We start from the raw sequence: 56509 nt of genomic DNA, 5'->3' as shown, positions 1-56509 counted from the left end.
ATGTCCTGCGCCGAGGCGATCAGCTCGGCCAGCAGCGGGTCGCCGGCGCGCTCCCACCAGCGGGCCAGGTCGGCCACGCTGCCCTCGTGGGGCAGCGGCGCCTGCCAGCCGGCGGGCGTGGGCGCCTCAACGCGCGGGGCGGGGCTGGGAACGGCGCAGGCGGCCAGCCACAGGGGCAGGGCGAGGGCCAGCAGGGCGCGGGAGGGGCGGTGCGTTGGGGGTGTTTTCATGGGCAACCAGAAAAAGGCATGGCGCTAGCGGGGGGCCGCGGCCGGCGCGCGCAGCGCCTGCTCGGCCGCCACCATGGCGAGCGCGTATTCGGTGAGCCGGCCGGTCCAGGCGTCCACGGCTTCGGGGGTGGCCAGCAGTTGCGGCTCCATCGCGGCCAGCACCTCCTGCTGGCACCAGATCTGGAAGGCCAGGCCGGTGATGGCCAGCACCAGCCGGTGCAGGTCGTCGTCGGGGCCGGCCACGCCCAGGTGCCGGCCCAGCAGCCGCACCATGGCGTCATGGGGCTGGCGCACGTCCTGCTCCAGCTCCTTTTCCCACTGGCCGGTGGGCTCCAGCATCTCGCGGATGTGCAGCCGCATGAACTGGCGCGCTATCTCGCCGTGCTGCAGTGGGGCCAATACTCCGCGAAAGTAGCGCTGCATCGCCTCGCGCAGGTCGAGCCCGTCGCGGGTGAAGTCCGCCACCAGCGAAGGCATGTCGCCGAACGGCTCGGAAAACAGCGCGGCATACAGGGCCGCCTTGTCGCCGAAGTAGTAGCTCACGGCCGCCACGTTGGCCTGGGCGGCCTGCGCGATGGCGCGGATCGACGTCTTGGCGTAACCGTGCTCGGCGAACAGCCGCAGCGCCGCATGCAGCAGCCGCAGGCGGGCCGTGGGGGTGCCGGTGGCGGCGTCGGCCGGGGCGGCGGGAGGGCTGGTGGGAGACATCGCGGCGGATTAGACCACGATAAATCAAACGTTTGTTTTAAACCCCGGGGCCGCCGTGGGCGGCGGGCGTGGCTGAGCCGACACACTGGCCGAAATCAACCGGGTAGTCGACATGTTTTGTCGGCTTTTTCTGGCAAACTTTTTGTTGCAAACGGTGTGGGGTTGTGGTCCGCCGTGGACCGGTTCGATCAAGGGGTTGGCATGTTCAGGAATCTTTCCATCCGGGTGGCGCTGCTGCTGGTGCTGCTGTTCTTCACCGGCGCGCTGCTGGTCTCGGTGGGGGTGGGCTGGGTGGGCACCCGCGCCGGCGTGATGGCCGGCGAGGTGCAGGACCGCACGACCCGCGACATGCTCGCGCTCAAGCAGGCCGAGATCCGCATGTGGGACAACCGCGTCGCCCTGGCCGTGGGCCACCGCAACGTGCTGCGCGGCGACCCGCCCGACAGTGTGCGGTCGCAGACCACGCGCGCCGAGAAATCCATGCAGGAGGCGCGCCCCATCCTGCAGTCCGTGGCGCAGGGCCTGCCCGCCGACTGGGCGCAGGAGCGCCAGCTCGCCACGTCGATGGTCACCGCCTTCGACGCCTACGCCGCCCTGGTGCAGCGCGGCGCCGTGGGCTTGGCCGGCGGCAACGAGGCCGAATACAGCGGCAAGGAGATCGTCGCCCAGCGCAACAAGCTGCTGGCGGACATGGAGGGGCTGATGAAGCAGCTCTTCGATGCCGAAGGCGAGCGCGGCAATGCCCTGCAGGCGCAGTCGGTGCGGCTGCTGTACATCGCCGAGATCGCGGCCGGCGTGCTGGTGGTGGTGGGCGTGGTGCTGGCGGTCCTGTGCTGGGTGTTCATCCGCCGCAACGTGCTGGCGCCGCTGGACGACGCCGGCGCACTGCTGGAAAAGGTCGCCCAGGGCGACCTCACCACGCGCATCGAGGTGCGTTCGTCCAACGAGATCGGCCGCCTGATGGGCGCAGCGCGCACCATGCAGGAGGGCCTGGCGCGCATGGTCACGCAGGTGCGCCAGGGCGTGGAAGAGATCCACACCGGCTCGCGCGAGATCGCGCTGGGCAACGGTGACCTGAGCGGCCGCACCGAACAGCAGGCCGCGTCGCTGGAGGAAACCGCCGCCAGCATGGAGCAGCTGTCGTCCACCGTGAAGCAGAACGCCGACAGCGCACGCCAGGCCAACCAGCTGGCCGCCAGCAGCATGGCGGTGGCCCAGCGCGGCGGCGCGGCGGTCGGCGAGGTGGTGGCGACGATGCAGGAGATCGCGGGCAGCTCGCGCCGCATCGCGGACATCGTCGCGGTGATCGACGGCATCGCCTTCCAGACCAACATCCTCGCGCTGAACGCGGCCGTGGAAGCGGCGCGTGCCGGCGAGCAGGGTCGGGGTTTCGCCGTGGTGGCCAGCGAGGTGCGGGCCCTGGCCCAGCGCAGCGCCACCGCCGCCAAGGAGATCAAGGGCCTGATCGACGAGTCGGTGGGCAAGGTGGGCGCGGGCTCGGCCCAGGTGGAGCGTGCGGGCGCGACCATGCAGGAGATCGTGGCCTCGGTGCAGCGCGTGACGGACATCATGGGCGAGATCTCGGCCGCTTCCACCGAGCAGTCCTCGGGCATCGACCAGGTGAACCAGGCCGTGGTGCAGATGGACCAGGCCACGCAGCAGAACGCGGCGCTGGTGGAAGAGTCGGCAGCGGCGGCCTCGTCGCTGGAAGAGCAGGCCAAGCGCCTGCGCGAGGCTGTCTCGCAGTTCCGCGTGGATGCAAGCGCGGTGCCGCTGGCGGCGGTGTCGGCCGCGCCACGCAGTGCGGCCCCGGTCGCGGCACCCGCCCGCGTGGCGGCCCGCCCGGCGCCGGCGCGCCCGGCCGTCTCGGCCACGCCTTCGCCCGCTGCGGCAGTAGCGCCGGCACCGAAGCCGGCTGCGAAATCCGCGGCTCCATCCGCTGCCAAACCCGCCGCGAGCGCGCCCGCTCTGTCCGCCCCGGCCGCCAAGCCCAAGGCGCCTGCCACGCCGGCACCGGCCGCCCCCCGGGCCGCTGCGCCGCGCCCGGCGCCCGCGCCGTCATCGCGGTCGGACGACGACTGGGAAACCTTCTGAGGAAAAGCCCGGCCCTTGCCGGGCGGGCGCTGCAGGCCGACGGGAGTCAGGCGGGCCCGGCCTGCACCGGCACGCTGCCGATGCCCAACAGCCGCGCCGCATTGCCGTACAGCACCCGGTCGATCACGCTCTCGCGCAGGCCCAGCGCCAGGGCGTCTTCGATGGACTGGCCGATCGGCCGGAACGGGTACGACGAGCCGAACAGCAGCTGGTCGCCCAGAAACCCGTTGGCCGCCTCCACATAGGCCTGGCTGCCGGGCTGGAACAAATACATGTCGGGCACCAAAAAGACGTTGTCGTAGCGAAAGGCCAGGCCGATGGCCTGCTGCACGTTGGGCCACCAGCCGTGGTACGCCACGATGGGCAGGTGCGGAAAGGCCTGTGCCACGCGCGCGACCGGGGCCGGGTCGTTGAAGCGCAGGTCGGGCGAGGTCGGCCCGGTCATCAGGAACACGGGCACGCCCAGCTGCTGTGCCCGCTCGTAGATGGGAAAGTACACCGGGTCGTCCGGGTGGCGCGGCGGCTGGCCGAAGCCCGGTTCGATGTCGATGCCCGCCAGGCCCAGCACCTTCACGGCGCGCTCCACTTCGGCCAGCGCGGCGGCCTCGCCCTGCAGCGCCGGGTCCACCGCGCCGATGCCGATCAGCTCCGGCTGGCCCTGCACGATGGCATGGATGGTGTCGTTGGGCAGGTGCTGGCCGGGCGTGTGCCGGCCCACCACCACGGCGTGCGACAGACCGGCATCGCGCACCTCCGCCAGAAAGCCTTCGGGCGTGCGCGAGCGGGTGAAGTGCGCATCGTCGCCGCGCGTGCCCACGCGCCGGTTCAGCCAGCGCGCCAGGTCTTCGCCGGGCGAGCCGGGCGTCCGGCCGAAGAAGTCGTGCAGGTAGGCGGGCCGGCAGCGCATGTCGATCACGCGCGGATTCGACGTGGGGGCGCTCATCGCACCGCCTCCGGCACGGGCGCGGTGGCCGCCACGGGCTCGGCCGCCGCCGGCCGGCTCGCCCGGATGTCGAACGCACCGCCGGTCAGCGACTGATCGCGCAGCGTCACCGCCTGCTTGCCGGGCAGCAGCGGAAACACCAGCTCGGCGAAGCGGATGGCTTCTTCCAGGTGCGGGTAGCCCGAGAGCACGAAGCGGTCCACGCCCACGTCCACGTATTCCTGCAGCCGCTCCGCCACCTCCTGCGCATTGCCCACCAGCGAAGTGCCCGCGCCGCCGCGCACCAGGCCCACGCCGGCCCACAGGTTGGGGCCCACCACCAGCCGATCGCGCCGGCCGCAGTGCAGCGCGGCCATGCGGCGCTGGCCCTCGGAATCCATGCGCGCGTAGTTCTGCTGCGCCCGGGCGATGTCGTCGTCGGTCAGCCGGCTGATGAGGCGGTCGGCATCGGCCCAGGCCTCTTCGCTGGTCTCGCGCACGATGACGTGCAGGCGCACGCCGAAGCGCAGCGGGTGCCGGTCGAGGTCGCGGCCTGCGGCGGCGGCGCGGGCGCGCACGTCGGCGATCTTCCCGGCCACGGCGGCGGGCGGCTCGCCCCAGGTCAGGTAGGCATCGACATGGCGCGCGGCCAGCGCGTGCGCGGCGGGCGACGAGCCGCCGAAGTACAGCGGCGGGTAGGGCTGCGTGGCGGGCGCGAAGAAGTTCTGCGCGCCCTGCACTTTCAGGTGCCGGCCTTCGAAGTCGACCTTCTCGCCCAGCAGCAGCCGGCGCCAGAGGGTCAGGAACTCATCGCTGGCGGCGTAGCGCTCGTCGTGGCTGTAGAAAACGCCGTCGGCCGCCAGCTCGGTCGCATCGCCACCGGGCACCACGTTCAGCAGCAGGCGGCCGGGGCCCAGGGCCTGATCGAGCGAGGCCGCCTGCCGCGCCGACGCGGTGGGGTTGCCCAGCGAGGTGCGCAATGCCACCAGCAGTTGGATGCGCTGGGTGACGGGCACCAGGCTGGCGGCGGTCACCCACGGGTCCAGGCACGAGCTGCCGGTGGGAATGAGCAGGCCGTCGTAGCCCAGCTGCTCGGAGGTCACCGCGATCTGGCGCAGGTAGGCATTGGTGGGCGCGCGGCCGAAGTCGGAGGTGCCCAGGTAGCGCGTGTCGCCCGAGGTGGGCAGGAACCAGAAGATGTCGGGGGTCGGACTCATGGGGAGGGGCTTTCGGAATCGGTGTCGGGTGGGAATTCGGCGGTTGGCGCGCCCGCATCGGCGCCGGCGCGGCGCGGCGCGCCGACCTCGCCCAGGCGGATCAGCCGTGCGCGCACCACGTTGCGGCTCAGGCCCAGCACGCGTGCTGCTTCGCTCTGGCTGTAGTGGCACCAGCGGAAGACCTCCAGCAGCACGGCGTCTTCCACCGTCTGGTAGAGCGCAGGCACATGGGCTTCGCACAGCTGGCGCACGGCCTGGCGCAGCAGCGGCAGGCCCGGTGTTGAGGGGCTGGCGGCCTGCGGCGGCGCCGCTGCCGCCGGGGTTTCGGGCTCGGTGCCCGGCCGCGCGGCGCCGGACAGCCGCAGGTCGGCGGCGTCCAGCGTGCGGCCGTCGCCCAGCAGCAGCGTGCGGTGGATGGTGTTTTCCAGCTCGCGCACGTTGCCGGGCCAGGGCGCCTGCTGCAGCGCGCGTTCGGCGGCGGGCGTGAGCTGCGGGCGCGGGTAGCCCAGGCGCCGGCTGTAGGCGTCGATGAAATGGCGCGCCAGCGGCACGATGTCGCCCGGGCGCTCGCGCAGCGTGTGCACCTCCAGGCTGACCACGTTCAGGCGGTAGTACAGGTCCTTGCGAAAGCGCTGCTGGCGCACCAGTTCCTGCAGGTCCACCGACGCGGCGGCCACGATGCGCACGTCGATGGGAATGGGCTGGCGCCCGCCCACGCGCACCACCTCGCGCTGCTGCAGCACGCGCAGCAGCTTGTTCTGCACGGCCAGCGGCAGGTCGTTCACCTCGTCCAGGAAGATGGTGCCGCCATGGGCTTCCTCGAACCAGCCGGGCTGCGCGCCGAAGGCGCCGGGAAAGGCGCCGCTTTCATGGCCGAACAGCTCCGAATCGACCAGCGCTTCGGAGAACGCGCCGCAGCCCACGGCCACGAAGGGCGCGGCGCTGCGCGGGCTGCGGCTGTGCAGGTAGCGCGCGATCAGCTCCTTGCCGGTGCCGCTCTCGCCGGTGATGAGCACGCCGGCGTCGCTGGGCGCCACCTGCTCCACCTCGGCCAGCAGCGCCTTGGAGCGCGGGTCTTCGAAGATCCAGGCCAGGCCGGCCTCGGGGGCGGCGGGCGTGGCAGTGGCGGTGGCGGTGCGGGCCGGTGCGGCGGGCCATGCGGGGAGGGTCGCCATGGTCGTCAGCTTGAGGGGTGGGCGCGGTCGTGCCGGGCGATCACGAATAGAACGACGGTGCCGGCACCCTGGCGTGCAGCGCCCAGTCGCCCAGCTCCTGCAGCTTGTAGTCCACCGGGTCGTGCAGCGTCTGCGTGCGCAGGTTGCGCCAGAAGCGGTCCAGCCGCAGCGCGCCGTGCGTGGCGCGCGCGCCGGTGGTCTCGAAAAGCCGGCTGGTCACGTCCAGCCCCACGCGGGTGGAAGCCACCTTGGCCGTGGCCACCGCCACGGCCACGCGGCCCCGGCCTTCGGCGTCCAGCGCGTCGCCTTGCGCCCAGGCCGCATCGAACGCGGCGGCGGCCTGCGCGGCCAGCAGGCGCACGCTTTCCAGCCCCACGAAGAACTCGCCGTAGTGCGACTGGATGTACGGGTCTTCGCTGGCGCGTTCGGCGGGCGAGCGGAACCAGGGGCGCGACTCGTTCAGCGTGTAGTGCCGCGCCTGCGCGAACGCGCCCTCGGCCAGGCCCAGGAACACATGCACGAAGATCAGCTGCGCCAGCAGCGGCCGCAGCGACGAGCGCGGCGTGGTCAGCGGGCCGGGGTCGCGCAGCAGCTCGCTGCCCTCCACGCGCACGTTCTCGAACAGGGCGCTGCCGCTGTCGGTCTGGCGCTGGCCGAAGCTGTTCCAGTCGCCGTTCAGGGTGATGCCCGCGCGGGCCGTGGGAATGGCGGCGATCAGCAACTGGCCGGTGTGTTCGTCGATGCCCGAGGCGACCAGCATCTCGGAATCCAGCGCACCCGAGCAAAAGCTCTTCTTGCCCGAGAAGTCGTACCAGTCGCCAATGCGGCGCACGGCGGTGCGCGTGTCCAGCGGGTTGAGCGCGTTGCCCCAGAACCATTGCTTGCGCGCCGTCTGCTCCAGCCATGGCACCCACTGTTCGGGCCGCGCGAACAGGCGCACGGTGGCCAGCAGCAGGTGGTGAAAGCCGTAGACGTGGGCCAGCGAGCTGTCGGCCTGCGCGAGGGTGCGCACGGTCTGCAGCGTGGTCGCCCAGTCGGCGCCCTGGCCGCCCTGCGCGGTGGGGATGGAAAGCGACAGCAGGCCGCTGGCGCGCAGCGCATCGCGCTCGGCCTTCGGCGTACCGCCGCGGGCATCGCGCTCGGCGGCGGTGGCGGCGAAGCGGTCGGCCAGCGCCTGGGCCGTGGGCAGGGGCGAGGCGGGCGCGGTGGGCGGGGCTTCGGGCGGGTGCAGTTGGGGGTCGCGTGAGGACATGGGTGGGGCGCCGGCATAAGGGTGGGGGCGGTCGGGCCGGAGGCGCCCGCCGCCGCGAGTGGGTCCAGTGTGCGCAGGCGCGCGGGCTCGCCACATGCGGAATTCGCGCGTGCTTATGCGGTTTTTGGTCGATGCGCGCGCCGCGGCCTGCCGGCCGGCCATGGGGGCGCGGTGCGCCCCGCGTCGCCTTGGGCTGCACCGGCCCGCCGCGCCGTGCGCGCAGCGGCCTGTTGCGTGATTCGTGCGCAATTTGCTGCTTGCCTGCGGCGGCTGGTGCAGGCCAGCCGGCCGGTTTTCAGGGGCGCGTCAGGGGCACGCCAGGGGCGGCAGGTTTCTCATAAAAATAGACGAATAACGTTCTTGGCCGTGCGGCAAGCCGCGCCCGATACTGCGCCGCACCATCACCGCATTCACCGGGAACCCACCACCATGCAACGACGCACCCTGCTGTCGGCCGGCGCCGCAGCGCTGGCTTGGCCCCTGGCCTCGCACGCCGCGCAGCCGCTCAAGGAACTGCGCCTGGACTACGCCACCTATTCCCCGTCCAGCCTGGTGCTGCGCCGCTTCGGCTGGCTGGAAGAGTCGTTCAAGCAGGACGGCACGGCCGTGAAGTGGGTGTTCAGCGCGGGCAGCAACCGCGCGCTGGAGTATCTGAATGCGGGCAGCATCGACATCGGCTCGTCGGCCGGGCTGGCCGCGCTGCTGTCCAAGGCCAACGGCAACCCGATCCGGGCACCGTACATCTTCTCGCGCCCCGAATGGACGGCGCTGGTGGTGCGCAAGGATTCGCCCATCCAGTCCGTGAAGGAACTCAAGGGCAAGAAGGTCGCCGCCACCAAGGGCACCGACCCGTACCTCTTTTTGCTGCGTGCGCTGCAGGTGGCCGGTTTGAAGCGCAACGACGTGGAGATCGTCGCGCTGCAGCACGCCGACGGCCGCACCGCGCTGGAGCAGGGCCGCGTGGACGCCTGGGCGGGGCTCGATCCGCTGATGGCCGCCAGCGAGCTGGATGCGGGCTCGCGCCTCATCTACCGCAACGTGGCGTTCAACACCTACGGCTTTTTGAATGTGCGCGAAGAGTTCCTGGCCCAGCGCGCCGCCGAGACGCGCCGCGTGCTGGCCGGCTACGAGCGCGCCCGCCAATGGATCCTGGCCCACACCACCGAGGCGGCCAGGATCCTGTCGGAGGAGGCCAAGGTCAGCCTGGAGGTGGCGCTGCTGCAGCTCAAGCTGCGCACCGACCTGTCCAACCCGCAGCCTTCGCAGGAACACATCGCCGCGCTGCAGGGCGCCGCCCCGCTGCTCCTGTCCGAAGCCCTGGTGCGGCCCGGCACGGCGTTGAACAAGGTGGTCACCGACCTGGTGGACACGCAGTTCGCGCGCGGCGTGACGAACGCGCCGGCGGCCTCGCTGGCCTGACCGCGCCATGTCCGCCCACCCGCAGGAATGGTCCGGCATCGGCCCGGCCGTGGAGACCGCCCGCACCGCACCGCGCCGCCGGGGCTGGAGCGCGCTGGGCACGGGCTGGATCCTGCCGGCCGCGGTGTTGGCCGTGTGGGAAGGCGCCGTGCGCGCCGGCTGGGTCAGCCCGCACCTGCTGCCTGCGCCCACCGAGATCGTCCAGACCCTCATCAGTTTCGGCGGGCAGGGCCTGGCCGGCCATGTGCTGGCCAGCAGCGCGCGCGTGGCGGCGGGCTTTGCCATCGGCACCGTGCTGGCGATCGCCATCGGCGCGCTGGTCGGGCTGTCGCGCCGGGCCGAAGGGCTGCTGGAGCCCACCTTCCAGGCGCTGCGCGCCATTCCGTCGCTGGCCTGGGTGCCGCTGCTGCTGCTGTGGCTGGGCATCGACGAGGCTTCCAAGATCGCCTTGATTGCCATCGGCGCGTTCTTCCCGGTTTACATGGGCGTGGCCTCGGGCTTTCGCGACGTGGACCGCAAGCTGGTGGAGGCCGCCCGCATGCACCGGCTGGGTTCTGTGGCCATGGTGCGCCGCGTGCTGCTGCCGGCCGCCCTGCCGTCGGTGCTGACCGGGCTGCGCAACGGCCTGAGCCTGGCGTGGATGTTCATGGTGGCGGCCGAACTCATCGCCGCCACGCGCGGCCTGGGCTACCTGCTGACCGACGGCCGCGAGATGGGCCGCGCCGACATCGTGCTGGCGGCCATCGTGCTGCTGGCGCTGCTGGGCAAGGTCACCGACACGGGCATGGCCTGGCTGGAAAAGCGCTTGCTGGCCTGGCGCGACACCTATGACAGCACTGCGCGGGACTGAACCAACGATGACTGCATTGCAAGACGCCATCGCTCCAGCGTCTCTCGCTGTGGGCGGCCCGCTGCTGCAGGCCCAGGATGCGAAGGGCGACCCGCTGCTGCAGGCCCGCGTGCGCCGCAAGGCCTATGGCGACAGGCCGGTTTTGCAGAACGTGCAACTGGACATCGCCCCCGGCGAAGTGGTCAGCCTGGTGGGCGCGAGCGGCTGCGGCAAGAGCACGCTGCTGCGCATCGTCGCGGGGCTGGACACGCAGTACGACGGCCACGTGCGCCTGGCCGGCGAGCCGCAGCAGGGCATCACGCAGGACATCGGCTTCATCTTCCAGGAGCCGCGCCTGTTCCCCTGGCTCACCGTGGCCGAGAACGTGGCGTTCGATCTAGGGCGCGCCGGGCGGAGTCACCCGCAGGTGCGCGAGCTGCTGGCCGAAGTGGGGCTGGCGGGCTTCGAAGGCCGCTTGCAGAAGCAGCTGTCCGGCGGCCAGGCGCAGCGCGTGGCCATCGCCCGGGGCCTGTTCACGCGGCCGCGCCTGCTGCTGCTGGACGAGCCCTTTTCGGCCGTCGATGCCTTCACCCGCGCGCGGCTGCAGCAGCTGCTGGCCGAGGTGGCGCACCGCCACGGCCTGGCGCTGCTGCTGGTCACGCACGACGTGGACGAGGCGCTCATCCTGAGCGACCGCGTGGTGGTGCTGGAGGCGCGCGCCGGCGCCGAGCTGCAGGTGATCGACAACCCGCTGCCCCGCCCGCGCCGGCGCGAAGACGCATCGCTGGGTACCCTGCGCGTGCGGGTGCTGGACGCGCTGCGCCACGCCCACGCGTTCTGACGGGCGTGGCCGGGGCGCGGCGGCGCATTTGATTGCTATATATTCGATAGCAATACGCCCTAGTGAATCATGCGCTGGAGGCCGATTTGGCTTGAACCCCCTGGAAGACGGGCTGCTGACGCGCATCCCGTTTCCCAGGGGCGCGGCCAGCCCCACGGTGGCACCACCGGTCGCCCGCCACGGGCTACCGGCTGCGCAGCCAGCGCACCCACCGGTCGCCGCTGAACTGCACCAGCGACACCAGCGCGATCAGCACGGCGATGACGATCAGCATCACCTGCGTGTCGAAGCGCTGGTAGCCGTAGCGGATCGCCAGGTCGCCCAGCCCGCCCGCGCCCACCGCGCCCGCCATGGCGGACGAGCTGATCAGCGCCACCAGCGTGATGGTGAAGCCGCCGACGATGCCGGGCAGTGCCTCGGGCAGGTACACGTGCCAGACGATGTGCCACTTGCGGCAGCCCATGGCCTGCGCGGCCTCGATCAGGCCCGGGTCCACCTCGCGCAGGCTCACCTCGGCGATGCGCGCGAAGAACGGCGTGGCACTGATGGCCAGCGGCACGATGGCGGCCCACACGCCGATGGTGGTGCCGGTGACCAGCCGCGTGAACGGAATCAGCGCCACCAGCAGCACGATGAAGGGCGTGGCCCGAAAGACGTTGACCACGCTGCCCACGCCGCGGTGGATGCGCGGCGAGGCGAGGAAGCCTCCGGGCGCCGTCACGATCAGCAGCACCGCCAGCGGAATGCCCGCCACGAAGGCGATGGCGGCCGACGTGCCCACCATGGTCAGCGTGTCGAGAAACGCCTGGGTGTAGCGCTCAAAGGGAATGCTCAACGTCAGCGACATGGCCGATCACCTCGATGGAATGGGCAATGGCGCCAGGGCCTTGCACCAGATGGACGAAATCAGGCAGCGTCACCGTGCCGGGCAGCGACACGATGAGCCGGCCCTGCGCATGGCCGCGAATGCGGTCCACGCCGCCGTGCACCAGCCTGACGGGGCTGTGCAGGGCCTGGGCGATGCGCGCGAAGTCGGGCTCCAGCCCGCCTTCGCCGGTGTAGCCCAGGCGCAGGATGCGCTGGTAGCCGCCCTGCGCCGGCGGCTCGGCCTGCAGCCGCCCCTGCAAGTCGTCGGGCAGGCCGTGCTGCAGCGGCGCCAGCAGCGCGCGCGTGGCGTCGTGCTGCGGCGCGCCGAACACCTTCCACACCTCGCCCTGCTCGGCGATGCGGCCCTGCTCCAGCACCAGCACCTGGTCGGCGATCTCGCGGATCACGCTCATTTCGTGCGTGATGAGGATGACGGTGATGCCCAGCCGCCGGTTGATGTCGCGCAGCAGCTGCAGGATGGCATGCGTGGTCTCCGGGTCCAGCGCCGAGGTGGCCTCGTCGCACAGCAGGATCTCCGGCGCCGTGGCCAGCGCCCGGGCAATGCCCACGCGCTGCTTTTGCCCGCCCGACAGGCGCGCGGGGTAGGTGCGGTGCTTGTCCGAGAGGCCCACCAGGGCCAGCAGCTCCTCGACCCGCTGGTGGATGGCGGCGGGCCGCCAGCCGGCCACGCGCAGCGGCAGGGCCACGTTGTCGTACACCGTCTTGGCGGCCAGCAGGTTGAAGTGCTGGAAGATCATGCCGATGCGCCGGCGCAGCGCCACCAGGCCGTCGTCGTCCAGCGTGGCGATGTCGGTGCCATCCACCCGCACGCGGCCCGAGGTGGGCGACTCCAGCCGGTTGATGGTGCGCAGCAGGCTCGATTTGCCCGCGCCGCTGCGCCCGATGATGCCGAAGATGCTGCCCGCGGGGATCTGGAGGCTGATGTCCTCCAGCGCCGCCACCGGCCCGGCGGACGACGCGTACACCTTGCCGAGCTGCTCGAAGACCACGGAACCCGACGGTGCGCCAGTTTCCGCCGATGGTGCGGGCGGCGGTGCCGCCCCGGCGCGAGGCTGCGGTGCCCCGGCAGGCGCCGTGGCGGGGGAGGGGGCCGTGCCGGCAGCGCTGCGCCAGACGGGTGAAGGGGAGGCGGCGGTCAGGCTCATGGCGTCTTCCAGGGCAGCGTGTACAGCTTGGGGTCGTTGTTGAAGCGCGCGGACACCACCTCGCGCACCTTGGGCGACTGCTGGAACAGCTGCACGAAGCGGGCGATCTTCGGGTCCTGCACCTTGTCCTTGCGCGCGACGAAGCCCATGGCGTAGAACGAATCGTCAATGCCCGAATACAGCAGCGCGCGGCTGGCCTGTTCCTTCTTGCCGGCGTTGACGAAGTAGCTGGGCCACACCACGGCCAGGTCCACGTCCTGCAGCGAGTGGATGAGCTGCGGGCCCTCGATCTCGTAGAAGCGCAGCTTCTTCGGGTTCTCGACCACGTCGTTCACGCTGGCGCCCACGGCATTGCCCTGGCGCAGCTTGATGAGGCCGGCCTTCTGCAGCAGGAGCAGCCCGCGCCCCTGGTTCACCGGGTCGTTCGCCACCGACACCTTGGCGCCCTCGGGCACGTCCTGCAGCCGCTGGATGCGGTTGGAGTAGATGCCGATGTTCTGCAGCAGGCCCAGGCCCACCAACTGCAGCTGGTAGCCACGTTCCTTGATGGCGTTGTTCAAAAACGCCTGGTGCTGGAAGAAGTTCAGGTCGATGTCGCCGTTGTTCACGGCCTCGTTGGGCAGCGTCCAGTCGGTGAACTCGACCAGCTTCACCTCCAGGCCCTGGGCCTTGGCCTCGGCCACCACGGCCTCGACCGCGTCGGAGGTGACGCCGGGCGTGGAGCCGATGCGGATCACGTCGGCCGCGTGCACGGTGAGGGCGGAGGCGGCCAGCAGCCAGCCCAGGGCTGCGGCCTTGAAGTAGAAGAAGCGGGGCGCGCGCATCATTGCTGCGTCCAGGTCAGCACGTACAGGCGCTTGTCGCCCGCGAAGGCGCGGTCGATGGCCGCCTTCACTGCGTCGGAGTTCTGGAACACCTTCACGAACTTCTGGATCACCGGGTCCTGCGTGCGGCTGGCCTTGACCACGAACTGGATGGCGAAGCGCGCGTCTTCCACGCCCGAATACGCCAGCCCGCTGGACGGATCGAACGCCTTCGACGCCACGATGAAGTGCGGGTAGCCCTGGGCGATGTCCACATCGCCGGTGATGCGCACCAGCTGCGGGCCTTCCACCTCGACGAACTTCAGCTTCCTGGGGTTCTGCACGATGTCGTCCACCGTGCCGACGAAGCCCACGCCGGGCTTGAGCTGGATGAGGCCGGCCTTTTGCAGCAGCAGCAGGCCGCGGCCCTGGTTCACCGGGTCGTTGGCCAGGCCGACCTTGCCGCCCACCGGCACCTCGTTGATGGTCTTGTGCTTGAGCGAATACAGGCCGATGTTGGCCAGGAAGCTCGTGCCCGCGCTGGCCAGCTTGAAGCCGTTCTTCTGGATCGCGTTATCGAGGAACGGCTGGTGCTGGAAGAAGTTGATGTCCAGGTCGCCCGAGTCCACCGCCACGTTGGGCGTGGTCCAGTCGGTGAACTCGGTCACCGTGACGTCGATGCCCTGCGCCTTGGCGTCCTTGGCGGCGGCCGCGATGGCGTCGGCATACACGCCCGGCAGGACGCCGATGCGCAGCTTGTCGGCCGCATGGGCGGGCAGAGCGCCCAGCACGGAGAGGGCGAGGAGGGGTGCGAGAAAGAGGCGATGGAGTGGCATGTCAGGGGCCGCGGCAGGCGGTCGTTGGGGTGGGAGGAATCGAAGGTGAGGAAGGCGTCGGGGGCGAGTCCAGGAATGCGTCAATGCGCGGCCTTGGCGAGCCACGGCAGGCTGTAAAGCCGCTCATTGCCGGCGAAGGATTTGCCGATCTGCGCGCGCACGGCGGGCGAGTCTTGATAGACCTTCACGAAGCGCTGGATGCGCGGGTCCTGCGCGTTGTCCTGGCGCGCGACGAAGCGAATCGCATAGGCCAGGTCGTCGATGCCCGAATACAGCAGCGCGCTGCCCGCCACCTGGGGCTTGCCGGCATTGACGTAGTGCGCCGGGTAGCCCTGCGCCAGGTCCAGATCGTCGAGGGCGCGCACCAGTTGCGGGCCTTCGATCTCGGCAAAGCGCAGCTTCTTCGGGTTGGCCACGATGTCGTTCACGCTGCCGCGCGCGCCCACGCCGGGTTTGAGCTGGATGAGGCCGGCCTTTTCCAGCAGCAGCAGGCCGCGGCCCTGGTTCACCGGGTCGTTGGCCACGCCCACGCGGGCGCCGTCCTTCAGGTCGGCAAAGCGCTGCACCTTGAGCGAGTACAGGCCGATGTTGGGCAGCAGCCCCGTGGCCACGCTGACGAAGGCATAGCCGCGCTCGCGGATGGCGTTGTCCAGAAAGGCTTGGTGCTGGAAGTAATTGAGGTCGATGTCGCCCGCGGCCAGCGCGGTGTTGGGAGCGGTCCAGTCGGTGAACTCGACGACCTTCACGTCCAGCCCCTGCTGGCGTGCCTCCTGCGCGGCGACCTGCACGGAATCGGCCAGCGAACCGGGCGTCACGCCAATGCGCAGCGGTGACGCGGGTGTTTGCGCTGTCGCCGCTGCGGCAGCGAAGGCCGCGAGCCAGAAAAGAATGCGTTGGGCCAGGCGTTTCATGGCTGTGCTTCCAGGGCGGGATGGGGTTGGTGCAGCCGGTGGGCGGCGGCGCTGGGGGCCTGGCGCCGGAAGGCGTTCGCCGCATGCCGGGCCGGCAGCCGGTCGCCTTCGCCAAACAGGCGGCTGCGCAGCGTGCCTTCGGCGTATTCGGTCTTGTAGACGCCCCGACTCTGCAGCTCAGGGACCACGAGGTCGATGAAGTCCTCGTAGCTTTCGGGCACCACGGTGCGGCTCAGGTTGAAGCCGTCCACGCCGGTCTCGGCCACCCAGGACTGCAGTTCGTCGGCCACCTGCTGCGCATCGCCCACGATGGCCGGGTAGCGGCCGCCCAGCGCAAAGAGTTCGAGCAGCTTGCGGCGCGTCCAGCCGTGCTGCTGGGCCGTGCGGCTGGCCGATTCGATGGCGTTGCCGGGCGAGTAGTCCACCGGCGCGTCCAGGTCGTACTGCGCGAAGTCGATGCCGGTGCTGGCCGCGAAATGCGCCAGGCCCGCCTCGCGGCTGGCGTAGCGCAGGTAGTCCGCGTGCTTCTCGCGCGCCTCGGCCTCGGTGCGGCCCACCACCACCGCCGCGCCCACGAAGACCTTCACGTCATCGGGCCGGCGGCCGGCCCGCACCAGTTGTTCGCGCAGGGCCTGCACGGTCTTGCGCGCGGCCTCTTTGTTGGGGGGCGAGATGAACACGCACTCGGCATGGCGCGCCGCGAACTGCTGGCCCCGGCCCGAGCTGCCGGCCTGGAACAGCACCGGCGTGCGCTGCGGCGAGGGCTCGCTCAGGTGGTAGCCCTCCACGTCGAAATAGCGGCCGTGGTGCTGCACCTGGTGCACGCGCGCCGGGTCGGCGAACACGCGTGCGGCCTTGTCGCGGCGCACCGCGCCGTCTTCCCAGCTGCCCTCCCACAGCTGGTAGAGCACCTCCAGGTATTCGTCGGCCCGCTCGTAGCGCTCGTCGTGCGGCAGTTGCTGCGGCTGGCCCATGGCCCGCGCGGCACTGTCGAGGTAGCCGGTCACCACGTTCCAGCCGATGCGGCCTTGGGTCAGGTGGTCGAGCGTGGAAAAGCGCCGCGCCAGCAGGTAGGGCGCCTCGTACGACAGGTTCACCGTGACACCGAAGCCCAGGTGCTGCGTGGCGCCGGCCATGGCCGGCACCAGCAGCAGCGGGTCGTTCACCGGCAATTGGATGGATTCGCGCAGCGGCACGTCCACGTTGCCCTGGTACACGTCGTAGGTGCCCACGATGTCAGCCAGGAACAGGCCGTCGAACAGGCCGCGCTCCAGCGTGCGGGCCAGATCGGTCCAGTAGGCCAGCGTGCGGTAGTCGGTGCTGCGGTCGCGCGGATGCGTCCACAGGCCGTGGTTGATGTGGCCCACGCAGTTCATGTTGAACGCGTTGAGCAGGATGTGGCGCTTCGTTGGTGTCACGGTCGGTCCTTGTGCCGGTCTCAGCGCTTCAGCCAGGTCAGGCGGTAGAGCTTGGAATCGTTCAGGTAGAAGGCGTGGATCGCCTTGCGCACCGCGTCGGAGTTTTGGTAGATGGTCAGGAACTGCGCAATGCGCGGGTCCGCCGCCTTGTCCTTGCGCGCCACGAACTGGATGGCCCAGGAGTCGTCCTCATAGCTGGTGTAGGCCAGCCCCCGGGTCGCATCGAACGCCTTCGACGGAATGATGAAATAAGGAAAGCCCTGCGCCAGGTCCACGTCCTGCGTGGCGCGCACCAGTTGCGGGCCTTCGATCTCGATGAACTGCAGGTTCTTCGGGTTGGAGCGGATGTCGGCCTGCGTGCCCAGCAGCCCGGTGTCCGGGCGCAGCGTGATCAGCCCCGCGTGCTGCAGCAGGCGCAGGGCACGGCCGATGTTGACGGGGTCGCTGGCGATGGCGACCTTGGCGCCGTTGGGCACGTCGGCCAACGATCTATGTTTGGTGGAGTACAGCCCCAGGTACGACAGGATGCCGGGCTGCACGCTGACGAAGTTGAAGCCCTTGCTGCGCACGGCATTCGCCAGGTAGTTGCTGTTCTGGTAGTAGTTCAGGTCGATGTCGCCCGACTCCAGCGCCACGTTGGGGGTCGTCCAGTCGGTGAACTCCACCACCTGAATGTCCAGTCCCTGGGCCTTGGCCTCCTTGGCCGCCACCTCGACCGAGTCGGCAAAGATGCCCGGCACCACGCCGATCTTGAGCGGTGCGGCCAAGGCGCTGCCGGCGAACAAGGCCGCGCCGATGAACGTGGAGAACGTGAAAAGAGCGTGCAGAAAACGGCGTGGCTTCATGGTCGTCGCTGGGTCTTTGAAAAGGAAAAAATCAGATCGCGCCGTGGCGCGGCGGAATGCGGCCGTTGAGGTGGTAGTTGCCGATGGCGTGGTACTTCCAGCGCACCGGGTCGTGCAGCGTGTGGGTGCGCGCGTTGCGCCAGAAGCGGTCCAGGCCCTTCTGGCCCGTGGTGGCCGAGGTGCCGCCCAACTCGAAGAGGCGCGTGCCGGCATCCAGCGACGCCGTGGTGGTGAGCGCGCGCGCCTCGGCCACGGCGATGGAGGCCTCGGCCACGCGCTGCTCGGTCGGGTCGGCCTGGGCCGCATCGACGAAGCGGCCGGCGCGGCGCACCAGGGCCTCGGCCGCACGAATCTGCACGGCGGTCTCGCCCACCTGCTGGATCAGCAGCGGGTCGTCGGCGGCGCGCTCCACGCGCGCATCGATCCAGGGCCGGGCATGCTCGCGCACGAAGGGCAGCGTGGCCGCGAGCGCGCCCCGGGCCAGCCCCAGGTCGATGGCCGCGTGGAGAATCTGCGCCAGCGGGCCGATGGGGGTGGGCCGCTCGAACGAGGCCAGAAAGGGCACGACCCATTCGACCTCGACCCGCACGTCGTCGAACTGCACCGAGCCGCTGCCCGTCACGCGCTGGCCGAAGCCGTCCCAGTCGTCGGTGACATGCACGCCCTCGGCGGTGCGTGGAACGAAGGCGAGGTAGGTCACGTCGCGCCCGTCTTCCCTGGCCACGACCAGCGTGGGAATCCAGTGCGCATAGAGCGCCCCGGTGCAATAGAACTTGCGCCCCTGCACCCGAAAGCCCTCGCCATCGGGCACCAGGCGGGTGCGGCGCTGGAAGTCCTGGTGGCCGATCTCCGCCAACGCATTGCCGAAGCGATCGCCCGCCAGCACGCGGCCGTAGAAGAAGCGCTTTTGCGCGTCGGTGCCGCCCACGCGCAGCACCTCCAGCGCGTAGAAATGGTTCTGCGGAATCTGGCCGATGGAGCCGTCGGCCGCACTGACCAGCGCCGTGACCTCGGCCAGTGTGCCGGCCGATACGCCCGGGCCACCGTACTCGCGCGGCACCGTGATGGACCAGAGGCCGGTGGCGACGAAATCGTCCAGCGCGTCCCAGGGCAGCAGGCGCTCGCGGTCGCGCTGGGCCGCGCCGGGGGCGATGCGCGCGGCATAGCGCTGCGCGGCGGCAAGGGCCTCGGTGTCGGTGGCGATGCGATGCGGCGGCCGGGCCGCGGGCAGTGCCGGGGCGGGCTCCGCCGGCGTGAATGCGGCCGCGAGCGGTTCAATGGATTGCAACAGGGCCATGGGTTCGCTCTCAGTTCCAGGAATGCCGCGCGGGCAGGGCGCCATTCAGGCGGTGGTTGCCGATCAGGTGCAGCTTCCAGCGCACCGGGTCGTGCAGCGTGTGCACGCGGGCGTTGCGCCAGTGGCGGCCCAGGTTGGGCGCGGCCCGCGTGGCGGCCGAGCCGGCCAGCTCGAACAGCTTTTCGCTCGCCTCCAGCGCGATGCGCGTGGTCAGCACCTTGGCCTCGGCCACGGCCACCGAGGCACGGGCACTGTCCTCTGCGGTGACGGTGTCTTGCGCGGCCAGGGTGTCGAACAGCTCACCGGTCTCGCGCAGCACTTCGCGCGCGGCATGTAGGTCGATCTGCAGGCGCCCCACGTCGGCGATCACGTAGGGGTCGTCGTGCGCATGCTGCACGCCCGAATCCACCCAGGGCCGGGCGCGCTCGCGCACGAAGCGCTGCGCATCGGCCACGGCCGCTTCGGCAATGCCCTGGTCGATGGCCGCCTGCAACAGCTGCGACGAGGGGCCGTAGAGGCCCGGCCGGTCGGCCAGCTGCCACAGGGGCAGCACATCGTCGGCAGCGACCGGCACGTCATCGAACACCACGGTGCCGCTGGCGGTGGTGCGTTGGCCGAAGGCGTCCCAGTCGTCCACCACGGCCACGCCCGGCGCATCGCGCGGCACCCAGGCCTGCACGGCGCGGCCCGCGTCGTCGAGGGCCCGCACGGGAATGCGGTGCGCGAAGAGCGCGCCCGTGGAATAAAAGCGCTTGCCCGTCAGGCGCAGGCCGTGCGGCGAGGCGCGCAGGCGCGTGCCGCTTTGCAGGATGGTGGCCGCCCCATCCACCTTGCGCTCGGGCCCGGCATTGCCCAGCCGCCGGCCGGCCAGCACCTCGCCGTAGAAGCGCTGCTTCTGCGCCTCGGTGCCGATCTCGCGCAGCACACCCAGCACGCCGAAATGGTTCTGCGGAATCTGCCCGATGGACGGGTCGGCCGCGTTCAGGATCACGAACACCTCGGCCAGCGTGGTGTAGGACACCTGCGGGCCGCCGTAGGCGCGCGGCACGGTGATGGACCCTAAGCCGCTGGCGGACCAGCGTGTGAGTTCATCCCAGGGCAGGCGGCGATCGCGGTCGCGTTCGGAGGCGCCGGGTGCGAAGTCAGCCGCCAGTTGGTGCGCGGCGGCAATGGCTTGCGCATCGGTGGCGATCCGCGCCACGTCGGTGGGAATCTCGGGCAGGTGTTGTTGCAGTGCCGGTCTTGCAGTCATGCCCCGATTGGAGGGCGAGAGGCGGCTGCGTGGTGCGAAGGAATCGGCGCATCGATATGCGGGATTTGTTGTGGGGTGTTGCTGCGGGTGGCATATTGCCGGGTGCAGTTGCTTAGGGAAGGTCTGCATAAATCGCCCCACGACATGCTTGGCATGGAGATGAAGCCCTGAGACGGTACGTCACATGAAGCAGCACAGTCTGGGCTTGGGAATGACGGCGAAGCGAACGCGGCGGCGGGGATTCCTGGATGAGATGGAGAAGGTCGTACCGTGGGCCGAACTGGTGGCCCTGGTGTCGCCGTACCTACCCGAAGGCAAGCGGGGGCGTCCTCCGTTCCCGTGCGAGACCATGTTGCGTATCCATTTCATGCAGCAGTGGTTCGCGCTGAGCGACCCGCCGATGGAAGAAGCGCTGCACGACATGCCGGTATTCCGCGAGTTCGCAGGGCTTGAAGGCTGGGACGAGCGGCTACCCGACGAGAGAGCACGATCCTTCGGTTCCGGCATGTGCTGGAGAGGCACAAATTGGCTGCGCAAATCCTGCAGACCGTCAACGATCTGCTCAGCGCCAAGGGCGTGATGCTCAAGAGCGGCACGGTGGTGGATGCCACCTTGATCGCAGCACCCAGCTCGACCAAGAACAGCAGCGGAGAGCGCGACCCGGAGATGAAACAAAGCCGCAAGGGACAGCAGTGGTACTTCGGTATGAAGTGCCATATCGGAGTGGACGCCGACTCGGGCCTGGTGCATACCGTGCGCGGCACCAGTGGCGCGGTCAATGATGTGATCGAGGCCAACAGTCTGGTGCGCGCAAGCGACCGGGATGTCTATGCCGATGCCGGCTACCAAGGCGCGGGCCAACGCCCTGATGCCAGGCGCGACGTGAATTGGCACATCGCCATGCGGCCCGGCAAACGTCGCCTGCTCGACCCGGCCAAACCGATCGAGGCCCTGACCGGGAAACTGGAGCGCGTGAAGGCCAGCATTCGGGCGCGGGTGGAACACCCTTTCCGAGTGATCAAGCGCCAGTTCGGCCACATCAAGGTGCGCTACCGAGGGCTGGTCAAGAACACCGCGCAGTTGCACACGCTGTTTGCGTTGGTCAATCTGTGGCTGGTGCGGCGTAAATTGCTGGCGGCAATGGCATGAGTGCGTCTGCAGTTCGCCAAGGGCAGCCAATCTGCCGCCGCGTGCACCCAAGGTGAGGAAAAAAGGACCTGGGCTGCCTTGTACATCAACGGGCTGAGTGCTTCGGCACACTCATGCGTGTGTTGTGCAGACCTTCCTTAGAGCACGTGGCGCTGATGACCCTAAATTGGCAAAATTGTGCTTATAAAGGGATGGTAGTCTGATCTTGATTTTCCGATATTGCGAGCACACCGGTAAAAATAATCTTGAAACTCCATTGCTGTAATTTCGATAGCTATTCTTTTTGCTATTAAATCTGATATTTTATCAGAACAGAGGTTAAGGACGATTTCCATCACAAACCACCTGTTGTGATCGTAGGCGAGTTTTGCTGCTGAAAGTGCTGCGAGGGCTTTAATTTCTATATCTCCAATGTTGAAAATGGATTCAAGTCTTTTGCCGACTACGTCGCAGTATTCGAATGAAAAACCTCCTCTTTGGATCCAGTCGCAGTATTCAATAATTACTGACTTCCAGTAATCGCTGTCGATCTGTGCAAAATTCAAAATGGATTCATCGGTCATCGCTTTGAATACTCTATTTAGATCTGCTTTTGGTAAATCCGTTTGCAGGTAGCGAGCAAAAGCATGAAGGGTCGGGGTGTTCCAGTTGCTTGGGTCTGCTAGCCACAAAGCCCACCCTAATGCATCACCGCTAGCAAAAGAAGCGCCAGTTGTCTGTTCTGCAATAGTTGCTAATGCACTGCGAAGCGCCTGAATGCTCTGAAATCGCCGCTCTGGCTTTGACTCCGTGCATTTTTCAATGATCGCGCCTATATCGCCAGGTGCGGTGTGTCGGCTATAAGGTATTCGATATGTGGTGCCGTAAACGTCATGAAGTATGCAGCCAAAAGCGTAGATGTCGGCCGCAGAGCTAACATGTCCGAAATCACTTCTTTGTTCAGGCGCGCAATAAGCCTCTGTTGCCCATGATGAGTGCATTGAGGTTAATTTGGTTGTATCTGTAGGTGGTGGCAGAATCAATCCAAAATCTGCTAGCTTCCAGCGGCCCTGATGTTTAAGTACGTTCTGCGGCTTCAAGTCTCGATGAACATATCCGAGCCCGTGAAGTTCCTCCAGCGCATTGAGTACATCAGCGAGGCCGGCACTTATCTCTGTGGCGTCCTTTTCGTGAATGGCTGTATATAGCGTTTTTTCTGCTAATGGCATGATATACCATGGCTTGTCTCCACTCAGATCGGAGCTGAGGATTTCCATGAAAGCGGGAGAGTTAAGTTGAGACTGAACGCTGCACTCCCGGATGAAACGTTTTTTCATCTTTTCCCACTCGCTCTCGCTGGCATTTAAAGTGGGGGAGAAAACTTTACGGGCGAATTGTTGCCCTTGATCAACTACAAGCTCAACTTTTCCGAAGCCCCCTTGAGCAATGTTTCTAATGAATTGCATAATCTTCTCCTTAAGCGAAGGATTAAATATACTGCAAAGTTCCAAGGTGTTGAATAGCCCACCCTGAACGATTTCTTTCTCGGCGCACAGGTATGGACAGCTACCAAGCGCAGCGATTAGTTCCTGCATCGAAAAGCCGAAGCAGGCCGCAACGCGGCAAAGATTAGACGCCGGTTGTGCCGCACCGCACATCACCGCGTGCATCGCATCGCCCAGCGCACCCTTGAGCGGATGCGGTACAGCTGAACATCCTCTTCATGTACCAATAGAGGGCTCGATGGATGGCGTTTCCTCTAGCATTCAGGCTCCATGGATCGATAGGCAGTCCGGTCTTCAGCAACTCGCCATAGAAGAATTGCTAGTACAGGTTCTCTCAACAGTAGCCAATACGGCCTCGTCGAAGGCGCCGGCGGTGTGCTGCAGCTATAGCAGCTGGCCACAAGGCGCGGCGATAAAGCGGGGTGAGGCACGACCGGAGATGGACGAGGCCGCAAACGTGCGCTCGATCTCCGACCAGTCGATGAGCAGCGCGGCCATCCGCACTAGCGTGTGCTTCAGGTTAATCTGCTTGTCCAATCGCGAACAAAACAGGTCGGCCGTTTGAGAAGACTTCGGAAATATCGGGCTCTTCGACGGGAATTTTCAGGAAACAGGTCAAACCATACCTTGCAAATCCTGCGCCCTTCAGCTCGAAGTGCCGTGGGGCGCCCTTGAGGTCACACCTCACGTACATCCAATAACATCCAGAACCGTCCAGACAGAGCGGATATTCCCTCACCTCTCCGCGCTTCTATGCACTCGGATCGTGCAGCAAATGTGTGCGGATATTGCGCCTGAAGATGTCCAGCCCCGCCGCATTTGCCGTGCAGCGGGCGCCGTTCGCTTCGAAGAGCCGGGTGACGATTTACAGGCCCGCGTCCAAGGTTATCTGCTTGGCGGCGGCTGGCGCAGGGCGCCGCTGGCGATATCCAGGTAGAACTCGGCGCAGAGGTGCTGGATGTCCGGCAGCTCCAGAACTCAGGCCGCGAGCGTTTCCGCGCCCTGCCCAAAGTAGAACTGCCGAATATCATCCCGCTCCCGCAGCACATCCGCCGGGCCCGACAGCACCGCCCGCCCCGCATCCAGCACCGTAGCCCGATCCGCATACTGCAGCGCCACCGCAGAGTTCTGCTCCGCCACCAGCAGCGTCAAACCTTCCTCGCGGTTCAGGCGCTTGAGCTGCGCGAAGATCTCCTGCACCACACGCGGCGCCAGGCCCATCGAGGGCTCGTCCAGCACCAGCAGGCGCGGGCGTGACATCAGCGCCCGGCCGATGGCGGTCATCTGCTGCTCGCCGCCGGATGCCAGGCCTGCGGGCGTGCGCCGCTTGTCGCGCAGGCGCGGGAAGAGGGCGTACACCCGCTCCAGGTCGTGCGCGATCTCGCTGCGCCGGGCGCTGCGGCCCAGTGCGCCGGTGACCAGGTTGTCCTCCACCGACAGGCTGGGAAAGCAGTGCCGGCCTTCCAGCACCGGCACCAGCCCGGCGCGCACCAGGGTGGCGGGGCTGGCGTGTGCCACGTCCTGCCCGTCGTAGGTGATGCGGCCTGCGGTGATCTGCCCGCGCTCGGCCGGCAGCAGGTGCGACACGGCCTTGAGCGTGGTGGACTTGCCGGCGCCGTTGGCGCCCAGCAGCGCGTGGATCTCGCCGGCACGCACCTCGAAGCCCACGCCGTGCAGCGCGGCGATGGCGCCGTGGTACACGGCCTGCACCGCATCGACCGTGAGCAGCGCGGGGGGCGGGATTGCCATGGCGTTCACTCGCCCACTCAGGCCGCGCGGGCCAGGGGCCGCGCCTGCGCTGCATTGGCCGCGCCGGCATCGGTGGCCGGTGCGGGCGCTGATGCCGCGGGCCGGCCGGGGCCGGCGCCGATCTGCCACACATAGGGCGGCTCGGTGCCGTTGACGTGCCAGTCGCCCACGATGCGCGCCTTGTAGATCACGGGGTTGTGCGACGCCACGGTGCGCGCGTTGCGCCAGTGCCGGTCCAGCGACTGCGCGCTGCTGGCGGCCGATGCGCCCAGTCCGTTGAAGAACTGGCTGGCGGCGCGCAGCACCAGGTCGGTGAGCGCCACCTGGCCCTGCGCGGATTCCAGCTCGGCCTCGATGTTGGCCTGCTTTTCCTGCTCGGGCGTGCCGTGCCAGTGCGCGTCGTAGGCGCGCTGGGCGGCGAAGGCGGCGCGCACGGCGGTGGCTTCGGCTGCATAGGCGATGGCCGAGACCTCGCCCACCACCTGCTGCACCTGCACGTCCTGCGCCACGCTGGGTGCGTTGCCGGTGCTGAAGATGCGCTTTCGCCCGCGCACCTGGGCGGCCGCGTCGCGGGTGATGGCGCGGGCGATGCCGGCCAGCGTGGCCAGGTGGAACAGCTGGTAGAAGGCCGTCTGGTACTTGAAGCGGTCGGTGAACAGGAAGATGTTCTCTGGCTCCACCTCGGCGTTCTCGTACACCGAGGTGCCGCTGCCGGTGGTGCGCTGGCCGAAGCCGTCCCAGTCGTCGTGGTGCGTCACGCCGGGCTGGCGCGCGCGCACGGCGGCGATCACGTCCAGGCCCTCGCCGTCGCCCGGGCCGTCGCGGCGGGCGTACAGGTCGATCCAGTCCGCGAAGATGCTGCCGGTGCTGTAGAACTTGCGGCCGTTGACCACCCAGCGCCCGTCCGCCTTTGGCGTCACGCGCGTGATCACGTCGCCGATGGCCACGTTGCCCACTTCGGTCCAGGCGTTGCCTGCCAGTTCGCCGTCTGCGAAGCGCTGCAGCCACACGATGTTGGCCGCGTCGCGCGGGGCGTTGAGGCGGTCTTCGACGAAGGCGAAGTGCCCGCGCAGCGCCTGCACGGTGTTGGAGTCGGCCTCGGCCAGCTCCACCAGCAACTGGAAGAGCTGCGGCAGCGTGGCGCCGTCGCCGCCGTGCTCCACGGGCACGCGCAGGGCGCCGAAGCGGGCGTCCTTGAGCCACTGGATGGCATCGTGGCCCAGTTGGCGCTGCTGCTCGCGCTGCAGCGCCGTGGCCTGGATGCGCGCGAAGATCGGGCGGTATTTTTCGGCAATGGCTTCGTAGTCGGGGCCGAGGATCGAAGGGGTGCGATAGAGGTCGGTCATGGCGTCGCTCCGGGTGGGATGAAGAAGGGGCGGGTCAGTCGTCGATGCTCTGGCGCACCTTCACGTTCTTTTCCTTGGCATAGGCCAGGGACGACTTCTCGATGATCGGGCGCAGCAGCTTCCAGTCCGGCGCGATCCAGTCGGAGACGACCTTCCACTGCGTGCCGTCCCACTGCTGGAAGGCCACGCGGCCGTCGCCTTCGTGGTTGTCCCAGGTCACGTGGATGGAATGGAACAGGCCCTTGGCGCCCAGGGCGGCGGCGCGGGCTTCGTCGATCTTCAGGTTCTCCAGGCCCCAGCGCACTTCGTCGCCAGTCAAGGTGCGCTTGCCGAACTTCGCCTGCGCGATGCGGATGGCCTCGACGTTCAAGATGCCGTTGAGCACGCCCAGGTTGTGGTACACGCTGCCGATGCGCTTCTTGTCCTGCAGGTTGCCCTTGCCGGCGTCATACACCGTCTTCACGATGTCCTGCAGCACGGGGTATTGCGTGCCGGGCGCCACCGAGGTGATGGCGACGTAGCCCTTGGCGGCGTCGCCCGCGGGGATCACGTCTTCCTCGGAGTTGGACCAGATGTTGCCCACGATGCGGTCGGCCGGAAAGCCGGTCTTCTGCGCGGTCTTGAGCGCCACCGGGTTCATCACGCCCCAGCCGCGCAGCACCACGAAGTCGGGCTTGGCACGGCGGATGGTCAGCCACTGCGACTGCTGTTCGTTGCCGGGGTGCGGCACCTCGATCTGCTGCACCGTGAAGCCGTACTGCTTGGCCAGCAATTCATAGATCGGAATGGTCTCCTTGCCGTAGGGCGAGCCGTGGTACAGCACCACGATCTTCTTGCCCTTGAGCTTCTCCGTGCCGCCGGCCTTGGTGCCCAGATAGTTCACGATGCCCGAGGTCTCGCTGTACGGGTTGACCAGCAGCGGGAAGATGTACTTGAACACGCGCCCGTCGGTGGTGTCGGTGCGGCCGTGGTTGATGGTGAGCAGCGGCACCTTGTCGGCCGTCACCCGGTCGATCAGCGCGTAGGCGATGCCCACCGACAGCGGGTTCCACGCGGCGATGCCGGGGCGCGTCTTGAGGCGCTCGTACACCTCCACGCCGCGCTCTACCTCGTACTGCGTCTCGCCTTCCTCCCAGGTCAGCTTGACACCGCCCACGCCGCCGTCGCGCGTGTTGACGAGGTTCAGATAGTCGATGAAGCCGCCGAAAAATCCCGTGCCGCCGGCCGCATAGGGGCCGACGCGGTAGCTTTGCAGCGGGAAGAACTGTTCCTGGGGTTTGGCGGCCTGGGCCTGGGCGGCCTGCAGCCCGGCAAGTGCCAGCGCGGCGGCCAGCAAGGCGGTTTTCAGAGGACGGACGAGGGACATGCGATGCGCTCCTGTGGAGAGAAAGGAAGAGGGGAATGGCGGGGTGCGGAAAAGGGACTGGTCAGGCGCCCTGCGGGGGCGGCGGCCGCGTGCGCTGCAGCCGGGCGACTGCCCGCTCCCACAGCGCCGCCAGGCCGCGCGGCTCGGCGATGAGAAAGCCCACGATGAGCGCGCCCAGGGCGATGCGCTGGCACAGCTCCAGCACGCCTGAGTCGAACCACTGGCCCAGCAGCAGGCTGCCCAGGCGCGAGAGCAACAGCGGGAACACGACGATCAGCGCCGCGCCCAGGAAGGCGCCGCGCAGCGTGGCCAGGCCGCCGATGATGACGATGAAAAGGATCTGGAACGAGCGGTCGAGGTTGAAGCCCGCCGGCTCCACCGTGCGCAGGTAGACGAAACCCCACAGCACGCCCGCCACGCCGATCACGAACGACGACAGCGCAAAGGCCAGCAGCTTGGCGCGCAGCACCGGCACGCCGATCACGCGGGCGGCCAGTTCGTTGTCGCGCACGGCGATGAAGTGGTGGCCGGTGGGCGTGCGGGTCACGCGCCAGACCAGCGCCGTCAGCACGGCCACCACCGTCAGCGCGAACAGGTAGCGGCCCGTGGGCGTGTCGAAGGCCACGCCCGCCACGGCGATGGGCGGTGCGTCGATCACGCCCGAGGGGTTGTGGTTGCTGAACCAGCCGAATTTCGTCAGGGCCCATTGCACGAAGAACTGCGCCGCCAGCGTCGACACGGCCAGGTAGAAGCCGCGCAGCCGCAGGCTGGGCAGGCCGAACACCACGCCCACCACCGTGGCGGCCACGCCGCCCAGCGCCATGGCCGCCAGCAGCGGCAGGCCATCGACGCGCAGCTGGAAGTTGTAGGCCGCATAGGCGCCCACGGCCATGAAGGCGGCCGAGCCCAGCGAGAGCTGGCCCGCGTAGCCCGTGAGCAGGTTCAGCCCCACGGCGGCCAGCGACAGGGCGAGGAAGGGAATCAGCAGCGCGTCGAACACGTAGTCGGTGGCCAGCAGCGGCACCAGGCCGTAGGCCAGCACCAGCGCGATGGCAGGCGTCGCCCAGAGGGGCCAACGTGCGGGTTGAAAGTGGCGTGCCATGGCGTCAGGCCCTTTCCACCGGCCGCTGCCCGAACAGGCCGCCGGGCCGCACCAGCAGGAACAGCAGCGCGGCGGCGTAGGCGAACCAGCTTTCGATGCCGCCGCCCACGTAGGCGCCCAGGTACACCTCGGCCAGCTTTTCCAGCGCGCCGATGATGAGCCCGCCCACGATGGCGCCCAGGATGGAGTCGAAGCCGCCCAGCACCAGCACCGGCAGGGCCTTGAGCACCACCAGCGACAGCGAGAACTGCACGCCCAGCCGCGCGCCCCACAGCAGCCCGGCCACCAGCGCGATCACGCCGGCGGCGGACCACACGGTGGCCCAGATCACCGGCAGGCGCAGGCCCACGGCCAGGGCGGCGAAGGTGTCGTCGGCCACCGCGCGAAACGCCAGGCCCACGCGGGTGTAGCGAAAGAATGCCGACAACACCGCCACCATCACCGCCGCCACGCCGGCCGCGAACAGGTCGAAGGTGGAGACCAGCACGCCCGCGATCTCGATGGGCGCATCGGAGACGCCCAGCTCCAGCGAATGCACCTGCGTGCCCCACACCAGCTGGGCCACGCCTTCGATCACGTACGACAGCCCCAGCGTGGCCATGAACAGGGTGATGGGCGGCTGGTTGACCAGCGGGCGCAGCACCACGCGTTCGATGGCCAGGCCCAGCGCCACCATCAAAGCGAAGGTCACGCCCAATGCGAGGGCGAACGGCAGGCCGCGCTCGACCAGGCTCACGAAGGTGAGCGCCGCGAACAGCAGCTGCGCGCCCTGCGCGAAGTTGAGCACGCCCGAGGTCTTGTAGATCAGCACGAAGCCGATGGCCACCAGCGAATACATCACGCCGGACAGCAGCCCGCCGATCAGCACCTCGGCGAGGAAGGCGAAGTCGAAGCCTTCCATCACGGCGCCTCCGCAGGCGGTGTGGAGGCTTCTTCCCCGTGCGCCACGCCCAGGTAGGCGTCGATCACGGCCGGGTCCTCGCGCACCTCGGCGGGCGTGCCGTCGGCGATCTTGCGGCCGTAGTCCAGCACCGCCACGCGGTCCGACAGGCCCAGCACGATGCCGATGTCGTGCTCGATGAGCACCACCGCCGCGCCGTGCCGATCGCGCGCGGCGCGGATCAGCGCGGCCATCTCGCTCTTCTCGCCCGCGGTGGTGCCGGCCAGGGGTTCGTCCAGCAGCAAGAGGCGCGGGCGCGCCACCAGCGCGCGCGCCAGCTCCACGCGCTTTTGCAGGCCGTAGGGCAGGCCACCGGCCAGCCGGTCCTGCACGCTGCCCAGCCCCAGGAAGTCGATGGCCTCGCGCGCCTGCTCGCGCGCATCGCGCCACTCGCGCCGCGCCCGGCCCCAGCCCAGCACCTGCTCGGCAAAGCTGGCGCGCGCCGCATGCACGCGGCCCAGGGCGATGTTGTCGCGCACGGAGAGGCCCTTGAACAGCGCCAGGTTCTGGAAGGTGCGCGCTACGCCCAGGTGCGCCAGGCGGGGCGTGGGCACCTGGGCGAATGAATCGCCGCCGATGTGCACGCGGCCGGCGTCGGGCCGGTACAGGCCGCTGATGATGTTGACCAACGAGCTCTTGCCCGCGCCGTTGGGCCCGATGATGGCGCGCAGCTCGCCCGGCGCCACGCGCAGGTCGATGCCGCGCAGCGCATGCACGCCGCCGAACGACAGGTCGATGCCTTGCAGTTCCAGCGCGGGCGGGGGTGACACCAGTTCGGCACCCGCGGCGACACCCGGCTGCCAGGCCGGGCGGCGCGGTGCAGCGGGTGCGATGGCAGGCGGTGCCAGGGTGCCGTCGAACAATGTGCTGGACATGGTGGTGCAGGGCTCGTGGGCAAGGCTGCGCCCGGCGCCGCCTCGCGGGAGCGAGCGGCGTGCGGGGCGCTGGAGGCCGGTGGATGGATGTGTGGGTGAAGCCTGGTGCGGATCAGGCCGCCAGGGCCTCGGCAGGTGCTTCGGCCGTGGATGGAGCGTGCGCACCCGGCCCCCGCGCTTCCAGTTCGCGCACCAGCGGCAGCACCTTCTCGCCGAAGTACTCGACCTCTTCGATGAAGTGCAGGAAGCCGGCCAGGATCAGGTCCACGCCCACGGCCTTGAGCGCCACGATGCGCTCGGCGACCTGGCGCGGCGTGCCGATGAGGTTGGTGCGAAAGCCGTCGTTGTATTGCACCAGGTCCTCGAAGGTGGATTTCGCCCAGTTGCCCTCGCCCTCGGGCGAGGCCTGGCCGGCCTGCTTGGCCGCGTCGCCAAAGGCGTGCACGGCCTCCACATGGGCGTGGTCGATGATGTCCTTGAGCACCGCGCGGGCCTCTTCCTCGGTGTCGCGGGCGATGACGAAGGCGTTGATGCCGATGCGCACGCGGTGGCCCGTCTCGGCGGCCTTGGCCTGGATGTCGTCGATCTGCTTTTTCACGCCCTCGGGCGTGTTGCCGTTGGTGAAGTACCAGTCCGACACGCGCGAGGCCATGTCGCGCGCGGCGCGCGAGCTGCCGCCCTGGAAGATCTCCGGGTGGGGCTTTTGCACGGGCTTGGGGCTGAGCGTGTAGTTGTTGAAGCGGTAGAAGTCGCCCTTGAAGGTGAAGTTGTCCTGCGTCCAGATGCCCTTGAGCGCGCGGATGAATTCCTCGGAGCGGCGGTAGCGCTCGTCATGCTCCAGCCACGGCTCGCCGATGGCCTGGAACTCGCCCTTGAACCAGCCGCTCACCACGTTGATGGCGATGCGCCCCGCGGAAATGTGGTCGATGGTGGCGATCTGCTTGGCCACCACGGCCGGGCTCCACGGCCCGGGCAGGATGGCGGCCAGCACCTTCAGCTTGGTGGTGGCGTGCAGCAGCGCCTGGCTGAACGACACCGACTCGTGCTGGTACTCGGCGCCGTAGCCCGCGGTGAAGCGGATCTGGCTCAACGCGTAGTCGAAACCCGCCTTCTCGGCCGCCTGCGCCAGGCGCTGGTTGTATTCCAGGCTCCAGTCGGTGCGCTGGGCGATGGTGCTGACCACCAGCCCGCCGCTGACGTTGGGCACCCAGTAGGCGAAGCGGATGCCGGCGGCGGAGGAAGAAGAAGCGGAAGTCGTGTCGTGGCTCATGGCGATGCTCCTGGACAGAGGAAGGGGGAATGGGGTGGCCGGCGGGGTTCAGGCCGCCTGCGCCAGGCGCAGCGCGGGCGCGGCCTGCGGCGCGATGCCGACCAGGGGCGCCGCACGCTGCACCGCCAGCACGATGCGCTCGCGCAGGGCGGCGCTGGCGATCTCGTAGCCCTGGAAGTCCTGCTCCGAGGCATACACGCCCAGCGGCAGCGTGCGCGCCTGGAAGAAGCTGAACAGCGGGCGCAGCTGGTGGTCGATCACCAGCGCATGGCGGTCGCTGCCGCCGGTGGCGGCCAGCAGCACGGGCACGTCGATCAGCGCCTCGTGGTGCACGAAGTCGAACAGGTGCTTGAACAGGCCGGTGTACGAGCCGCGGTAGACCGGGCTGGCCACGATCAGCAGGTCGGCCGATTCGATGGCGGCCAGCTCCGCTTCGACGGCGGCCGGCAACTGGCTGCGGTAGATCGCGCCGCCGATCTGCGGCGCCAGCGGCCCCAGCTCGATGGTGTGCGCCTCGATGGGCAGCGCCTCGCTGAGCGCGGCGATCAACTCTTCCACCAGCACCAGCGTGCGCGAGGGGCGCTGCACATTGCCGGAAACCGCCACTACCTTGAATTTGCGCGTCATGGGATCGAACCTTCCTGGTTTGCCCGGCGCGACCATCGCGGCGGGGGGATGGAATGGATTGAAGACCCAGCGGCGCGCCAGCGCTGCAAAGGAATCTGCGCATGCTTATGCGGAATCCGTGCGTGCCGGCAAGTGGTTGATTGGCAAGGGAAAACCCGGAAATCCGGGCCGATGCGCGGGGCGGCTGCGCCACGTGGCGGCCGCACCGCGTGCCGGGCCCGGCTGCCCGCCCAGCGGCAAATTGCGCAGTTTGCTGCTGCGGTGCTGGCCCGGGCGCAGGCCGGCGGGGCACGGGGGCTGCGGTCCGGGCGGCGCGTACCTGTCGCGCCGCCGGGGCCGGTTGCTATTATTTATATAGCAATCAGGGCATGTTCCACTAGGGCGTCGGGGCGAAAAGACCCCGAGCACCGGTGGAGGATCAGCCGGTGAACACCGCCCGCCACAGCGCCAACACCGCGTCGCGCTCGGCCTGCAGCGTGGCGGGGTCCACGCGCGTGGGCTGCTCGTTCAGGCGGGCGCGGTGCTGCACCTGGCGCAGCGTGCGGTAGGCCGTGGCGGCGGCCGTGCCCACGCCGTCGGGCAGGAAGCCGGCGGCCTCGGCGCGCTGCAGCAGGGTGATGTTGCCGCGGTTCTCGCGCAGGCCGGGGTGGGTGGCGGACTGCGACAGCACCAGGTACTGCAGGGCGAATTCGACATCCACCATGCCGCCCACGCTGTGCTTGACGTCGAACTGCCCGGCCGGCACCGGGTGGGCGGCGCGCACGCGCTCGCGCATGGTGACGATCTCCTCGCGCAGCGCGGCAGGGTCGCGCGGCGCGGTGATGACGGCCTCGCGCACCGCGTCGAAGCGCTCGCGCAGGTTGCGGCCGCTGCCCGCGGTCGCCTCGCTGCCTTCGGGCAGGGGCGCGAGCGGGCCGGCCGGGGCCAGGTCTTCGGTGCCCAGCAGGAAGCGCGCCCGCGTCATGGCCTGGTGCTCCCAGGTCCAGGCGGTGTTGCTGCCGCGCCGTTGCTGGTAGTTGGCGTACGCGGTGAAACTGGTCACCAGCAGGCCGGAATTGCCGTTGGGCCGCAGCGCGGTGTCGATCTCGAAGAGGTCGCCCTCGGCGGTCTTCACCGTGAGCCAGTTGATGAGCTTGCGCACGAAGGCCGAATACACCTCGGGCGCGCGGTCGTCGTCGTCGTCGAACACGAAGACGATGTCCAGGTCGCTGCCGTAGCCCAGCTCCTTTCCGCCCAGCTTGCCGTAGCCGATGATGGCGAACTGCGGCACCTCGCGGTGGCGGTTCTTCAGGCGGCTCCAGCACCACTGCGCGGTCACGCGCAGCACGCTGTCGGCCAGGGCCGAGAGGTCGTCGGCCACCTGCTCCACGGTGATGCGGCGCTCCACGTCGCGCGCCAGCGTGCGGAAGGTCTCGGCATGGTGGGCGCGGCGCAGCAGGTTCAGCAGGGTCTCGTCGTCGTCCTCGCCGGTCGATTGCAGCGAGGCGATGCGCAGCCCCAGTTCGTGCTCGAAGTCCTGCGGCACGAAGCGTTCTGCCAGCAGCGCGTCGCCCGCCAGCTCGTCGATCACGCCGGGGTGCTGCAGCATGTAGCGGGCGGGCCACTGCGCGGCGCCCAGCAGGTGCAGCAGGTGCTCGTGCACCGAGGGGCGTTCCAGCAGCAACGCTAGGTAGATGTCGCGGCGCAGCAGCGATTCGAGCCAGCCGATCAGCCGCACCACGGCGTCTTCGTTGACCTGGCCCTCGGCCAGCCAGCGCGCGGTGCGCTGCACCAGCCGCAGCAGCCGCTCGCGCGACTCGTCGCTCAGGGACTGCACGCGCGGGTGCGTGCGCCATTCGGCGACGCGCGCACGCACGGTGGGCGGCAGCTGCTCCAGCACCGCTTCCAGCTCGGGCGCGGCGGGCGCGCCTGCACGCGGGCCGCCGCAGCCGCCCTTGGTGCACTGCTTCTTGCCGGCGCCGCCCAGCAGCGTGTCGAACTCCTGCGCCACCAGTTCGCGGTGCGCATCGAGCTGGTGCAGGAAGGCGCAGGTGCCCAGGCCCAGGGTCTGGGCGATCCAGGCGAGGTCGTCGTCGCGCGTGGGCAGCACGTGGGTCTGCTGGTCGTCCAGGTACTGGATGCGGTGCTCCACCTGGCGCAGGAAGGTGTAGGCCGCGGCCAGCGCCTCGGCCGTCTCCTGCGGCATGAGGCCGGCGCGCGCGATGCGCTGCAGCGCCTCCAGCGTGGGGCGGCAGCGCAGCTCGGGGAACTGCCCGCCGCGCACCACCTGCAGCAGCTGCACGGTGAATTCGATCTCGCGGATGCCGCCGCGCGAGAGCTTCACGTCGTTGGCGCGCTCGGGGTGGCCGGCGCTGCGCTTGGCGGCGTGGTCGCGGATCTGCCGGTGCAGCGACCGCAGCGCGTCGAACACGCTGTAGTCCAGGTAGCGCCGGAAGACGAAGGGCAGCACCACGCCGCGCAGGGCCTGCACCGGCTCGCCGATGACGCTGCTGCGCGGCGCGACCACGCGGCTCTTGAGCCAGGCGAAACGCTCCCATTCGCGGCCCTGCACCTGCAGGTATTCCTCCAGCGCGGCCAGCGACACGGCCGCCGGGCCGGAGTTGCCGTTGGGCCGCAGCGCCAGGTCCACCCGGAAGACGAAGCCGTGCTCGGTGGTGTCGCCGATCAGGCCGTAGATGGCCTTGACGGCGTGGCCGAAGTACTCGTGGTTGGAGATGCGGTTGCGGCCCTCGGCGTTGCCGGCGGTCTCGCCGTCGTGTTCGTACACGTAGATCAGGTCGATGTCGCTGGACACGTTCAGCTCGCGCGCGCCCAGCTTGCCCATGCCGATGATCCACAGCTCGACCGGCTGGCCCTCGGGGCCGCGCGGGGCGCCGTGGCGGGCGTCGAGCGCTTCGCGGGCCTGCACGCAGGCCTGGTCCAGGGCCAGTTCGGCCAGTTCGGTGGTGGCCCGGGTGATGTCGGCCAGCGGCGCGCCCTGCTCGCAATCGAGGCGCACCAGCCGCTCCATCACCACCTGCCGCAGGATGCGCAGGGCCGTGCCGGTGTCGTGCCCGCGGGCCCGCAGGGCGGCCAGCGCCTCGGCCATGGTGGCCCGCGTGGGGGCGCCGGGCGGCAGCACGGCGAACGCGTCGGCATAGCGCCGGTGCAGCCGCTGGTGGAAGCGGGAATGGCTCGCCAGCGGGCCGTCGCCGGCGGCGCTGGGGATCTCTGGAACGTCAGTGCAAGACAGCGGCATAGCAAGGGCCCGGGGCCTGAAAACCGTACATAACGACACCGTTTGATGCTGAACCCGCACAGCGGGCGCGGGTCATAATTCCCTTCGCATCCCAACCCACCAATGATTGAACAGCCACCGAACCCCTCACGCCTGCTCCGATGCCTGGCAGGTCTTGCGCGGTGGTCCCTGGGCCTGCTCATCGCCTTCTGGCTGCTGGTGGCCGCCGCCTGGGGGGTGCTTCACGGCTGGATTGTGCCGCGTATCGGCGATTTTCGTCCGCAGCTGGAAGCCCATGCCACACGGGCGCTGGGGGTACCGGTGCGCATCGGTGCGCTGTCGGCCCGCTCCGAAGGGCTGGTGCCCACCATTGAACTGAACGACGTCGCCCTGCTGGACCCCCAGGGCCGCGAGGCCCTGAAGCTGCCGCGCGTGGTGGGGTCGCTGTCGCCGCGCTCGGTGCTGCGCATGGGGTTCGAGCAGCTGTACATCGAACGCCCCGAACTCGACGTGCGCCGCATGGCGGACGGGCGCATCTTCATCGCGGGGCTGGCCTTCCGCCAGAGCGCGGGCGGCGACAGCGCCGGGGCCGACTGGCTGTTCTCGCAAAGCGAGGTCGTGCTGCGCGGCGGCACCGTGCGGCTGACCGACGAGCAGAGCCAGGAGCCGCCCCTGGCCCTGGGGCAGGTGGACCTGCTGCTGCGCAACCGGGGCTGGCGCCACGGCCTGCGGATCGAGGCCACGCCGCCGCCGCAGTGGGGCGACCGGTTCAAGCTCACCGGGCAGTTCCGCCAGCCGTTCCTGACGACGCACGGTGGGTCGTGGCAGCAGTGGACGGGGCAGCTGTTCGCCGATTTCTCGCGCGTGGACGTGTCCCGGCTGCGCCACCATGTCCACATCGACGGCGTGCAGGTGGCCGAGGGCCGCGGCGCGCTGCGCGCGTGGGTCGACTTCCAGCGCGGGCAGTTCGTCGGCGGCACGGCCGACCTCGCCCTGGCCGGGGTGAACGCCCGCCTGGGAGAAGGCCTGGAGCCGCTCGCGCTGCAGTCCGTCGCCGGCCGGGTGGGCGGGCGGCGCCTGTCCGACGGGTTCGAGTTCTCCACCGAGGGCCTGCAGTTCACCACGCAGGACGCGTTGCGCTGGCCGGGCGGCAACCTCACGGTGCGGCACACCGGCGTGCAAAGCGGCAGCGAGCAGGGCGAACTGCGCGCCGACCGCCTCGACCTGGCCGCGCTGGCGCAGATCGCCAGCCGGCTGCCGCTGGATGCCGCCGTGCATTCCGCCCTGGCCGACTACACGCCGCGCGGGCTGGTGGAGGAGGTCAAGGCCACCTGGCGCGGCCCCCTGCAGCAGCTGCAGCAATACCAGGCACGCGGCAAGGTGACCGGGCTGGCGGTGGCCGACCAGCCGCGCGCCGAGGGCGCGGCCTCGCACGTGCCCGGCCTGCGCGGCGCGAGCGTGGAGTTCGACGTGTCGCAGGCGGGCGGCAAGGCCACGCTGGCCCTGGCGGACGGCGCCCTGGTGCTGCCCCACGTGTTCGAGGAAGGCACGGTGCCGGTGGACCAGCTGTCCGCGAACGTGCGCTGGCAGATCGAGGGCGAGCGCATCGCGGTGCAGGCCAGCGACCTGCAGTTTTCCAACGCCGATGCGCAGGGCGAGGCCCGGCTGAACTGGCACACCGGCGATGCCGAGCGTGGAGGCGCCCGGCCGCGGTTTCCCGGCGTGCTGGACCTGTCCGGCAGCCTGAGCCGCGCGGACGGCACCCGCGTGCACCGCTACCTGCCGCTGTCCATCCCGCAGGAGACGCGCCACTACGTGCGCGACGCGGTCACCACGGGCACGGCCAGCAACGTGCAGTTCCGCGTCAAGGGCGACCTGCACGACATTCCCTTCAACACGCCCGGGCAGGGCGACTTCCACATCGCCGCGCGCGTGAAGGACGTGACCTATGCCTATGTGCCGCCGCGCCTGCAGCACGCCAACGAGGCGCCGTGGCCCGCCCTCACCGAACTCACCGGCGACCTGGTCTTCGACCGCTCCACCATGGCCGTGAAGGGCGCCAGCGGCAGCTTCGCCGGCACGCCGAAGCTGCGCGTGAACAAGGTGGAGGCGCGCATTCCGGACCTGGCCCACACGGTGGTCGCGGTGAACGCCGATGCGCGCGGCCCGCTGGCGGACATGCTGTCGTTCGTCACCACCTCGCCGCTGGCGCGCCTGACCGGCAATGCGCTGGACAAGACCACCGCCAACGGCACGGCCGACCTGCAGTTGGCCCTGTCGCTGCCCGTCAGCCACATCGACCAGTCCAAGGTGCAGGGCAGCGTGACCCTGGCGGGCAACGACGTGCGCATCGCACCGGAGGCCCCGCCCATCGGCCGCGCGCGCGGCACCGTGCAGTTCACCGACACCGGCTTCACCCTGGCGGGCGTGCAGGGCCGCGCGCTGGGGGGCGACCTGCGGCTGGAGGGCGGCATGCGATCCCTGCCCGCGGGGGCTTTGCCGGTGGAGTCCTCCGTGCAGGTGCGCGGCCAGGGCGTGGCCACGGCCGAGGGGCTGCGCCAGGCGTCGCAATGGCCGGGTCTGGCGCAACTGGCCCAGCGCGCGAGCGGCAGCACGCCCTACACCCTGGCGCTGGGCGTGCGCCGGGGCACGCCGGAGGTGCAGGTGACCACCACCTTGCAGGGCATGGCGCTGGACCTGCCGGCGCCGCTGGGCAAAGCCGCCGAGGCCCTGATGCCCGTGCGGTTCGAGACGCAGCTCACGCGCGAATCGCTGGCGGCGGCGGCAGGGAGTGGCAACGGAAATGGCAGCGGCAATGGCACCGGTGCGGCGCCCCTGCACGAACACATGGCGCTGGACCTGGGCGCGCTCGGCTCGGTGACCTATGTGCGCGACATTGCCAACGCCGCCCAGCCCCGGGTGCTGCGCGGCGCCATCGCGCTGGGCCTGGCGCCCGGCGAGGCGGCGCCCCTGCCCGACCGCGGCGTGGTGGCCAATGTGCAGATCGGTGAGCTGGACGTCGATGCCTGGCAGGCGGCGCTGATGGGCAACGCCCCCGCGCGCTCGCCCCTGCTGGTGGCGCCTCCGGCTGCCGAGGCCGCATCGGCGGCCAGCACGCCGGCGAGTGCCGCGCCCGCTGCCCTGGCGGGCAACGGGACGGGCGCCGCTCCCGCGCCTTCCATCTCGCCCATGCAGGACTACCTGCCCACGCAGCTGGCCGTGCGGGCCCGGCAGGTGGACTTCCAGGGTCGCACGCTGCACGGCGTGGTCATGGGCGGCTCGCGCGAGGGCAGCACCTGGCGCACCAACGTGGACGCGCAGGAGCTGAACGGCTACGTGGAGTTTCGCCAGGGCGCGGGCAGCGGACCCGATGCGGGCTCCGGCCGGGTGTTCGCCCGCCTGTCGCGCCTGGCCGTCCCGCAGAGCGATGCCAAGGAGGTGGATGAGCTGCTGGCCGAAGAGCCGGCCGCCGGCGCCGGCACGCTGCCGTCGCTGGACATCGTGGTGGACGATTTCGTGCTGCGCGGGCGCCGCCTGGGCCGCATCGAGATCGAGGCGCAGAACCGCGGCGGCGACGGCGCCCCGCGCGAATGGCGGCTGTCCAAGTTCAACATCGTCGCGCCCGAGGCCACGCTCACGGCCAACGGCAACTGGGCGCTGCTGGGCAGCGACGGCGCCGCCGATGCGCGCCGCCGCACGGTGATGAACTTCAAGCTCGACATCCGCGACTCGGGCGATCTGCTCGCGCGCTTCGGCATGGCCGACGTGGTGCGCCGCGGCAAGGGCCGCATGGAGGGGCAGGTCGCCTGGATGGGCCCGCCGCTCACGCCGGACTACCGCACCATGTCGGGCCAGATGAACGTCAACGTCGAATCGGGCCAGTTCCTCAAGGCCGATCCGGGGCTGGCCAAGCTGCTGGGCGTGCTCAGCCTGCAGTCGCTGCCGCGCCGGCTCACGCTCGATTTCCGCGACGTGTTCAGCGAAGGCTTCGCGTTCGACTTCGTGCGCGGCGACGTGCGCATGGAGCAGGGCGTGGCCACCACCAACAACCTGCAGATGAAGGGCGTGAACGCCGCCGTGCTGATGGAGGGCAGCGCCGACCTGGACCGCGAAACGCAGGACCTGCACGTGGTCGTGGTGCCCGAGATCAACGCCATGACGGCCTCCCTGGTGGCCACGGCCATCAACCCGGTGGTCGGCCTGGGCAGCTTCCTCGCGCAGGTCTTTCTGCGCGGGCCGCTCATCCAGGCGGCCACGCAGGAGTTCCGCATCGACGGCACCTGGACCGATCCGCGCATCGAGCGCGTGCCCCGGCGCAAGCTGGGCAGCGCCGACCCCGCCGCCCGGCCGCCCACGGCCGAGTCCCCCACCGGAGACAAATCATGATGAAAGCCGCCGCATTGCAAATGGTGTCGGGCCTGCACGTGCCCGGCAATCTCGAACAGGCCCGCCACCTGCTGGAGCAGGCCGCCGCCGAAGGCGCCGAACTGGCCGTGCTGCCCGAATATTTTTGCGCCATGGGCGCGCGCGACACCGACAAGCTCGCGCTGCGCGAGCCCTACGGCGAAGGCCCCATCCAGCGCTTTCTGGCCCAGGCGGCCCGGGAGCTGGGCCTGTGGGTGGTGGGCGGCACGCTGCCGCTGCAGTGCGAGAGCCCGCACCACGTGCGCAACACCTCGCTGGTGTTTTCGCCGCAGGGCGAGTGCGTGGCCCGCTACGACAAGATCCACCTGTTTCGCTTCGACAACGGGCGCGAGCGCTTCGATGAAGCCGCGGTGATCGAGGCGGGCAACACGCCCGTGCGCTTCGAGCTGACCGCGCGCGACGGCACCCTTTGGCGCGTGGGCCTGTCCGTCTGCTACGACCTGCGCTTTCCCGAGCTGTACCGCCAGCATGCACGGGCCGGGGCCGACCTGCTGCTGGTGCCCAGCGCCTTCACCCACACCACGGGCGAGGCCCATTGGGAGTTGCTGCTGCGCGCCCGCGCGGTGGAGAACCTCGCCTATGTGCTGGCGCCGGCGCAGGGCGGCCTGCACGAGAACGGCCGCCGCACCTGGGGCCACAGCATGGTGGTCGATCCGTGGGGCACCGTGCAGGCGCAGGTGGCCGAAGGCCCGGGCGTGGCCCTGGGCGTGCTCGATGCGGCGCGGCTGCAGCAGGTGCGCCAGCAGCTGCCGGCGCTGGACCACTGCATCCTGTGACCGACGGCGAGCCGTTCCTGTGGCCCTGGCACCGCTGGCGCAGCGCATGGAAGCGCTGGTCGCTGTGGGCCCTGCTCGTGCTGCTGGTGGCGGGCATGCTGGTCACCCAGGTTTGGCTGGCCGGCCGTTACGAGGCGAGCGAGGTGCAGAACCGCCTGGACCGCGACGCCGCCGATGCCGTGGCCGACATCCGCCAGGGTTTCGCCCACAACCTGCAGAACCTGCAGGCGCTGCACGTGGGCACGCCGGACCTGGCGAGCTGGGAGTCGCGCGCGGCCGCCTTGCTGAGCGTGCGCCGCGAACTCGTGCGGCTGGAATGGCGCAGCCCCACGCTGGAAGTGCGGGCCCATGTCGAGACCCCCTACCGCCCGGTGCAGTGGGACGCCGAGATGCGCAGCGGCATGCATTCCAACATCGCGCTGGCGTGCGCCAACGCGCGCCGCGTCTCGGGGCCGTCGTACTCCGGCAGCTACTTCCAGCCCCAGGGCGACGGCCGCGGCTCCGAGATGATGGAGCTGTGCCTGCCCCTCATGCAGGATGGCCGCAACGAAGGCTTCGTGGTGGCCACCTATTCGCTGCACAACGTGCTGATCGACTTGGTGGTGCCCAGCCTCAAGCGCGGGCAGGAGGTGTCGTTCACCGAGGCCGATGGCACCCGCCTGGCCATGGTGGGCGCCAGCCGGCGCGGCACGCGCCTGTTCAGCTCGCAGCAGCTGTTCGACCTGCCGGGCGCCACGCTGGTTCTGCGCATGGACAGCTGGCACAGCGCGCCCAGCGTGTTCCCCAATGTGCTCACCGCGCTGGTGACGGCCATGTCGATCGCGCTCGTCACCGTGCTGGTGGTGCTCGTGCGCGACAACCGGCGCCGGCTGCGCGCCGAGCGCGACCTGGGCGATGCGCTGGCGTTCCGCAAGGCCATGGAGGATTCGCTGGTGACCGGTCTGCGCGCGCGGGACCTGCAGGGGCGCATCACCTATGTGAACCCGGCCTTCTGCGAGATGGTGGGGTTCACCGCGCAGGAGCTGCTGGGCCAGAGTGCCCCGGTGCCCTACTGGCCGCCCGAGTTCGCCGACGAATACCGCCAGCGCCAGGCGATCCGCCTGTCCAGCCTGCACCCGCCGCCGCGCGAAGGCTACGAATCGACCTTCATGCGCAAGGACGGTGTGCGGTTTCCGGTGCTCATCTTCGAGGCGCCGCTCATCAACGCGCAGGGCCTGCACACGGGCTGGATGAGCGCGTTCCTGGACGTGAGCGAGCAGCGCCGCGTCGAGGAAATGTCCCGCGCCTCGCAAGAGCGCCTGCAGGCCACCGCGCGGCTGGCCACCGTGGGCGAGATGGCATCGCTGCTGAGCCATGAGCTGAACCAGCCGCTGGCCGCCATCTCCAGCTACGCCTCGGGCTCGCTCAACCTGCTGCCGCCGGGCGGCGGGCCGCCGCAGGAGCCGCTGCACGACGTGCACGTGGCGCTGCAGCGCATCGCGCAGCAGGCCGAGCGCGCGGGCCGCGTGATCCGCAGCGTGCACGACTTCGTGCGGCGGCGCGACCAGTCGCGCGAGGTGGTCTCGGTGCACGACCTGCTGGAGGCCGTGATGCCGCTGATCCGCCTGCAGGCACGCAAGCTCGAAGTCTTCGTGAAGATATCGGTGGATGCCGACCTGCCCCCGGTGCTGTGCGACCGCACCATGGTCGAGCAGGTGCTGCTGAACCTGGCGCGCAATTCCATGCAGGCCATGGACGACCCCGCCACGCCCCAGCGCATCCTGGAACTGCGCGTGCGCCGCGCCGCATCGAATGCGCACAATGCCTGGCTGGAGTTCATGGTCATCGACCGGGGCTGCGGCATCGCGCAGGACGTGGGCGAGAAACTCTTCACCCCCTTCTTCACCACGCGGCCCGAGGGGATGGGCCTCGGCCTGAGCCTGTGCCGCACCGTGGTCGAGCAGCACGGCGGCTTCCTGGGCCACGCGCCCAACGAGCCCCGTGGTACGGTATTCACTTTCACCCTGCCTGCTGCCAGCGCGGACAGCAGCCACCCCTGATGGAACCCGTCTCCAACGCCACCGTATACATCGTCGACGACGACTCGGGCGTGCGCGAAGCGCTCGCCTGGCTGCTGCGATCGCGCCGCCTGCCCAGCGAGTCCTTCGACAGCGCCGAAGCCTTCGAAGCCATGCTCGACGAGCGCCCCCCCGCGCGCCAGCCCTGCTGCCTGCTGCTGGACGTGCGCATGCCGGGCATGAGCGGCCTGGCGCTGTTCGACCGGCTGGCCGAGCGCCGCCTGATCGATGCGATGCCGGTGATCTTCCTCACCGGCCACGCCGACGTGCCCACCGCCGTGGCCACCGTCAAGCGAGGGGCCTTCGACTTCTGCGAGAAGCCGTTTTCCGACAACCTGCTGGTGGACCGCATCGAGCAGGCCCTGGCCCAGTCCGCGCAGCACATGGAGCAGGTGCGCCAGCACAGCGACCTGCAGGTGCGGCTGTCGGAGTTGACGGAGCGCGAGCGCGACGTGATGCGCCTGGTGGTCGAGGGGCTGCCCAACAAGCTCATCGCAGACCAGCTGGACATCAGCGTGCGCACGGTGGAGGTGCACCGCGCGCGCGTGTTCGACAAGATGCAGGTCAAGTCGGCCGTGGAACTGGCCAACCTGCTGCGCGCCGCGCACTGAATGAACGCCGCAGGGCGCCGAAGCGCCCTGTGAAAGCCACTCCCGCCGCGGTGCACGGGCGGGGCGGCAACGGTGCCGGCCGGCGGTCAGCCCGGCTGGCGTTCGCCCACGAAGATTTCCACCCGGCGATTGCGCGCGCGGCCGTCGTTCGTGTCGTTGGTGGCGATCGGCTGGTGCGAGCCACGGCCCTCGACCTGGATGCGCCCGCCGTTCACGCCCCGGGTCGTCAGGAAGTTGCGGGTGCTGGCCGCGCGGTCCATCGACAGCGGGTTGTTGATGGCATCGGTGCCGGTGGAGTCCGTGTGGCCCACGATGCGCACTTCGGTGTTGGGGTTGTTGCGAAGCCCCTCGGCGAAGCGCTCCAGCACGGGGGCGAAGTTGGACTGGATGTCCGAGCGGTTCGTTGCGAACGAGATGTCGCTCGGAATGTCGAGCTTGAGCTGGTTGTCGGCGGTCTGCGTCACCACCACGCCCGTGCCCTGCGTGACCTGCTGCATGTCGCGCTTTTGCCGCTCCATGTGCTGCGACCAGATGTAGGTGCCCAGGGCCCCCACACCCGCCCCGACGACGGCCCCCGTGCCCGCCCGGCCGCCGGTGGCGGAGCCGATGACCGCCCCGGCCACCGCGCCGACGCCGGCACCCGTCGCGGTGCGCCGCTGGGTATCGTCCATGTTGGCACAGCCGCTCACGAGCAGAACGGCGGCAGTGGCGCCGATGAGAATCTTGTTGCGCATGGGATCTTCCTTTTCCAGGTGATGGACTGCCAGCCAGTCGTGCTTGAAGGGGAGGCCCCTTTGGGTTCAGGCCCGGCCGGCGGCTCCGAACGAAATTGAGAGGCCCTTATTCTTGGCACGGATGGCGCAGGATCAGGGTAGGACCACTTCGTCAGGGTCTTCGCCCAGGCCTGCCCGGCTTTGAAACGCGGGCCCCATCTGGGAGAAAGGCGCTCCGGTGCAGGGGTGCTGGCCGACCATCTCGCCGTTCTTCCACACCATGACCCCGGCTTTTCCCCCCCAGCGCGCGCCGAAGGCGCGGTACACCACATAGGAGAAAGGCGGTTGATTGAACCGCAGGTAATTGCCCCCGCCTGCGGAGTACCAAAGCCTTTTGGCCACGACGGTCTGCCGCCATGCGGGATCGTCCTTGGCGCGTGGGAGCGTCATTTCCACTTTTCCTGGCTTTCCGAAGCGGTATTGCAGATGGCCCTGGCTGGTATCCAGAGATGGGGAGGCGCAGGCGGAAACCACGCGCCTGGATTGAAGTCTGCAGGCGAAGATGACGTCTTCTTCCGGCAGGCACAGTCCCCGGTCTTTGGGCGGTGCCGGTGCGGGCACCTGGGACATCGAGCCGGTGCACAGCAGCAGGCCCAGCAGGGGCAGCCACCTTGAAGCGCCAGGAGGAAACGATTGCATGGCGATTCCTTATGGCTTCGCTTTGGCGGCCGTTTTGGCCTTCTTCGGAATGGCCATTCCCAGGTATTTCCGGCCAGCGGCGAACGCGTCCGTGAATTCCTTGAGGCCGTGGGTGCCGCCGTTCACCAGTTTGCGGGCATGGACCAGGTTGTTGGTCTTCAGCGCGGCCCGAATGCCGCCTTCCTTGTTCTTGATGAATTGGGCCAGGATGGCTGCGGCGGCGGGGCCTTCGTTGGCCTGGTCCGGGTTGTCCAGCAAGTTCAATCCCAATTGCTTGCCCATCTGCTCGTAGTTGGCTCGGCCGGTCAGCTGGACAAATCCACGGCCCTTGTACAGCGCGCCATCGCCCAGCTGGTTGTTTCCCAGGCTGTCCGGTCGGAGATCGTATCGATCGAAAGGGTGCCGGCCCTTGGTGCCCACGGGGCTGGTGTTGTATCGGGATATTCCTTCGTCGACCGGCTGAAAGCTCGCGCTCTCGGCGCGGATGGTGGCCAGTGCCATCATCAGCATTTCCGTGTCGTTCAGCGAACGCTTCGTCATCGCGCCGAGAATCTCGGGCAGGTAGCTCCGGATGTTTCCGGTAATTTTTGTTTCCTGGATGGTCTTTTTGACGACGGGCTTGCCATTGACCATTTCCCGGGTCTTGAGGGTGGTGCGCTTGATCCGGTCGACCCCTCCAGGCACCATGGTGGACGCCAGCACGTACACCTCGTTCGACAGCGACGCGACCAGTTTCTTTTCTTCCAACTGGGCCTGAACCAGGAACTGGAACAGGGTATCTGCATTGTTCAGTTGGTTATCCGGGTCCGCTTCTCCGTAGAAGAAGGTGTTTTCGATGCTCTGCAAGGCGGTGGCGAAGGGCTGGTCCCATCCGCCTTCTTCCGGCAATTCGGTCTTCTGGGGCAGGTACCCCTTCCGGATGAACGCATTCAGATGCCGGCGCAGCAGCCGCATGTCTTGCGGGTGGTTTTTCTGGCCAGGTCCCACGGTGGATCGGAGAACCGCTGGTTCACTCATTTTCTGACTCCCTTTTTTAAATATTCTTGTTTTGCATTCCTGCCGCGCGCCGAGGCGGGTGGATGCTATTTTTTGGTGTCCGTGTCTTCTGGTTCCGAATCCGGCGGTGGCGGCGCGGGCGGCGGCTCCCCCCCCTTGCGCCCCGAGAACATCGTCCACCACACAATGGCGACGAGAACGACCAGCGCCAGCAATGCTTCAAGCAAAATCAGCCCCATGAAATTCCGTCTCCTGCGCCTTGTGACAACGGCGCTGATTGTAGGAACCCTGGTGGCTTGCTCCACCACGCCCCTGCCGCCTTCCACGCCTTTGCCTCCCGGTGCCTCGCTGCCCGGCGTGCCGGGCGCCCCTCTGCCGCCCGAACCGCCCGGGCCGTTGCCGCCCCCCATGGCGCAGCCGAAAAGCCGCTGGATACCGGTGCATTGGGCGGAATTGCCCGGTTTTGCCGAAGATTCCCTGCACGAAGCCTGGAACGCCTGGATCAAGAACTGCGAGCGTCCCGCGCCGGCCTTCGCGCCGCTGTGCGGCGAGGTGCGCCGCCTGTCCATCGCCAGCGCAGACGAGCAGCGCGCCTGGATGGTGGCGCGGCTGCAGCCCTACCGCATCGAGGCCGCCGACGGCGCGGTGGACGGCATGCTCACCGGCTACTACGAGCCCTATCTGGACGCGGCGCGCCAGCCCGGCAACGGCTTCAACGTGCCGCTGTACCGGCTGCCCGCGGGCTACGGCGCGCGCAAGCCCTGGTACACGCGCCAGCAGATCGACACGCTGCCCGAGGCGCAGGCGGCGCTGGCCGGCCGGGTCATCGCGTGGGTGCGCGATCCGGTCGAGGCGCTGGTGGTGCACATCCAGGGCTCGGGCCGGCTGCGGGTGCAGGAGGCCGATGGCTCGGTGACGCTGCTGCGCGTGGCGTTCGCCGGCACCAACGACCAGCCCTACCAGAGCGTGGGCCGGTGGCTGCTGGACCAGGGCCTGGTGCGCGATGCGACCTGGCCCGGGATCCGCGCCTGGACGCTGCAGAACCCGCAGCGCGTGCAGGAGATGCTGTGGGCCAATCCGCGCTACGTGTTCTTCCGCGAGGAGCCGCTCAACGCCATGGATGCCGGCTTCGGGCCGAAGGGCGCGCAGGGCGTGGCCCTCACGCCGGGCCGCTCGATCGCGGTGGACCGCCAGAGCATTCCCTACGGCACGCCGGTGTGGCTAACCTCCACCGGCCCGCAGGTGCAGTTGCAGCGCCTGGTGATGGCGCAGGACACGGGCTCGGCCATCGTGGGCGCGGTGCGGGCCGATTACTTCGCGGGCTGGGGCCCGGAGGCGGGCGAACTGGCGGGGCGGCTCAAGCAGGGCCTGCGGCTCTGGGCGCTGTGGCCGCGCTGACGCGCGCGCGTTCACGACGTCTCAGCACGTTTCAGCCGGCCTCCCCGCGGCCGGCCGGGAAGGCCCTCCACAATGGGGCGTGACAGGCCCTTCGTGGCCTGGCCAGGATGGTGGCCTCACCTCACCCAACTCCCAAGGAGAACCGCATGACCGCTGACCGATGGCTGCGCACTGCCGCGCATGGCACCCTTCCTTTGCTGGCCGCCCTGCTGGGCGCCTGTGCGCCCCTGGGCACGACGCACGCGCAGGCCCCCGCGGGGCCGGACCTGCGCGCCGACACCGCCGCCCGCTTCCTGGCTTTCGCCCCGGCCAGGAACCCGGAACCCGCGATGACCGACGCCCCCGCGCTGGCCTTCGGCGTGCGGGTGCCCGGCACGTCCGCCGCGGCGCCGTTCACCATGACGATGGACACCGGCTCGACCGGCGTCGTCGTCTCGGCCACCGACCTGCCCGGTTTCTCCGCGCAGGAGGCCGAGTCGGGCGTGAAGGGATGGGAGTTCCTGTCCAGCAGCAAGCGGCTGTGGATCGGCCGCTGGGTGCCGCGGGAACTGGTCTTTCGCGATCCCGCTGGGGGCGAGGTGGTGGCACGCGTGCCCGTGCTGGCGGTGCAGGAAGAGATCATCTGCCCCGGCTGGAGCGAAAAGGCCAATGTGCCCACCTGCGAAAAGCCTGAGAAGACCACCGCCCAGCCGCGCGGCATCGCCTACATGGGCGTGGGCTTCGGGCGCGAGCACGACGGCCAGCCGCAAGGCACGCCGGACAAGAACCCGCTGCTGAACATCGTCTCCATCGACGGCCAGCCCGTGGCGCCCGGCAGCATGCGCAGCGGTTTCATCGTGACGGCCAAGGGCGTGCACGTGGGCCTCACGCGCGCCAACACCGCGGGCTTTTCGTACGTGAAGCTCCAGGGCCGCAGCCTGAACGCCGCGGGCCAGCCGGCCTCCAGCGACCCGCGCGACTGGCCCCAGGCGACCATGGCCGTTTCGGTGAACGGCGCGGCCTCGCAGACGGGCGCGGTGCTGGTCGATACCGGTATCGCGCAGATGTACCTCACGGTGGCCAACCCGTCGGCACTGCCGACCACGGCCATTCCCAACCCGAGCCGCAAGGGCGCCATGGCCACGGGGCTGGTGGCCGGCACGTCGGTGCAGGTGTCGTTCCCCGACGATGCCGCGCCCGTGGCGCAGTACACCTTCCAGGTGGGAACCCCCCAGGCCCCCACGGCGGTGATCGTCACCCGCCCCTCGGCGCAGGCGTTCGTCAACACCGGCCGGCACCTGCTGCGCCAGCATGACGTGCTGTTCGATGCCGATGGCGGCTGGTTCGGGCTGCGCCGCGGCGGGTGATCTGAGGGCGGGCTTATGCCTGGCGTGGCTCGGGGTCAGCGGCGGCACGTTGCATGTCGAATCGCAGCGGAAAATCAGTCAGCCGGTTGCCGGATTCGTCCTGGACTTCGTACCGGATATTAGGGTTGCCGCTGAAGGGCACATCCCAGCGGTCTTCTTTGACCTTCAGATTTTTCGTGATTGCGGTATCGGGATCACGGTACTTCTCGGACAGGAACCGCTCTGAAATCGACGACTGGTTCTTGACGAGACTTTGGCGCCTCAGCGCTTCCGTGATGTTCAGCGCTGCGGCAAGGGTGCCAGCGGGCTTGGTCTGCCGCACGCCCCCGCCTGCAGCGCCGAGGAGTGTCCGGTGCAGGGGAAGTGCGTCTTTCACGAAGGTCGGTGAGGCGAAAGTGGTCCATGGGTCCACCACGATGTCCTGTTCGGGGGTCTCCCCCCGGATCACGACGAACACGTGATTCCCACTTGGACCGCCATCCACGATATCGATCCTGGAGTCCTTGAGCGCGGGATTCTGTGAAAGAAGTTGATACGCCAGGCTGGCCTGGGCATCGCAATAGCCGCCCTGGTACTGGATGGCGACGAACGCCCGATTCGCTGGGCTTCCCCCCAGAGCGTACGACAGCGAGGATCGGAGATAGCTTTCTCCCCCGGTCGCCGCCATGTCCTTGATCTGATTGCCGGCTCCTCCGGGAAGCATCGCCTTGACCAGATCGATCGCTTCCCGCGCTGATGCCAGGTTGGCGGCAGTTGCGGGAGAGATCACGCGCAAGTGGGGCGCCATGTCCGGCATCTGCGTGTTGACGCCAGGATGCGTTGTGGAGAGCGCATTGGCCTGATTCAACTGATCCGGTGACAACTCTATGAATTGGTCGGAGCGCAACAGTCCTGGGAGCAGTTCCTTTTTTGGAACCAGGACGGTGTTCTGGGACCCATCGAACGTGATGTAGGTATCGAGCTGGTGAGGTTCTGCCGAGAGGGGCGACGCGTTGTGTACTTGCTTGGGCAATAGGGTCGCGCTGTCGAGCAGGCGTCTCCTGGCGGCTTTCGCTTCGGAAACGTTGCTGTCGAACCAGGCCTTGGGATCAGGCTCCGGCGCTGGCGCGTTGCTGGGCGAACCCCACCCCATGAACCCCCGCATGGTGCCGAGCATGGAGGATTGCGATGCCGAAGGCGGCCTGGACGGTAGGTTGTCGCTGCGGGGCCGGATGCCGCCACCGGAACTGGGATGGCGCGGGCTCCCGCCTGCCAGGGCGTGGGGTGCATTCCCGCTGGACGACGCGCCGCGCTGCGACGTCTTGGGTGGGGCCTCTTCCTGCGCAGTCGCGCCTCGGGGGCTCTTGGCGTGGGAAAGGTGGCTTAGCTTCATGGATCTCTTCCCTTGGCGATCCTGCCACCCACCGTCAGGCGGCAGTTTGCAGGTGAGGCCAGGATAAAGCGGGCGCCAGAACACGAAACCGTGCCCACCGAAGCATTGCAAGGGCGTGCGAACCGATTCGCCCGGGCTGCAGTGGCCTGCGGGGTGCGGCACGGCCCGAAGGATCGTGTAGCCTGCATTTCCCATCAAACACTCGCCAGGGAAGGAGACCCCATGCCCATTCCGCTTCGCGCAGCGATCGCCAGTGCCGCCGCGCTGCTCGCCTGCGGTGCCGTACCCGCGCAGACGCCGTTGCCCGCTGCCGCCGCGGCCACCGCCGGCCCCTCGCTGCGCCCGGGCACCGAATCGCGATTCATCCGCCTCCATTCCCCGCCGGGAGAGGGCTGGTCTGCCCCCATGACGGATGCGCCGCGGCTGCGGTTCGAAGTCCGCATGCCGACGGACACCGGCGTGCTCGCGCCCCCCCGGCCCTTCATCGTCACCCTGGACACGGGCTCCACCGGCGTGGTGATTTCCGCGGTCGATCTGCCGGGTTATTCGCGCAACGAGGAAGCGCGCCAGGCCAACGAAGGCTGGGAATACCGCTCCAGCAGCCGGCAGCTGTTGATCGGCCACTGGGTGGTGCGCGACGTGGTGCTCAACAGCGGCTGGAACGAAGTGATTGCCCGGGTGCCCGTGCTCGCGGTCGAAAAGGAAATCATCTGCCCGCGCTGGGACGAGAAGGCCAACCGGCCCGACTGCGAAAATCCCACCTACACCACGGAAAGCCCGGGCGGCATCGCCTACATGGGCGTGGGCTTCGGGCGCGAGCACGATGGCCAGCCGCAGGGCACGCCCGACAAGAATCCGCTGATCAACATCGCCGAGATCGACGGCAGCCCCGTCGCCCGGAGTGCGGTGCACGGGGGGTACATCGTGACCAAGCACGCGATTTATGTAGGCCTCACGCCCGACCAGGCCAAGGGCTTTCGGTTCATGAAGCTGCAACCCGGCAGCCTGCTCGCGAATGGCCAGCCGGCGTCCATCGATCCCCGTGACTGGCAGCAGGCCACCGTGGCCGTGTCGGTGGACGGCGGCGCGCCCGAAACCGGTCCCGTGCTGGTGGACACCGGCATCGCGCAGATGTACCTCACGGCCGCCGACCCGTCGGCCCTGCCCACGGCGCAGATCGCCGATCCCACCCGCCGGGGCCGGCCGGTGACGGGCTTGAAGGACGGCACGCGGGTGCAGGTGATGTTCCCCGGCGCGCAGGCGCCCGTGGCGCAGTACGATTTCCGCGTGGGGGATGCGGACGCGCCCCAGTCCGTGCTCGTGAACGCGCCGGGCCGCTTCACCTTCGTGGGCCGCCCCGCCTTCATGAACACCGGGCGCTACCTGTTGAAGCAGTTCGACCTGCTCTACGACGCCGAGGGCGGATGGTTCGGCCTGCGGCCCTCGCGGCGGTGAGCGCCTTGACGGGGCGCTGAGCCGGTTCGTCCTCAGCGCTCCAGCTCGACCAGGTAGCGCGACACCACCGGCGGCGCCTCGCCCGTGTGGAAGGCCAGCTTGCGGTCGCGTAGCGCCACGTCGGAGGCGGTGACGCGGTCGAAGCGGCGCAGGTGCTCGGTCCACGACTCGTCCACGATGCGCTCCACGTAGCGTGAGGGGTCGGCGATGTCGTGCTGCAACTGCCAGTCGAGGGCGCCCTGGCGCAGGCGGCTGCGGCGGCTTTCCTGCATCAGCGCCCGGAATTCCGCCGCCCGCGCGGGGTCGATGTGGTATTCGATGGTGACCACTACGTGGCCGCGTTCGGGCGTGGTGGGTGCCACCGGTAGCTTGAAGGCGGTCGAGGGGCTCAGGTCTTCCTCCATGGTGCGGTCCACCACCCAGCGCTGCACCAGGGCCATGGCGATGGTGCCGGTGAGCGCGGCCAGCGCCAGGCTCATGTGCACCGTGGTGAGCGAGGCCACCTGGCCCCACAGCGCTGCGCCCGCCGCGGTGGCGCCCATGATGGCCATCTGGTAGATCGACATGCCGCGCGCGCGCACCCAGTTGGGCAGCGCGAGCTGGGCCGACACGCTGAGCGAGTTGGCCGTGGTGATCCACGCCATGCCGCCCAGCACCATGGCGGGCACGGCCACATACACGTTGGGCGCAATGGCGATCACGGCCGTGGAGGCGGCCTGCAGCAGCGCGCCGCGCGAGACCAGCGTGTCGCGTGACATGGCCTGGCGCAGCCGCGGCAGGAACAGCGCCGCCGCGATGGCCCCGGCGCCCATGGAGGCCAGCAGCAGGGTGAAGGTGCCGGCACCGCCGCCCTCCAGGTCGCGGGCCACGAGCGGCAGCAGCGCCAGCAGCGCCGTGGCGTGCAGGAAGAACACCGAGATGCGCCACAGCACCGCCCGCATGCGCGGCGACTCGCGCACGAACTGCACGCCGACCCGCATGGCGCTCGTCAGCCGCTCGCGCCCCAGCGGGCTGGGCACGTGCGTGCGGCGCCAGCGCATGATGGTGAAGCCCGCCACCACCGACAGCAGCGCGTTCAGCACGAACACCCAGGCGCTGCCCACGCTGGCGATGATGGCGCCGGCCAGCAGCGGGCCGATGATGCGCGAGGCGTTCATGGCCACGCCGTTGAGCGCCAGCGCCGCCGGCAGTTGCTGGCGGCTGACCAGCTCCGGCACGATGGCGGCGAACACCGGCCAGCGCATGGCCAGGCCGATGCCGTTGGCGAAGGTCAGGGCGAGCAGCAGCGGCGCCGTCATGCCGCCCATCAGGATGGCCACGCACAGCACCAGCGCCACTACGGCCACCCAGAACTGCGTGGCGATGAAATAGCGCCGCCGGTCCAGGATGTCGGCCAGCGCGCCGCTGGGCAGGCCCAGCAGGAACACGGGCAGGGTGGAGGCCGTCTGCACCAGCGCCACCAGCACGGGCGAGGTGGTGAGCGTGGTCATGAGCCACGCGGCCGCCACGTCGTTCATCCACATGCAGGTATTGGCGGCCAGCCAGGTGAGCCAGAGCATGCGGAACACGGGCACCTGCAGCGGCGCGAACGGCGAGAGGCTGGCGCGCCGGGCGGCGTCCTGGTCCAGCTGCGCGGCGGCCGCGGCCTCGGCGGTGTGCGCCTGGCCCGCGGCGGCGGTGGCCGGGGGACTGTCGTCCAGGGGCGGGAACGGGGTGGGGCGGGGCGGGCTCTCGTGGGGCGGCAATGGGGGCATATATGGTCTCGATTGTGCGCAGTGCGGGCGGGGCGTGCCGGGCGGGGCGCCGACGTCCCGGATGGCGGCGCGGAAAAGCGAGCCGATGGGCTTGAAGCCGAAAAGGCCTCCAGCGCAATCGGTACTAGGGCATTGCGCTATTGTTTTTGTAGCTTATTGCCGGTGGTGCCGAGGTGCGCCAGCGGCAGGGCGCCGCTGGCCTTGACCTCGCCCAGCGAGAAGCTGGTGTGCATGTCCTTCACGTTCGGCAGGTTCAGCAGCACGTTGCGGGCGAAGTGCGAGAAGCTGTCCAGGTCGCGCGCCACCACCTGCAGCTCGAACGTTCCCGTGCCGCTGATGTAGTGGCAGGCCACCACCTCGGGGATCTGGGCGATGGCGGCCTCCATCTCGCGCGTGAGGCCCCCGGTGCTGCGGTCGGCGTCCAGCCGCACGAAGGCCAGCACGCCCAGCCCGATCTTGTGGCGGTCGATCTCGGCGTGGTAGCCCTTGATGAAGCCCGACTCCTCCAGCGCGCGCACGCGGCGCCAGCACGGCGCGGCCGACAGGCCCACCCGCTGGGCCAGCTCGGCATTGGTCAGCCGGGCATCGGCCTGCAGCTCGCCGAGGATCGCCAGGTCGAATTTGTCCAAAGTATTCATCCCTGGATTATTTTGCGAAAGATCCTTTCTAAAACGAGGGTAAACACGGCATGAAAACGAAAGGACATATCCGGCCGTCCTGCCTACACTGCCCTGACAAGGCGGTGCGTCCGAGCCCAGGGCACCCCGCTGAAACCGCGCTCACGAGGCGACGGCCAACGACCCCACTGGAGATTCCCCCGATGAACGCCCCCCTGCCCGAGCCCATTCGCCGCGCCATTGAAACGGTCATGCTGGATGACAACCCGCACTGCGGGTTGCGCCACAAGTACGTGGGGGGCGGCGCAGCCGCACGCTGCGGATTGGGCATCGAGCGTGCTGGCGAAGGAGCCGTGCTATGAACGCCCCCCTGCCCGAGCACATCCGCCGCGCCATTGAAACGGTCACGCTCGATGACAAATACGCCTTGCCGGAGGGCCGTGCCTTCATGAGCGGCGTGCAGGCCCTGGTGCGCCTGCCCATGCTGCAGCGCCAGCGCGATGCGATCGCGGGCCTGAACACCGCGGGTTTCATCAGCGGCTACCGCGGCAGCCCGCTGGGCACCTACGACCAGGCGCTGTGGTCGGCCAAGAAGCACCTGGCCAAGAACCACATCGTGTTCCAGCCCGGCGTGAACGAAGAGCTGGGCGCCACCGCCGTGTGGGGCACGCAGCAGCTCGACCTGTACCCCACGACGAAGAAATACGACGGCGTGTTCGGCATCTGGTACGGCAAGGGCCCAGGCGTGGACCGGTGCTCGGACGTGTTCAAGCACGCCAACATGGCCGGCACCTCCCGGCACGGCGGCGTGATCGCCATCGCGGGCGACGACCACATCAGCAAGAGCAGCACCGCGCCGCACCAGAGCGACCACATCTTCAAGGCCTGCGGCCTGCCGGTGTTCTTCCCGAGCAGCGTGCAGGACATCCTGGACATGGGTTTGCATGCCTTCGCCATGAGCCGCTTTTCGGGCGTGTGGTCGGGCATGAAGACCATCCAGGAGGTGGTGGAGTCCTCCAGCAGCATCTCGGTGGACCCGGACCGGGTGAAGATCGTCCTGCCCGAGGACTTCGCCATGCCGCCCGGCGGCCTGCACATCCGCTGGCCTGACGCGCCGCTGGAGCAGGAGGCGCGCCTCATGGACTACAAGTGGTATGCGGCGCTGGCGTACATCCGCGCCAACAAGCTGAACTACAACGTGATCCAGGGCCCGCAGGACCGCTTCGGCATCATCGCGAGCGGCAAGGCGTACAACGACACGCGCCAGGCGCTCATCGACCTGGGGCTGGAGGACGACGTCTGCCGCCAGCTGGGCATCCGCCTGCACAAGGTGAACGTGGTGTGGCCGCTGGAGGCCACCATCACCCGCGACTTCGCCCAGGGGCTGCAGGAGATCCTGGTGGTGGAGGAAAAGCGCCAGGTCATCGAATACCAGATCAAGGAAGAGCTCTACAACTGGCGCGCCGACGTGCGCCCGAACGTGCTGGGCAAGTTCGACGAGGTGGAGGGCGACAACTCCGGTGGCGAGTGGAGCATGCCCAACCCGAGCCAGAACTGGCTGCTGCGCCCGAAGGCCGACCTCACGCCCGCCATCATCGCGCGCGCCATCGCCAAGCGCCTCAAAAAGCTGGGCGTGCCGGCCGACATCGTGGCCCGCATGGACGCGCGCCTGTCGGTGATCGATGCGCGCGAGCGCGGCCTGGCCGAATCCAAGGTGGACACGGGCGACCGCACGCCGTGGTTCTGCAGCGGCTGCCCGCACAACACCAGCACCCGCGTGCCCGAAGGCTCACGCGCGGTGGCCGGCATCGGCTGCCACTACATGGTCAACTGGATGCCCGACCGCAACACGTCCACCTTCACGCAGATGGGCGGCGAGGGCGTGACCTGGGTGGGCCAGCAGCCCTTCACCACGGAAAAGCACGTGTTCGCCAACCTGGGCGATGGCACCTACTTCCACAGCGGGCTGCTGGCCATCCGCCAGAGCATCGCGGCGGGCACCAACATCACCTACAAGGTGCTCTACAACGACGCCGTCGCCATGACGGGCGGCCAGCAGGTGGGCGAGCGGCCCGAGGGGCACTCGGTGCTGCAGATCATGGCCAGCCTGAAGGCCGAGGGCATCGCCCGGCTGGTGATCGTGACCGACGAGCCGGCCAAGTACGACGGCGTGGCGCTGGCCGAGGGCGTGACGGTGCACCACCGCGACGAGCTGGACCGGATCCAGCGCGAGTTCCGCGAGATCCCCGGCTGCACGGCCATCATCTACGACCAGACCTGCGCGACCGAAAAGCGCCGCCGCAGGAAGCGCGGCACCCTGGCCACGCCCAACAAGACCGTGGTCATCAACGAGCTGGTGTGCGAGGGCTGCGGCGACTGCTCGGTGCAATCGAACTGCCTGTCGGTGGAGCCGCTGGAGACCGAGTTCGGCCGCAAGCGCCGCATCAACCAGAGCACCTGCAACAAGGACTACTCGTGCGTGAAGGGCTTTTGCCCGAGCTTCGTCACCGTCGAGGGCGGCACGCTGAAAAAACCCAAGAAGGAAAAGAAGGGCGACCTCTCCGCGCTGCCCCCCATTCCCGAGCCGGTGCTGCCCGTGGCCGAGAGCGCCTGGGGCATCGTCGTGGCCGGCGTGGGCGGCACGGGCGTGATCACCATCGGCTCGCTGCTGGGCATGGCGGCGCACCTGGAAGGCAAGGGCGTCATCACGCAGGACGCGGCGGGCCTGGCGCAAAAGGGCGGCGCGACCTGGAGCCACATCCAGATCGCCAACCGGCCGGACGCCATCTACACCACCAAGGTGGACACGGCCAAGGCCGACCTCATCATCGGCTGCGACTCCATCGTCGCCTCGCACAAGACCACCATGGCCGCGATGCAGCCGGGCCGCACCTTCGTGGCGCTCAACACCCACGGCTCGCCCACCGCGTCGTTCGTGCACAACCCCGACTGGCAGTTTCCGGGCACCGACTGCGACACGGCCATCGCCTCCGCCGTGGGCGAGGACCTGCTGGCCAGCTTCGATGCCGAGGAGGTCGCCATGCAGATGCTGGGCGACAGCATCTACACCAACCCGCTGATGC

General features: G+C 69.2%; 46 protein-coding genes (2 of these 46 only partly in view). 14 read left to right on the top strand and 32 right to left on the bottom strand.

Annotated features, from left to right (window positions below):
- Together AVKW3434_RS15170 and AVKW3434_RS15165 are read right to left on the bottom strand one after the other, a co-directional pair.
- On the bottom strand, positions 1-230 hold the 5' portion of the coding sequence (locus AVKW3434_RS15170) for an efflux transporter outer membrane subunit (protein ID WP_284406511.1). Its footprint begins 1246 nt before the window's first position; 230 of the gene's 1476 nt are visible here — the first part of the coding sequence; it begins with the start codon at positions 228-230; its stop codon lies beyond the left edge, outside the window.
- A gap of 24 nt (positions 231-254) precedes the next feature.
- Positions 255-938, bottom strand: a complete 684-nt coding sequence (locus AVKW3434_RS15165) for a CerR family C-terminal domain-containing protein (protein ID WP_284406510.1) — start codon at positions 936-938, stop codon at positions 255-257.
- Positions 939-1139: 201 nt separating this feature from the next.
- Here AVKW3434_RS15165 and AVKW3434_RS15160 point away from each other — a divergent pair, with 201 nt between their 5' ends.
- Positions 1140-3032, top strand: coding sequence for a methyl-accepting chemotaxis protein (locus AVKW3434_RS15160; RefSeq protein ID WP_284406509.1), 1893 nt, complete (start codon positions 1140-1142; stop codon positions 3030-3032).
- 46 nt (positions 3033-3078) lie between these two features.
- Here the strand turns inward: AVKW3434_RS15160 and AVKW3434_RS15155 are convergent, their stop codons facing one another.
- The 4 genes from AVKW3434_RS15155 to AVKW3434_RS15140 are packed head-to-tail and all read right to left on the bottom strand — an operon-like array spanning position 3079 to position 7598.
- The gene (locus AVKW3434_RS15155; RefSeq protein WP_284406508.1) at positions 3079-3975 is read right to left on the bottom strand and encodes an amidohydrolase family protein; all 897 of its coding nucleotides are present in this window, start codon (positions 3973-3975) and stop codon (positions 3079-3081) included.
- Entirely contained in the window at positions 3972-5171 is a 1200-nt protein-coding gene (gene ssuD / locus AVKW3434_RS15150; RefSeq protein ID WP_284406507.1) for an FMNH2-dependent alkanesulfonate monooxygenase, read from the bottom strand. The genes AVKW3434_RS15155 and ssuD overlap by 4 nt, the downstream gene beginning before the upstream one ends.
- Positions 5168-6346, bottom strand: coding sequence for a sigma-54 interaction domain-containing protein (locus AVKW3434_RS15145; protein ID WP_284406506.1), 1179 nt, complete (start codon positions 6344-6346; stop codon positions 5168-5170). Before AVKW3434_RS15145 ends, ssuD begins: the two co-directional genes overlap by 4 nt.
- A 40-nt stretch (positions 6347-6386) precedes the next feature.
- The gene (locus AVKW3434_RS15140; protein ID WP_284406505.1) at positions 6387-7598 is read right to left on the bottom strand and encodes an acyl-CoA dehydrogenase family protein; all 1212 of its coding nucleotides are present in this window, start codon (positions 7596-7598) and stop codon (positions 6387-6389) included.
- Between the two features lie 429 nt (positions 7599-8027).
- Here AVKW3434_RS15140 and AVKW3434_RS15135 point away from each other — a divergent pair, with 429 nt between their 5' ends.
- From AVKW3434_RS15135 to AVKW3434_RS15125, 3 genes are read left to right on the top strand one after another with little or no spacing between them, the layout of a single operon-like run.
- The gene (locus AVKW3434_RS15135; protein ID WP_284406504.1) at positions 8028-9017 is read left to right on the top strand and encodes an aliphatic sulfonate ABC transporter substrate-binding protein; all 990 of its coding nucleotides are present in this window, start codon (positions 8028-8030) and stop codon (positions 9015-9017) included.
- A 7-nt stretch (positions 9018-9024) separates the two neighbouring features.
- Complete coding sequence (locus tag AVKW3434_RS15130) at positions 9025-9867, top strand: ABC transporter permease (RefSeq protein WP_284406503.1); 843 nt, start codon at positions 9025-9027, stop codon at positions 9865-9867.
- 7 nt (positions 9868-9874) lie between these two features.
- A complete protein-coding gene (locus tag AVKW3434_RS15125; RefSeq protein ID WP_284406502.1) occupies positions 9875-10687 on the top strand; it encodes an ABC transporter ATP-binding protein in 813 nt (270 codons plus the stop codon).
- A 184-nt stretch (positions 10688-10871) separates the two neighbouring features.
- Here the strand turns inward: AVKW3434_RS15125 and AVKW3434_RS15120 are convergent, their stop codons facing one another.
- The 9 genes from AVKW3434_RS15120 to AVKW3434_RS15080 all read right to left on the bottom strand — a co-directional run bounded on the left by AVKW3434_RS15120 (position 10872) and on the right by AVKW3434_RS15080 (position 20082).
- A complete protein-coding gene (locus tag AVKW3434_RS15120; RefSeq protein ID WP_284406501.1) occupies positions 10872-11534 on the bottom strand; it encodes a methionine ABC transporter permease in 663 nt (220 codons plus the stop codon).
- Positions 11506-12720, bottom strand: coding sequence for a methionine ABC transporter ATP-binding protein (locus AVKW3434_RS15115; RefSeq protein WP_284406500.1), 1215 nt, complete (start codon positions 12718-12720; stop codon positions 11506-11508). The genes AVKW3434_RS15120 and AVKW3434_RS15115 overlap by 29 nt, the downstream gene beginning before the upstream one ends.
- Positions 12717-13547: a MetQ/NlpA family ABC transporter substrate-binding protein gene (locus tag AVKW3434_RS15110; protein WP_284406499.1), complete on the bottom strand. Its 831-nt coding sequence runs from the start codon at positions 13545-13547 to the stop codon at positions 12717-12719. Before AVKW3434_RS15110 ends, AVKW3434_RS15115 begins: the two co-directional genes overlap by 4 nt.
- Positions 13544-14359, bottom strand: coding sequence for a MetQ/NlpA family ABC transporter substrate-binding protein (locus tag AVKW3434_RS15105; protein ID WP_272566556.1), 816 nt, complete (start codon positions 14357-14359; stop codon positions 13544-13546). Before AVKW3434_RS15105 ends, AVKW3434_RS15110 begins: the two co-directional genes overlap by 4 nt.
- 80 nt (positions 14360-14439) lie before the next feature.
- On the bottom strand, positions 14440-15270 hold the full coding sequence (locus tag AVKW3434_RS15100; protein WP_284406498.1) for a MetQ/NlpA family ABC transporter substrate-binding protein: 831 nt from the start codon (positions 15268-15270) through the stop codon (positions 14440-14442).
- Positions 15267-16688: an LLM class flavin-dependent oxidoreductase gene (locus AVKW3434_RS15095; RefSeq protein ID WP_284406497.1), complete on the bottom strand. Its 1422-nt coding sequence runs from the start codon at positions 16686-16688 to the stop codon at positions 15267-15269. Before AVKW3434_RS15095 ends, AVKW3434_RS15100 begins: the two co-directional genes overlap by 4 nt.
- A 20-nt stretch (positions 16689-16708) precedes the next feature.
- Positions 16709-17533 carry a MetQ/NlpA family ABC transporter substrate-binding protein gene (locus AVKW3434_RS15090; protein ID WP_284406496.1) on the bottom strand — a complete coding sequence of 275 codons (825 nt, stop codon included), beginning with the start codon at positions 17531-17533 and terminating at the stop codon, positions 16709-16711.
- 31 nt (positions 17534-17564) lie between these two features.
- Complete coding sequence (locus tag AVKW3434_RS15085) at positions 17565-18830, bottom strand: SfnB family sulfur acquisition oxidoreductase (RefSeq protein WP_284406495.1); 1266 nt, start codon at positions 18828-18830, stop codon at positions 17565-17567.
- Positions 18831-18840: 10 nt separating this feature from the next.
- Entirely contained in the window at positions 18841-20082 is a 1242-nt protein-coding gene (locus AVKW3434_RS15080; RefSeq protein ID WP_284406494.1) for an SfnB family sulfur acquisition oxidoreductase, read from the bottom strand.
- A gap of 184 nt (positions 20083-20266) precedes the next feature.
- On the opposite strand from AVKW3434_RS15080, the gene AVKW3434_RS15075 reads away from it, so the two are divergent.
- Positions 20267-21231, top strand: a protein-coding gene (locus tag AVKW3434_RS15075) for an IS5 family transposase (protein ID WP_284406493.1) whose coding sequence is annotated in 2 segments (ribosomal slippage) — positions 20267-20560 and positions 20563-21231 — 963 coding nt in all. Because the reading frame shifts where the segments join, the coding sequence is not laid out codon by codon here.
- Between the two features lie 161 nt (positions 21232-21392).
- Here AVKW3434_RS15075 and AVKW3434_RS15070 read toward each other — a convergent pair.
- The 10 genes from AVKW3434_RS15070 to glnE all read right to left on the bottom strand — a co-directional run bounded on the left by AVKW3434_RS15070 (position 21393) and on the right by glnE (position 35228).
- Positions 21393-22676 (bottom strand): serine/threonine protein kinase, encoded by a 1284-nt coding sequence (locus AVKW3434_RS15070; protein WP_502869094.1) that lies wholly within the window; start codon positions 22674-22676, stop codon positions 21393-21395.
- Between the two features lie 1017 nt (positions 22677-23693).
- On the bottom strand, positions 23694-24464 hold the full coding sequence (locus tag AVKW3434_RS15060) for an ABC transporter ATP-binding protein (RefSeq protein WP_284406491.1): 771 nt from the start codon (positions 24462-24464) through the stop codon (positions 23694-23696).
- 17 nt (positions 24465-24481) lie between these two features.
- The gene (locus AVKW3434_RS15055) at positions 24482-25810 is read right to left on the bottom strand and encodes an acyl-CoA dehydrogenase family protein (RefSeq protein ID WP_284406490.1); all 1329 of its coding nucleotides are present in this window, start codon (positions 25808-25810) and stop codon (positions 24482-24484) included.
- A 34-nt stretch (positions 25811-25844) separates the two neighbouring features.
- Entirely contained in the window at positions 25845-27176 is a 1332-nt protein-coding gene (locus AVKW3434_RS15050) for an ABC transporter substrate-binding protein (RefSeq protein WP_284406489.1), read from the bottom strand.
- A 61-nt stretch (positions 27177-27237) separates the two neighbouring features.
- The gene (locus tag AVKW3434_RS15045; protein WP_284406488.1) at positions 27238-28278 is read right to left on the bottom strand and encodes a branched-chain amino acid ABC transporter permease; all 1041 of its coding nucleotides are present in this window, start codon (positions 28276-28278) and stop codon (positions 27238-27240) included.
- A 4-nt stretch (positions 28279-28282) separates the two neighbouring features.
- Complete coding sequence (locus AVKW3434_RS15040; protein ID WP_284406487.1) at positions 28283-29179, bottom strand: branched-chain amino acid ABC transporter permease; 897 nt, start codon at positions 29177-29179, stop codon at positions 28283-28285.
- Positions 29179-30093 carry an ABC transporter ATP-binding protein gene (locus AVKW3434_RS15035; RefSeq protein WP_284406486.1) on the bottom strand — a complete coding sequence of 305 codons (915 nt, stop codon included), beginning with the start codon at positions 30091-30093 and terminating at the stop codon, positions 29179-29181. The genes AVKW3434_RS15040 and AVKW3434_RS15035 overlap by 1 nt, the downstream gene beginning before the upstream one ends.
- Positions 30094-30205: 112 nt before the next feature.
- Positions 30206-31363, bottom strand: coding sequence for a dimethylsulfone monooxygenase SfnG (gene sfnG, locus AVKW3434_RS15030; protein ID WP_284406485.1), 1158 nt, complete (start codon positions 31361-31363; stop codon positions 30206-30208).
- A 48-nt stretch (positions 31364-31411) separates the two neighbouring features.
- A complete protein-coding gene (gene msuE, locus AVKW3434_RS15025) occupies positions 31412-31990 on the bottom strand; it encodes an FMN reductase (RefSeq protein WP_284406484.1) in 579 nt (192 codons plus the stop codon).
- A gap of 418 nt (positions 31991-32408) precedes the next feature.
- Complete coding sequence (glnE, locus tag AVKW3434_RS15020) at positions 32409-35228, bottom strand: bifunctional [glutamate--ammonia ligase]-adenylyl-L-tyrosine phosphorylase/[glutamate--ammonia-ligase] adenylyltransferase (protein WP_284406483.1); 2820 nt, start codon at positions 35226-35228, stop codon at positions 32409-32411.
- Between the two features lie 102 nt (positions 35229-35330).
- Between glnE and AVKW3434_RS15015 the strand changes: the two genes are divergently transcribed.
- From AVKW3434_RS15015 to AVKW3434_RS15000, 4 genes are read left to right on the top strand one after another with little or no spacing between them, the layout of a single operon-like run.
- Entirely contained in the window at positions 35331-39593 is a 4263-nt protein-coding gene (locus AVKW3434_RS15015; RefSeq protein WP_284406482.1) for a YhdP family protein, read from the top strand.
- Complete coding sequence (locus tag AVKW3434_RS15010; RefSeq protein WP_284406585.1) at positions 39593-40408, top strand: carbon-nitrogen hydrolase family protein; 816 nt, start codon at positions 39593-39595, stop codon at positions 40406-40408. The genes AVKW3434_RS15015 and AVKW3434_RS15010 overlap by 1 nt, the downstream gene beginning before the upstream one ends.
- Positions 40405-42447 (top strand): two-component system sensor histidine kinase NtrB, encoded by a 2043-nt coding sequence (locus AVKW3434_RS15005; protein ID WP_284406481.1) that lies wholly within the window; start codon positions 40405-40407, stop codon positions 42445-42447. Before AVKW3434_RS15010 ends, AVKW3434_RS15005 begins: the two co-directional genes overlap by 4 nt.
- The gene (locus tag AVKW3434_RS15000) at positions 42447-43076 is read left to right on the top strand and encodes a response regulator transcription factor (RefSeq protein WP_272566580.1); all 630 of its coding nucleotides are present in this window, start codon (positions 42447-42449) and stop codon (positions 43074-43076) included. Before AVKW3434_RS15005 ends, AVKW3434_RS15000 begins: the two co-directional genes overlap by 1 nt.
- A gap of 86 nt (positions 43077-43162) precedes the next feature.
- Here AVKW3434_RS15000 and AVKW3434_RS14995 read toward each other — a convergent pair whose 3' ends face one another.
- The 4 genes from AVKW3434_RS14995 to AVKW3434_RS14980 all read right to left on the bottom strand — a co-directional run bounded on the left by AVKW3434_RS14995 (position 43163) and on the right by AVKW3434_RS14980 (position 45723).
- The gene (locus AVKW3434_RS14995) at positions 43163-43810 is read right to left on the bottom strand and encodes a YiaD family glycine zipper/OmpA-like lipoprotein (RefSeq protein ID WP_284406480.1); all 648 of its coding nucleotides are present in this window, start codon (positions 43808-43810) and stop codon (positions 43163-43165) included.
- A gap of 132 nt (positions 43811-43942) precedes the next feature.
- The gene (locus AVKW3434_RS14990) at positions 43943-44419 is read right to left on the bottom strand and encodes a hypothetical protein (RefSeq protein WP_284406479.1); all 477 of its coding nucleotides are present in this window, start codon (positions 44417-44419) and stop codon (positions 43943-43945) included.
- A 78-nt stretch (positions 44420-44497) separates the two neighbouring features.
- Positions 44498-45442 carry a glycoside hydrolase family 19 protein gene (locus AVKW3434_RS14985; protein WP_284406478.1) on the bottom strand — a complete coding sequence of 315 codons (945 nt, stop codon included), beginning with the start codon at positions 45440-45442 and terminating at the stop codon, positions 44498-44500.
- Positions 45443-45570: 128 nt separating this feature from the next.
- Entirely contained in the window at positions 45571-45723 is a 153-nt protein-coding gene (locus tag AVKW3434_RS14980; protein WP_284406477.1) for a hypothetical protein, read from the bottom strand.
- On the opposite strand from AVKW3434_RS14980, the gene mltA reads away from it, so the two are divergent.
- Entirely contained in the window at positions 45722-46882 is a 1161-nt protein-coding gene (mltA, locus tag AVKW3434_RS14975; protein ID WP_502869093.1) for a murein transglycosylase A, read from the top strand. The two genes, AVKW3434_RS14980 and mltA, sit on opposite strands and share 2 nt — an antisense overlap.
- 146 nt (positions 46883-47028) lie before the next feature.
- Positions 47029-48228, top strand: coding sequence for a hypothetical protein (locus AVKW3434_RS14970; protein WP_284406476.1), 1200 nt, complete (start codon positions 47029-47031; stop codon positions 48226-48228).
- A 13-nt stretch (positions 48229-48241) separates the two neighbouring features.
- On the opposite strand, the gene AVKW3434_RS14965 is transcribed toward AVKW3434_RS14970, so the two are convergent.
- On the bottom strand, positions 48242-49384 hold the full coding sequence (locus tag AVKW3434_RS14965) for a hypothetical protein (RefSeq protein ID WP_284406475.1): 1143 nt from the start codon (positions 49382-49384) through the stop codon (positions 48242-48244).
- 438 nt (positions 49385-49822) lie between these two features.
- Between AVKW3434_RS14965 and AVKW3434_RS14960 the strand changes: the two genes are divergently transcribed.
- Positions 49823-51055, top strand: coding sequence for a hypothetical protein (locus AVKW3434_RS14960; RefSeq protein ID WP_284406474.1), 1233 nt, complete (start codon positions 49823-49825; stop codon positions 51053-51055).
- A gap of 32 nt (positions 51056-51087) precedes the next feature.
- On the opposite strand, the gene AVKW3434_RS14955 is transcribed toward AVKW3434_RS14960, so the two are convergent.
- The gene (locus tag AVKW3434_RS14955) at positions 51088-52809 is read right to left on the bottom strand and encodes an MFS transporter (protein WP_284406473.1); all 1722 of its coding nucleotides are present in this window, start codon (positions 52807-52809) and stop codon (positions 51088-51090) included.
- A gap of 137 nt (positions 52810-52946) precedes the next feature.
- Complete coding sequence (locus AVKW3434_RS14950; protein ID WP_284406472.1) at positions 52947-53447, bottom strand: Lrp/AsnC family transcriptional regulator; 501 nt, start codon at positions 53445-53447, stop codon at positions 52947-52949.
- Positions 53448-53629: 182 nt separating this feature from the next.
- On the opposite strand from AVKW3434_RS14950, the gene AVKW3434_RS14945 reads away from it, so the two are divergent.
- Together AVKW3434_RS14945 and AVKW3434_RS14940 are read left to right on the top strand one after the other, a co-directional pair.
- On the top strand, positions 53630-53788 hold the full coding sequence (locus AVKW3434_RS14945; protein ID WP_284406471.1) for a hypothetical protein: 159 nt from the start codon (positions 53630-53632) through the stop codon (positions 53786-53788).
- Positions 53785-56509: the 5' portion of an indolepyruvate ferredoxin oxidoreductase family protein gene (locus AVKW3434_RS14940; RefSeq protein WP_284406470.1), read on the top strand. The gene runs 848 nt beyond the window's last position; the window shows 2725 of its 3573 coding nt (coding positions 1-2725); the start codon lies at positions 53785-53787; its stop codon lies beyond the right edge, outside the window. Before AVKW3434_RS14945 ends, AVKW3434_RS14940 begins: the two co-directional genes overlap by 4 nt.

The organism is Acidovorax sp. SUPP3434 (genome assembly GCF_030159015.1).
GTDB lineage: Bacteria > Pseudomonadota > Gammaproteobacteria > Burkholderiales > Burkholderiaceae_C > Paracidovorax.
Note: the sequence above shows the minus strand (reverse complement) of the source record. Positions and strands in the feature narration are given on the sequence as shown.

Coding starts and splice junctions, on each gene's coding strand:
- AVKW3434_RS15165 (WP_284406510.1), bottom strand. CDS start 938: ATGTCTCCCACCAGCCCTCCCGCCGCCCCGGCCGACGCCGCCACCGGC.
- AVKW3434_RS15160 (WP_284406509.1), top strand. CDS start 1,140: ATGTTCAGGAATCTTTCCATCCGGGTGGCGCTGCTGCTGGTGCTGCTG.
- AVKW3434_RS15155 (WP_284406508.1), bottom strand. CDS start 3,975: ATGAGCGCCCCCACGTCGAATCCGCGCGTGATCGACATGCGCTGCCGG.
- ssuD (WP_284406507.1), bottom strand. CDS start 5,171: ATGAGTCCGACCCCCGACATCTTCTGGTTCCTGCCCACCTCGGGCGAC.
- AVKW3434_RS15145 (WP_284406506.1), bottom strand. CDS start 6,346: ATGGCGACCCTCCCCGCATGGCCCGCCGCACCGGCCCGCACCGCCACC.
- AVKW3434_RS15140 (WP_284406505.1), bottom strand. CDS start 7,598: ATGTCCTCACGCGACCCCCAACTGCACCCGCCCGAAGCCCCGCCCACC.
- AVKW3434_RS15135 (WP_284406504.1), top strand. CDS start 8,028: ATGCAACGACGCACCCTGCTGTCGGCCGGCGCCGCAGCGCTGGCTTGG.
- AVKW3434_RS15130 (WP_284406503.1), top strand. CDS start 9,025: ATGTCCGCCCACCCGCAGGAATGGTCCGGCATCGGCCCGGCCGTGGAG.
- AVKW3434_RS15125 (WP_284406502.1), top strand. CDS start 9,875: ATGACTGCATTGCAAGACGCCATCGCTCCAGCGTCTCTCGCTGTGGGC.
- AVKW3434_RS15120 (WP_284406501.1), bottom strand. CDS start 11,534: ATGTCGCTGACGTTGAGCATTCCCTTTGAGCGCTACACCCAGGCGTTT.
- AVKW3434_RS15115 (WP_284406500.1), bottom strand. CDS start 12,720: ATGAGCCTGACCGCCGCCTCCCCTTCACCCGTCTGGCGCAGCGCTGCC.
- AVKW3434_RS15110 (WP_284406499.1), bottom strand. CDS start 13,547: ATGATGCGCGCGCCCCGCTTCTTCTACTTCAAGGCCGCAGCCCTGGGC.
- AVKW3434_RS15105 (WP_272566556.1), bottom strand. CDS start 14,359: ATGCCACTCCATCGCCTCTTTCTCGCACCCCTCCTCGCCCTCTCCGTG.
- AVKW3434_RS15100 (WP_284406498.1), bottom strand. CDS start 15,270: ATGAAACGCCTGGCCCAACGCATTCTTTTCTGGCTCGCGGCCTTCGCT.
- AVKW3434_RS15090 (WP_284406496.1), bottom strand. CDS start 17,533: ATGAAGCCACGCCGTTTTCTGCACGCTCTTTTCACGTTCTCCACGTTC.
- AVKW3434_RS15085 (WP_284406495.1), bottom strand. CDS start 18,830: ATGGCCCTGTTGCAATCCATTGAACCGCTCGCGGCCGCATTCACGCCG.
- AVKW3434_RS15080 (WP_284406494.1), bottom strand. CDS start 20,082: ATGACTGCAAGACCGGCACTGCAACAACACCTGCCCGAGATTCCCACC.
- AVKW3434_RS15070 (WP_502869094.1), bottom strand. CDS start 22,676: ATGCAATTCATTAGAAACATTGCTCAAGGGGGCTTCGGAAAAGTTGAG.
- AVKW3434_RS15060 (WP_284406491.1), bottom strand. CDS start 24,464: ATGGCAATCCCGCCCCCCGCGCTGCTCACGGTCGATGCGGTGCAGGCC.
- AVKW3434_RS15055 (WP_284406490.1), bottom strand. CDS start 25,810: ATGACCGACCTCTATCGCACCCCTTCGATCCTCGGCCCCGACTACGAA.
- AVKW3434_RS15050 (WP_284406489.1), bottom strand. CDS start 27,176: ATGTCCCTCGTCCGTCCTCTGAAAACCGCCTTGCTGGCCGCCGCGCTG.
- AVKW3434_RS15045 (WP_284406488.1), bottom strand. CDS start 28,278: ATGGCACGCCACTTTCAACCCGCACGTTGGCCCCTCTGGGCGACGCCT.
- AVKW3434_RS15040 (WP_284406487.1), bottom strand. CDS start 29,179: ATGGAAGGCTTCGACTTCGCCTTCCTCGCCGAGGTGCTGATCGGCGGG.
- AVKW3434_RS15035 (WP_284406486.1), bottom strand. CDS start 30,093: ATGTCCAGCACATTGTTCGACGGCACCCTGGCACCGCCTGCCATCGCA.
- sfnG (WP_284406485.1), bottom strand. CDS start 31,363: ATGAGCCACGACACGACTTCCGCTTCTTCTTCCTCCGCCGCCGGCATC.
- msuE (WP_284406484.1), bottom strand. CDS start 31,990: ATGACGCGCAAATTCAAGGTAGTGGCGGTTTCCGGCAATGTGCAGCGC.
- glnE (WP_284406483.1), bottom strand. CDS start 35,228: ATGCCGCTGTCTTGCACTGACGTTCCAGAGATCCCCAGCGCCGCCGGC.
- AVKW3434_RS15015 (WP_284406482.1), top strand. CDS start 35,331: ATGATTGAACAGCCACCGAACCCCTCACGCCTGCTCCGATGCCTGGCA.
- AVKW3434_RS15010 (WP_284406585.1), top strand. CDS start 39,593: ATGAAAGCCGCCGCATTGCAAATGGTGTCGGGCCTGCACGTGCCCGGC.
- AVKW3434_RS15000 (WP_272566580.1), top strand. CDS start 42,447: ATGGAACCCGTCTCCAACGCCACCGTATACATCGTCGACGACGACTCG.
- AVKW3434_RS14995 (WP_284406480.1), bottom strand. CDS start 43,810: ATGCGCAACAAGATTCTCATCGGCGCCACTGCCGCCGTTCTGCTCGTG.
- AVKW3434_RS14990 (WP_284406479.1), bottom strand. CDS start 44,419: ATGTCCCAGGTGCCCGCACCGGCACCGCCCAAAGACCGGGGACTGTGC.
- AVKW3434_RS14985 (WP_284406478.1), bottom strand. CDS start 45,442: ATGCGGCTGCTGCGCCGGCATCTGAATGCGTTCATCCGGAAGGGGTAC.
- mltA (WP_502869093.1), top strand. CDS start 45,722: ATGAAATTCCGTCTCCTGCGCCTTGTGACAACGGCGCTGATTGTAGGA.
- AVKW3434_RS14980 (WP_284406477.1), bottom strand. CDS start 45,723: ATGGGGCTGATTTTGCTTGAAGCATTGCTGGCGCTGGTCGTTCTCGTC.
- AVKW3434_RS14970 (WP_284406476.1), top strand. CDS start 47,029: ATGACCGCTGACCGATGGCTGCGCACTGCCGCGCATGGCACCCTTCCT.
- AVKW3434_RS14965 (WP_284406475.1), bottom strand. CDS start 49,384: ATGCTCGGCACCATGCGGGGGTTCATGGGGTGGGGTTCGCCCAGCAAC.
- AVKW3434_RS14960 (WP_284406474.1), top strand. CDS start 49,823: ATGCCCATTCCGCTTCGCGCAGCGATCGCCAGTGCCGCCGCGCTGCTC.
- AVKW3434_RS14955 (WP_284406473.1), bottom strand. CDS start 52,809: ATGCCCCCATTGCCGCCCCACGAGAGCCCGCCCCGCCCCACCCCGTTC.
- AVKW3434_RS14950 (WP_284406472.1), bottom strand. CDS start 53,447: ATGAATACTTTGGACAAATTCGACCTGGCGATCCTCGGCGAGCTGCAG.
- AVKW3434_RS14945 (WP_284406471.1), top strand. CDS start 53,630: ATGAACGCCCCCCTGCCCGAGCCCATTCGCCGCGCCATTGAAACGGTC.